Annotated in this window: 50 protein-coding genes (1 of these 50 running past the window's edge); 19 read left to right on the top strand and 31 right to left on the bottom strand. The window is 41.4% G+C overall.

From position 1 onward, the window contains the following. The 6 genes in view from mnmE to rpmH are tightly spaced (at most 24 nt apart) and all read right to left on the bottom strand, a layout consistent with a single transcriptional unit that may run on beyond the window. On the bottom strand, positions 1-229 hold the beginning of the coding sequence (gene mnmE, locus NLF92_RS07115; RefSeq protein ID WP_254100250.1) for a tRNA uridine-5-carboxymethylaminomethyl(34) synthesis GTPase MnmE. The gene continues 1,172 nt to the left of window position 1, outside the view; the window shows 229 of its 1,401 coding nt (coding positions 1-229); the start codon lies at positions 227-229; its stop codon lies beyond the left edge, outside the window. A gap of 24 nt (positions 230-253) precedes the next feature. Then, positions 254-736, bottom strand: a complete 483-nt coding sequence (locus tag NLF92_RS07110) for a YajQ family cyclic di-GMP-binding protein (RefSeq protein ID WP_254100248.1) — start codon at positions 734-736, stop codon at positions 254-256. A 23-nt stretch (positions 737-759) separates the two neighbouring features. Next, complete coding sequence (gene yidC / locus NLF92_RS07105) at positions 760-2,430, bottom strand: membrane protein insertase YidC (RefSeq protein WP_254100246.1); 1,671 nt, start codon at positions 2,428-2,430, stop codon at positions 760-762. Between the two features lie 11 nt (positions 2,431-2,441). After that, positions 2,442-2,708, bottom strand: coding sequence for a membrane protein insertion efficiency factor YidD (yidD, locus tag NLF92_RS07100; protein ID WP_254100244.1), 267 nt, complete (start codon positions 2,706-2,708; stop codon positions 2,442-2,444). Then, positions 2,675-3,055 carry a ribonuclease P protein component gene (gene rnpA / locus NLF92_RS07095; RefSeq protein WP_284700386.1) on the bottom strand — a complete coding sequence of 127 codons (381 nt, stop codon included), beginning with the start codon at positions 3,053-3,055 and terminating at the stop codon, positions 2,675-2,677. Before rnpA ends, yidD begins: the two co-directional genes overlap by 34 nt. Then, complete coding sequence (rpmH, locus tag NLF92_RS07090; protein WP_014290886.1) at positions 3,056-3,190, bottom strand: 50S ribosomal protein L34; 135 nt, start codon at positions 3,188-3,190, stop codon at positions 3,056-3,058. A gap of 445 nt (positions 3,191-3,635) precedes the next feature. Between rpmH and dnaA the strand changes: the two genes are divergently transcribed. From dnaA to NLF92_RS07065, 5 genes are all read left to right on the top strand, one after another. Beyond that, on the top strand, positions 3,636-5,066 hold the full coding sequence (gene dnaA / locus NLF92_RS07085; RefSeq protein WP_254100242.1) for a chromosomal replication initiator protein DnaA: 1,431 nt from the start codon (positions 3,636-3,638) through the stop codon (positions 5,064-5,066). Between the two features lie 36 nt (positions 5,067-5,102). Beyond that, positions 5,103-6,206 (top strand): DNA polymerase III subunit beta, encoded by a 1,104-nt coding sequence (gene dnaN, locus NLF92_RS07080; RefSeq protein WP_254100240.1) that lies wholly within the window; start codon positions 5,103-5,105, stop codon positions 6,204-6,206. An 11-nt stretch (positions 6,207-6,217) separates the two neighbouring features. Beyond that, positions 6,218-7,318, top strand: coding sequence for a DNA replication/repair protein RecF (recF, locus tag NLF92_RS07075; RefSeq protein ID WP_254100238.1), 1,101 nt, complete (start codon positions 6,218-6,220; stop codon positions 7,316-7,318). Between the two features lies 1 nt (position 7,319). Next, on the top strand, positions 7,320-9,746 hold the full coding sequence (gene gyrB / locus NLF92_RS07070; RefSeq protein WP_254100236.1) for a DNA topoisomerase (ATP-hydrolyzing) subunit B: 2,427 nt from the start codon (positions 7,320-7,322) through the stop codon (positions 9,744-9,746). A gap of 101 nt (positions 9,747-9,847) precedes the next feature. After that, positions 9,848-10,447: a glutathione S-transferase family protein gene (locus NLF92_RS07065; protein WP_254100336.1), complete on the top strand. Its 600-nt coding sequence runs from the start codon at positions 9,848-9,850 to the stop codon at positions 10,445-10,447. Here the strand turns inward: NLF92_RS07065 and NLF92_RS07060 are convergent. After that, positions 10,434-11,060, bottom strand: coding sequence for a tRNA-uridine aminocarboxypropyltransferase (locus NLF92_RS07060; protein WP_254100234.1), 627 nt, complete (start codon positions 11,058-11,060; stop codon positions 10,434-10,436). The genes NLF92_RS07065 and NLF92_RS07060 overlap by 14 nt on opposite strands. Before the next feature lie 14 nt (positions 11,061-11,074). After that, the gene (locus NLF92_RS07055) at positions 11,075-11,734 is read right to left on the bottom strand and encodes a HEPN domain-containing protein (protein ID WP_254100232.1); all 660 of its coding nucleotides are present in this window, start codon (positions 11,732-11,734) and stop codon (positions 11,075-11,077) included. A 402-nt stretch (positions 11,735-12,136) separates the two neighbouring features. Between NLF92_RS07055 and NLF92_RS07050 the strand changes: the two genes are divergently transcribed. The 3 genes from NLF92_RS07050 to hrpB all read left to right on the top strand — a co-directional run bounded on the left by NLF92_RS07050 (position 12,137) and on the right by hrpB (position 17,635). Continuing rightward, a complete protein-coding gene (locus NLF92_RS07050) occupies positions 12,137-12,316 on the top strand; it encodes a DUF6435 family protein (RefSeq protein WP_254100230.1) in 180 nt (59 codons plus the stop codon). A gap of 335 nt (positions 12,317-12,651) precedes the next feature. After that, the gene (locus tag NLF92_RS07045; RefSeq protein ID WP_254100228.1) at positions 12,652-14,886 is read left to right on the top strand and encodes an NADP-dependent isocitrate dehydrogenase; all 2,235 of its coding nucleotides are present in this window, start codon (positions 12,652-12,654) and stop codon (positions 14,884-14,886) included. Between the two features lie 202 nt (positions 14,887-15,088). Next, positions 15,089-17,635: an ATP-dependent helicase HrpB gene (hrpB, locus tag NLF92_RS07040; RefSeq protein WP_254100226.1), complete on the top strand. Its 2,547-nt coding sequence runs from the start codon at positions 15,089-15,091 to the stop codon at positions 17,633-17,635. Between the two features lie 88 nt (positions 17,636-17,723). Here the strand turns inward: hrpB and NLF92_RS07035 are convergent, their stop codons facing one another. Continuing rightward, positions 17,724-18,761: a metal-dependent hydrolase gene (locus tag NLF92_RS07035; RefSeq protein ID WP_254100224.1), complete on the bottom strand. Its 1,038-nt coding sequence runs from the start codon at positions 18,759-18,761 to the stop codon at positions 17,724-17,726. A 312-nt stretch (positions 18,762-19,073) separates the two neighbouring features. Continuing rightward, complete coding sequence (locus NLF92_RS07030) at positions 19,074-21,257, bottom strand: prolyl oligopeptidase family serine peptidase (protein ID WP_254100222.1); 2,184 nt, start codon at positions 21,255-21,257, stop codon at positions 19,074-19,076. 182 nt (positions 21,258-21,439) lie between these two features. Here NLF92_RS07030 and NLF92_RS07025 point away from each other — a divergent pair, with 182 nt between their 5' ends. Both NLF92_RS07025 and NLF92_RS07020 read left to right on the top strand, forming a co-directional pair. Beyond that, the gene (locus NLF92_RS07025; RefSeq protein ID WP_254100220.1) at positions 21,440-22,933 is read left to right on the top strand and encodes an NAD-dependent succinate-semialdehyde dehydrogenase; all 1,494 of its coding nucleotides are present in this window, start codon (positions 21,440-21,442) and stop codon (positions 22,931-22,933) included. Then, positions 22,933-23,439, top strand: coding sequence for a DUF3087 domain-containing protein (locus NLF92_RS07020; protein WP_254100218.1), 507 nt, complete (start codon positions 22,933-22,935; stop codon positions 23,437-23,439). The genes NLF92_RS07025 and NLF92_RS07020 overlap by 1 nt, the downstream gene beginning before the upstream one ends. Positions 23,440-23,519: 80 nt before the next feature. Here NLF92_RS07020 and ppnP read toward each other — a convergent pair whose 3' ends face one another. Continuing rightward, positions 23,520-23,798 (bottom strand): pyrimidine/purine nucleoside phosphorylase, encoded by a 279-nt coding sequence (ppnP, locus tag NLF92_RS07015; RefSeq protein ID WP_254100216.1) that lies wholly within the window; start codon positions 23,796-23,798, stop codon positions 23,520-23,522. 155 nt (positions 23,799-23,953) lie between these two features. On the opposite strand from ppnP, the gene NLF92_RS07010 reads away from it, so the two are divergent. Next, the gene (locus NLF92_RS07010) at positions 23,954-24,550 is read left to right on the top strand and encodes an IMPACT family protein (RefSeq protein WP_254100214.1); all 597 of its coding nucleotides are present in this window, start codon (positions 23,954-23,956) and stop codon (positions 24,548-24,550) included. 84 nt (positions 24,551-24,634) lie between these two features. On the opposite strand, the gene NLF92_RS07005 is transcribed toward NLF92_RS07010, so the two are convergent. From NLF92_RS07005 to cyaY, 7 genes are all read right to left on the bottom strand, one after another. Then, positions 24,635-25,096, bottom strand: coding sequence for a YHS domain-containing (seleno)protein (locus NLF92_RS07005; RefSeq protein ID WP_254100212.1), 462 nt, complete (start codon positions 25,094-25,096; stop codon positions 24,635-24,637). A gap of 72 nt (positions 25,097-25,168) precedes the next feature. Continuing rightward, complete coding sequence (locus tag NLF92_RS07000; RefSeq protein WP_254100210.1) at positions 25,169-26,329, bottom strand: heme biosynthesis HemY N-terminal domain-containing protein; 1,161 nt, start codon at positions 26,327-26,329, stop codon at positions 25,169-25,171. 1 nt (position 26,330) lies between these two features. Next, positions 26,331-27,665 carry a uroporphyrinogen-III C-methyltransferase gene (locus tag NLF92_RS06995; protein WP_254100208.1) on the bottom strand — a complete coding sequence of 445 codons (1,335 nt, stop codon included), beginning with the start codon at positions 27,663-27,665 and terminating at the stop codon, positions 26,331-26,333. A gap of 11 nt (positions 27,666-27,676) precedes the next feature. After that, the gene (locus NLF92_RS06990) at positions 27,677-28,432 is read right to left on the bottom strand and encodes a uroporphyrinogen-III synthase (protein ID WP_254100206.1); all 756 of its coding nucleotides are present in this window, start codon (positions 28,430-28,432) and stop codon (positions 27,677-27,679) included. A gap of 115 nt (positions 28,433-28,547) precedes the next feature. Continuing rightward, entirely contained in the window at positions 28,548-29,573 is a 1,026-nt protein-coding gene (hemC, locus tag NLF92_RS06985; RefSeq protein ID WP_254100204.1) for a hydroxymethylbilane synthase, read from the bottom strand. A 3-nt stretch (positions 29,574-29,576) separates the two neighbouring features. Continuing rightward, complete coding sequence (locus NLF92_RS06980) at positions 29,577-30,248, bottom strand: alpha/beta hydrolase (protein WP_254100202.1); 672 nt, start codon at positions 30,246-30,248, stop codon at positions 29,577-29,579. Further along, positions 30,241-30,582: an iron donor protein CyaY gene (gene cyaY / locus NLF92_RS06975; RefSeq protein WP_254100200.1), complete on the bottom strand. Its 342-nt coding sequence runs from the start codon at positions 30,580-30,582 to the stop codon at positions 30,241-30,243. The genes NLF92_RS06980 and cyaY overlap by 8 nt, the downstream gene beginning before the upstream one ends. 96 nt (positions 30,583-30,678) lie before the next feature. On the opposite strand from cyaY, the gene gmk reads away from it, so the two are divergent. From gmk to NLF92_RS06940, 7 genes are all read left to right on the top strand, one after another. Continuing rightward, on the top strand, positions 30,679-31,344 hold the full coding sequence (gmk, locus tag NLF92_RS06970) for a guanylate kinase (RefSeq protein ID WP_254100198.1): 666 nt from the start codon (positions 30,679-30,681) through the stop codon (positions 31,342-31,344). A gap of 77 nt (positions 31,345-31,421) precedes the next feature. Continuing rightward, complete coding sequence (gene rpoZ, locus NLF92_RS06965; RefSeq protein ID WP_254100196.1) at positions 31,422-31,691, top strand: DNA-directed RNA polymerase subunit omega; 270 nt, start codon at positions 31,422-31,424, stop codon at positions 31,689-31,691. Between the two features lie 74 nt (positions 31,692-31,765). Next, complete coding sequence (gene spoT, locus NLF92_RS06960; RefSeq protein ID WP_254100194.1) at positions 31,766-33,886, top strand: bifunctional GTP diphosphokinase/guanosine-3',5'-bis pyrophosphate 3'-pyrophosphohydrolase; 2,121 nt, start codon at positions 31,766-31,768, stop codon at positions 33,884-33,886. Between the two features lie 61 nt (positions 33,887-33,947). Further along, the gene (locus NLF92_RS06955) at positions 33,948-34,334 is read left to right on the top strand and encodes a RidA family protein (RefSeq protein ID WP_254100192.1); all 387 of its coding nucleotides are present in this window, start codon (positions 33,948-33,950) and stop codon (positions 34,332-34,334) included. A gap of 5 nt (positions 34,335-34,339) precedes the next feature. Then, positions 34,340-35,035 (top strand): tRNA (guanosine(18)-2'-O)-methyltransferase TrmH, encoded by a 696-nt coding sequence (trmH, locus tag NLF92_RS06950; protein ID WP_254100190.1) that lies wholly within the window; start codon positions 34,340-34,342, stop codon positions 35,033-35,035. Then, on the top strand, positions 35,032-37,116 hold the full coding sequence (gene recG / locus NLF92_RS06945) for an ATP-dependent DNA helicase RecG (RefSeq protein ID WP_254100188.1): 2,085 nt from the start codon (positions 35,032-35,034) through the stop codon (positions 37,114-37,116). The genes trmH and recG overlap by 4 nt, the downstream gene beginning before the upstream one ends. Then, positions 37,109-37,981 (top strand): class I SAM-dependent methyltransferase, encoded by an 873-nt coding sequence (locus NLF92_RS06940; protein WP_254100186.1) that lies wholly within the window; start codon positions 37,109-37,111, stop codon positions 37,979-37,981. The genes recG and NLF92_RS06940 overlap by 8 nt, the downstream gene beginning before the upstream one ends. Positions 37,982-38,047: 66 nt before the next feature. Here NLF92_RS06940 and pmbA read toward each other — a convergent pair whose 3' ends face one another. Next, positions 38,048-39,379 carry a metalloprotease PmbA gene (gene pmbA / locus NLF92_RS06935; protein WP_254100184.1) on the bottom strand — a complete coding sequence of 444 codons (1,332 nt, stop codon included), beginning with the start codon at positions 39,377-39,379 and terminating at the stop codon, positions 38,048-38,050. Positions 39,380-39,448: 69 nt separating this feature from the next. Between pmbA and yjgA the strand changes: the two genes are divergently transcribed. Then, on the top strand, positions 39,449-39,961 hold the full coding sequence (gene yjgA / locus NLF92_RS06930; RefSeq protein ID WP_254100182.1) for a ribosome biogenesis factor YjgA: 513 nt from the start codon (positions 39,449-39,451) through the stop codon (positions 39,959-39,961). Positions 39,962-40,012: 51 nt separating this feature from the next. Here the strand turns inward: yjgA and tldD are convergent, their stop codons facing one another. From tldD to NLF92_RS14195, 12 genes are all read right to left on the bottom strand, one after another. Beyond that, complete coding sequence (gene tldD / locus NLF92_RS06925) at positions 40,013-41,419, bottom strand: metalloprotease TldD (RefSeq protein ID WP_432420214.1); 1,407 nt, start codon at positions 41,417-41,419, stop codon at positions 40,013-40,015. A gap of 283 nt (positions 41,420-41,702) precedes the next feature. Next, entirely contained in the window at positions 41,703-45,782 is a 4,080-nt protein-coding gene (locus NLF92_RS06920; RefSeq protein ID WP_254100178.1) for a YhdP family phospholipid transporter, read from the bottom strand. Positions 45,783-45,838: 56 nt separating this feature from the next. Next, a complete protein-coding gene (gene rng / locus NLF92_RS06915; protein ID WP_254100176.1) occupies positions 45,839-47,305 on the bottom strand; it encodes a ribonuclease G in 1,467 nt (488 codons plus the stop codon). A gap of 39 nt (positions 47,306-47,344) precedes the next feature. Beyond that, a complete protein-coding gene (gene mreD, locus NLF92_RS06910) occupies positions 47,345-47,815 on the bottom strand; it encodes a rod shape-determining protein MreD (RefSeq protein WP_254100174.1) in 471 nt (156 codons plus the stop codon). Then, positions 47,808-48,695: a rod shape-determining protein MreC gene (gene mreC / locus NLF92_RS06905; RefSeq protein ID WP_254100172.1), complete on the bottom strand. Its 888-nt coding sequence runs from the start codon at positions 48,693-48,695 to the stop codon at positions 47,808-47,810. Before mreC ends, mreD begins: the two co-directional genes overlap by 8 nt. A 34-nt stretch (positions 48,696-48,729) precedes the next feature. Then, positions 48,730-49,773 (bottom strand): rod shape-determining protein, encoded by a 1,044-nt coding sequence (locus tag NLF92_RS06900; protein ID WP_254100169.1) that lies wholly within the window; start codon positions 49,771-49,773, stop codon positions 48,730-48,732. Positions 49,774-49,962: 189 nt separating this feature from the next. Further along, positions 49,963-54,348 carry a laminin G domain-containing protein gene (locus tag NLF92_RS06895; RefSeq protein WP_254100167.1) on the bottom strand — a complete coding sequence of 1,462 codons (4,386 nt, stop codon included), beginning with the start codon at positions 54,346-54,348 and terminating at the stop codon, positions 49,963-49,965. Between the two features lie 2 nt (positions 54,349-54,350). Further along, positions 54,351-54,815, bottom strand: coding sequence for a type II secretory pathway component (locus tag NLF92_RS06890; RefSeq protein ID WP_254100165.1), 465 nt, complete (start codon positions 54,813-54,815; stop codon positions 54,351-54,353). Further along, entirely contained in the window at positions 54,805-55,746 is a 942-nt protein-coding gene (locus tag NLF92_RS06885; RefSeq protein ID WP_254100164.1) for a type II secretion system protein, read from the bottom strand. Before NLF92_RS06885 ends, NLF92_RS06890 begins: the two co-directional genes overlap by 11 nt. A gap of 1 nt (position 55,747) precedes the next feature. Next, positions 55,748-56,314, bottom strand: a complete 567-nt coding sequence (locus tag NLF92_RS06880) for a type IV pilus modification PilV family protein (protein WP_254100162.1) — start codon at positions 56,312-56,314, stop codon at positions 55,748-55,750. After that, complete coding sequence (locus NLF92_RS06875; RefSeq protein WP_254100160.1) at positions 56,304-56,843, bottom strand: pilus assembly FimT family protein; 540 nt, start codon at positions 56,841-56,843, stop codon at positions 56,304-56,306. The genes NLF92_RS06880 and NLF92_RS06875 overlap by 11 nt, the downstream gene beginning before the upstream one ends. 146 nt (positions 56,844-56,989) lie before the next feature. Continuing rightward, on the bottom strand, positions 56,990-57,493 hold the full coding sequence (locus tag NLF92_RS14195; RefSeq protein ID WP_284700383.1) for a prepilin-type N-terminal cleavage/methylation domain-containing protein: 504 nt from the start codon (positions 57,491-57,493) through the stop codon (positions 56,990-56,992). Between the last annotated feature and the right edge of the window lie 178 nt (positions 57,494-57,671).

Genomic DNA, 57,671 nt, shown 5'->3' with positions numbered 1-57,671 from the left:
TAAAAGAATGCGGATTAGGAAAAAATAACGCGATACCTTCATCTATGATGTGTTTATGTTGGTCATAAAAAGGGCCATATTTGGCATGGCGAGGGGCTGGACATTCACCTAATATTTGTTCTGCGACAGTGCGCGCAAGGGGGCCAGATACCCTTATGATACCAACCCCACCTTTGCCAACCGCAGTTGCTTGGGCAATTATCGTATCCTGATTAGTTAACTCGGACATCAGATATTCCTACCGCATAAAGGTTTAATCACGGAAATTTTTGTATTGGAAAGGTTGTCCTAAATTAGCCTCTTTTACTAGCGCGATTACCTGTTGCAATTCATCGCGTTTCTTCCCTGTAACCCGTAGTTGTTCACCTTGGATAGCTGTTTGCACCTTGATTTTGGCATCTTTCACAAGTTTGACTATTTTCTTTGCCATAGCTTGGTCAATGCCTTGTTGAAACTCTACCAGTTGCTTGTATATTTTACCTGAATGAACAACGTCTTTGGTTTCCATTGCTGCTGTGTCTACACCGCGTTTGACACAGGTACCTCGTAAAATATCTAACATCTGTTGTAACTGAAATTCAGCTTCTGCCTGCATTTGAACATTATCTTCTACTTTAGAAAAAGTGGCGTCGACACCTCTAAAGTCAAAGCGTGTTGTCAGTTCTCGATTTGCATTATCTACTGCATTACCGACTTCTACATTATCTATTTCAGATACAATATCAAATGAAGGCATAGCTTGTTCCTTTAATTAAATAGTTATTTTGCGCTCAGTCCACGTTTTTCCATAGACGCGTAAATAAGTTTTGCTTGCACCAAGGTAATGACGTTACTGACTAACCAATATAAAACTAATCCAGCAGGGAACCACATAAAGAATACAGTCATCATTACAGGCATAAACTGCATGATTTTCTTTTGCATCTCGTCCTGGATCGTCATTGGTTGTAGTTTTTGTAATGCCCACATACTGATACCTGTTAGGATAGGTAATACAAAGTAAGGGTCTTTCACCGATAAATCTGTGATCCATAACACAAAGTCAGCTTGACGCAGTTCTACTGACTCCAAGAATACCCAGTACAATGCCAAGAAAATTGGCATTTGTAAAAGCAGTGGGAAGCAACCACCCATTGGGTTTACTTTTTCTTTTTTGTATAACTCCATCATAGCTTGTGACATCTTTTGACGATCATCACCAACACGTTCTTTTATTTGCTGCATTTTAGGTGCTAAAACACGCATTTTTGCCATTGATTCGTATTGTTTTTTGGTCAATGGATACATGACACCTTTTACTATGATAGTAATAATGATGATTGCGACACCCCAGTTAACTACCACACCTTGGATAATCTGGAGTAACCAAAATAACCACTCTGAGATAAACCATAAAATGCCGTAATCAACAGTCAAGTGCAGACCTGTCGCAAATTCACGTAAAGTATCTTGGTCTTTAGGGCCCATATATAAAAGGCTAGATAATTCTGTGGTTGTTCCGGCAGGGATACTTACTGCTTCAGATGTATACCCGATCGTTGCAAACTCAGCACCGATAGCACGTGTATAAATCGTGTTACTTTTATCTTGAGGTGGTACCCATGCTGTTAGGAAATAGTGCTCAATCATGGCTACCCAACCAGCAGGAGTTGTTTCACGTAAGTTTTCATCTTCGATATCAGAGAACGAATACTTGGTATATTGTTCTTCAGCTGTCCCAAATGCTGCACCGCGATAAGTGGGCATAAACATAGAGCCTTCTGGGACATTAAATGTTTGTTTTAATTGTGCATATGGTTGAACAACAGCAGTATTTGCTGAATTGTTAGTAATGTTTTGTACTACATTGACGGCATGACTTGCGCGACTGAAACTAAATGTTTTGGTAATGGTAAGGCCATTGCCATCGGTCCAAGATAAAGGCACGCTTAGTGTGTTACTGTCTAGTACATATGCTTGTTGGGGAGCATCGTACATAGGACGACCCGCTGGGTTAGCATCTGGTCCATTAGCACCGATTAACCCACTTTGCGCAACATACACCGCGCCTGATGGACGTAGTAGACTATATGCATCATCAGAGCCTTCAGTAATAGGATATTTATTCAGGTTTGCCTTGACAACGTCTCCACCAATTCGGTCGATAACGACAGATAAAGTATCTGTCTCAACAGAAATATAACGGTCTGATGCAGTAGTGGCAGTTGATAAAACTGGCACAACGCTTTGTGTAGTCATATCTTCAGGTACATCTAAGGTATTTGCGACTACGCCACCAGACGCAACAGCTTTCACAGGCTCGGCGGGTAATATTTGAGAACTTACTTGGACGGTATCGTTCGGATCAACATCCTTAGCTAACCATTCTTGCCATAACAAATAACTCACGAATGCTAAGGCAATGAGAATAAAACTGCGTTGGGATTCCATAATATCTCTACTTACTGTTTGGTATCTTTATTATTATCAGGTACGGGATCTATCCCACCTGGATGAAATGGATGACATTTTAGTATGCGTTGAATGGATAACCAAACACCTTTTATACATCCATAGGTCTTAATTGATTCTAATGCATAAGAAGAACATGTTGGATGAAACCTACAATTACTGCCAAGGAAGGGAGAAATACAGGTTTGATAAAATCGAATTAATAACAACAAGGGAAAAATAGTTATTTTTCGCAACGTGTTTTTAATTTTATCCATAGCTTGTTCAACAAGTCATTAAATTCTTGGTTGCTAAGAGTATCAAGATTACTCTTGCCAATCACTATAATATCAATATTTGGTAAAAAATGTTGGTGTAGTCTGAAGTTTTCGCGGATTACACGTTTTAATCGGTTACGATCATTTGCATTGCGTACTCTATTTTTAGCAATAGTAATGCCCAGTCTGGGATGATCTAATTCAGGATTAATTTTGGCGAGAAGAGTAACGTGTTTTGATGGAGCAGGTATAGCATCAGCAAATACATTACTAAAGTGGGCCGGAGTTAACAGACGCAACTCTCGTGGAAACGTATAGTCACCCACTTTAGAAACAGTATTTATCAATTAAGCTGATAAACGTGCACGACCTTTTGCACGACGAGCAGCTAAAACTTTACGACCGTTTTTAGTTGCCATGCGAGCACGGAATCCGTGAGAACGCTTACGCTTTAAGTTGCTTGGTTGAAATGTTCTTTTCATGACCTAAGTCTCTATATAGTTGGTTAAACACATAGCGTGAATAATGTGTAAAAATGAGTGATTGATAACAATCTTTATGCTCACAGATACGAAATTTTTCAATACCGCTGTAAAAGGATGCAAAATAATAGAGATCAAATCCCAGCTTGTCAACGCATTTAACAAGATTATATGCTAATTGTGATCAAAATATCAGCATATTTTTAAATAAATAATGACTTACACACAGTTTACACATAAGTTATCCACAGATTGTCTTGTTTTTTATTATTTTTTGAATCGTTTGGTTGTGTATAAGTTGTCATTTTGTATGCGTTATCTCTCCATTGTTATTTAAATAAATACATTTAAATACAGTAACTTATGTTTTATTTTGGGTTTAAAGTTGAAGCTGGTCGATAGATCCGTATACTTAATCACAGATAAAAATTATAAGGTTGCACTGATGCAGTTATGGGATAGATGTTTAGAGCGTTTAGAGATAGATCTAGATACTCAGCAGTTTAATATGTGGATCCGTCCGCTACGCTCTGAAGAAACATTTGATGATGATACCCTGACTGCGGTGACTTTATTTGCGCCAAATCGTTTTGTCCTTGACTGGGTTAGGGATAAATATAGAGATAAAATTACGACCTTATTCACTGAATACAAGGGCGACAAAGCGCCGCAATTAATGTTAGATGTTTTTACGCGCAGAGCTACACCTGTTACCGATACCCAAGCTGGCACAACGGCTAACTCTTCCATTCCTCACCTGTCTACAGCTGTACCTAATATTCGCGATAAAGTGCAGCAACCTGCGCCAGTTGTTCCGACACCAGCAGAATTAAAACCGGTACCCAGCCCACAGCAAAAAAGTAATATCAATCGCACATATTTATTTGATAATTTTGTTGAAGGTAAATCCAATCAGCTTGCTCGAGCAGCTGCGAGTAGTGTTGCTGACAATCCTGGTGGTGCATATAACCCATTATTTATATATGGGGGAACAGGTCTTGGTAAAACCCATTTATTACATGCTGTGGGTAACGGTATATTAAAGAAAAAGAAAGACGCGCATATTGTTTATATGCATTCTGAACGTTTTGTACAAGATATGGTGAAGGCGTTACAAAATAATGCAATCGAAGAATTCAAGCGCTATTACCGCTCAGTTGATGCATTATTAATAGATGATATTCAATTTTTTGCGAATAAAGATCGTTCTCAAGAAGAATTTTTCCATACCTTTAATGCTTTGTTAGAAGATAATCAACAAATTATCATGACTTCTGATCGTTACCCCAAAGAAATTGATGGAGTAGAGGATCGTTTGAAATCTCGTTTTGGTTGGGGTTTGACTATTGCGATTGAGCCGCCTGAATTAGAAACACGGGTTGCTATTCTGAAACGTAAAGCTGTGGAAAACAAAATTGATCTCGCTGATGAAGTCGCATTTTTTATTGCTAAACGTTTGCGTTCAAATGTCCGTGAACTTGAAGGTGCGTTAAATCGCGTTATTGCGAATGCTAATTTTACCGGTAGAGACATTACGATTGATTTTGTGCGTGAAGCATTACGAGATTTACTTGCGCTACAAGAAAAATTGGTTACAGTTGAAAATATTCAAAAAACGGTAGCTGATTACTACAAGATAAAAGTCGCTGATATATTGTCTAAACGTCGTAGCAGAATTATAGCTAGACCGCGTCAACTGGCGATGGCCCTTGCAAAAGAATTAACCAATCATAGCTTACCAGAAATTGGTAATGGTTTTGGTGGACGCGATCACACCACGGTTTTACACGCTTGTCGTAAAATAGAACAACTTCGTGAAGAAAATCATGATATAAAAGAAGACTATAAAAACTTGATAAGAACCTTGTCTTCTTAATAGAATACACATACTAACTCAAATGAGAACAACTCAATGAAATTTACTATTAGCCGTGAAAAGTTTTTACAACCTTTACAGTTAGTTTCTGGTGCGATTGAACGTCGTCATACCCTACCTATTTTATCTAACATACTCTTAAAGGTGAAAGAGGGTGCATTATGGCTAACGGGTACTGATTTAGAAGTTGAGTTAATTTCTCGTATTGAGTTGGAATCGGATTTTGTCGAAGGCGAAATTACCGTTCCTGCAAAAAAATTATTTGATATTTGTAAAGGTTTGTCGACTGATAATGACATAACATTTGAAGTTAATGGTAGTAAAGCCACGATAAGGTCTGGACGAGGCCGTTATACTTTATCTACTTTAAGTGCTAATGATTATCCTAATCTTGAAGATTGGCAGGGTGATGTTGAGTTTGTTATTTCGCAATCTGAATTAAAGCACCTTATTGATAGCACTAGTTTTGCCATGGCTCAACAAGACGTTCGTTACTATTTAAACGGTATGTCTTTGGAGACTGAAGATAATCTTATTAGAACAGTTGCTACCGATGGCCATCGTTTAGCACTTTGCAATTACGATTACACTACATCGTCTTTACCTGCTCGCCAAGTTATTATCCCGCGTAAAGGTGTCCTAGAGATTTCGCGTTTGATTGAAAATAGTGATCAAACCGTTATGGTGAAGATTGGTTCAAACCATATTTCTATTAAATCAGCCGATTTTGTCTTTACTAGTAAACTAGTGGATGGACGTTTCCCAGATCATCGACGTGTTTTACCAAAAGAAACAACTAAAGCTGTCGTGGCTGATAAAGCAGTAGTTAAAGATGCTTTCAGTCGAGCATCTATCCTATCTAATGAGAAGTTTAGAGGCGTGCGTTTAAACATTTCGAATGGTGAGTTAAAAATAACGGCTAATAACCCTGAACAAGAAGAAGCAGAAGAAATTGTTGATGTTGATTACCAAGGCGATGATTTGGAGATTGGTTTCAATGTTGCTTATCTCATTGACGTTATGAATGCTTTGGACTCAGATAAGGTTAAATTTAATTTATCAGATGCCAATGCTTCAGCGTTAATTGAAGATGCGCAAAACAGTACTGCTTTGTATGTCATCATGCCAATGCGTCTGTAGTAGCTACTATTATGAAACTGGACCAAGTCCAGATTACGCAGTTCCGAAATATAAGTTCTGCTCACATTATTCCGTCGCCACATTTAAATGTGGTGGTGGGACAAAATGGCTCAGGTAAGTCGTCTTTTCTAGAATCCCTTCATTACCTTGGTTTTGGTCGTTCCTTTCGTACTTCTAAGCATAAGTCTGTTATTCAAGAAGCGCACAATCAGTTTAGTGTTTTTGCCTTGTGTACGGATAGTGAAGGTGAAAAACATAAAATTGGTTTTTTGCGTAACAGTAATGATGAATTTCAATGCAGTATAAATGGTGAAAAATCACAGCGTCTAGCTGATTTAGTTGCCCATATTCCTGTTCAGATTTTCACTCCACAATCTAGTGATTTACTTCTTGGTGCACCTAATTTACGTCGTCGCTTCATTGATTGGGGGTTGTTTCACGTGGAACAATCTTATTATTCCCTCTCGATGAGTTACTCAAAAATATTAAAACAGCGTAACGCTTTACTAAAATCAGCTCAAAAATCACCCAATTTCGATACCTCTCAAATTGTTTACTGGAGCCATCAGCTGGCAATATTTGGTGAAAAGGTATCAAAACATAGGGTGAACTATATATCGGCGCTTAAATTGATATTTAATCGCATTTCTTTACAATTTTTACCTGAGTTTTCGTTAGAAATTTCGTATAATCGAGGCTGGGATAATTCCTTGTCATTGGTTGATGCATTAGATAAGAAATTATCAACTGATATAAAGATGGGATTTACTTCAGTAGGTATTCATAAAGCTGATTTGAAACTTTTGGCCAATGGTGTAAATGCGATTGAGCGATTATCCAGAGGTCAATTAAGAATGTTAGTGGCAGCGTTACAGTTGTCACAAACACTGTATCTGACGGAAACCACAAAAAAGTCTGGTGTGTTTTTGTTAGATGATATTGGTGCAGAACTAGATTTGCAAAAACGCGAAGCATTCATTGATGAGTTGCTTAAAACCAATACTCAACTGTTTGTAACAGCAATCGAAGAAAGCCAACTTTCTTTTGTTGAAAAATATAATGATAAAAAAATGTTTCACGTGGAACATGGTCACGTGAAAGAGGAGCAGTGAAATGTCTGAAGAAAACAATTACGATTCTTCCAGTATTAAAGTATTAAAAGGTCTTGATGCCGTACGTAAGCGTCCTGGTATGTATATCGGTGATACCGATGATGGAACTGGACTTCATCATATGGTTTTTGAGGTCGTCGATAACTCTATTGATGAGGCTTTGGCAGGCCACTGTTCTGATATTAAAATTAAAATCCATACTGATAATTCTGTTTCGGTATCAGATGATGGTCGTGGTATTCCTACGGAAATTCACCCTGAAGAAGGTGTATCTGCAGCAGAAGTTATTATGACAGTACTGCATGCGGGTGGTAAGTTTGATGATAACTCGTACAAGGTTTCAGGGGGCTTGCACGGTGTAGGTGTTTCTGTAGTAAATGCATTATCCCATAAATTACGGTTACGTATTAAACGTGGAGGTAAATCTTATGAACAAGAATATATCCACGGTGAACCAGCTGCGCCATTAGGTCCAGTAGGTGATACTACTTCTACCGGAACAGAAATACGCTTTTGGCCAAGTGAAGAAACGTTCACAAATGTGCATTTCCACTATGACATTTTGGCGAAACGTCTACGCGAATTGTCGTTTTTGAACTCTGGTGTATCCATTATTCTCGAAGATGAAAGAGACGGAAAGCGAGATCATTTCAAATATGAGGGTGGTATCCAAGCGTTTGTTGAATATTTGAATCAAAATAAAACCCCAGTACATGCTAACCCTTTCCAGTTTAATGTAGAAAGAGAAGATGGCATTTCTGTTGAAGTTTCTATGCAATGGAACGATTCCTTCCAAGAAAATATTTTTTGTTTTACAAATAATATTCCACAACGTGATGGTGGTACGCATTTAGCGGGATTCCGTTCTGCATTAACACGTACATTAAATACCTTTATGGAAAAAGAAGGATTTAATAAAAAGAATAAAAATGCGACAAACGCCAGCGGTGATGATGCAAGGGAAGGACTCACCGCTGTTATCTCTGTGAAAGTTCCAGATCCTAAATTTTCTTCACAAACTAAAGATAAATTAGTATCCAGTGAAGTTAAATCAGCTGTTGAGTCTGCTATGGGCGAATCCTTAACAGAGTTTTTATTAGAAAACCCAGCTGATGCAAAAGTCATTGTAGGCAAAATTATTGATGCAGCACGGGCACGTGAAGCCGCACGTAAAGCAAGAGAAATGACACGCCGTAAAGGGGCGTTAGATCTAGCTGGGTTGCCTGGTAAATTAGCTGATTGCCAAGAAAAAGATCCGGCATTTTCTGAACTATATATAGTGGAGGGTGATTCTGCGGGTGGTTCAGCCAAGCAAGGTCGTAATCGTAAAAACCAAGCAATTTTGCCGTTAAAAGGGAAGATTCTAAACGTTGAAAAGGCACGTTTTGATAAGATGCTTTCCTCTCAGGAGGTAGCGACTTTAATTACGGCCTTAGGTTGTGGTATTGGCCGTGATGAATATGATCCAGAAAAACTAAGATATCACAGTATCATTATTATGACTGATGCTGACGTCGATGGTTCACACATCAGAACCTTATTATTAACGTTTTTCTATCGTCAAATGCCTGAAATTATTGAACGAGGTTATATTTATATTGCTCAACCACCTTTATACAAAATTAAAAAAGGTAAACAAGAACAATATTTGAAGGATGACGATGCATTGAATGCATATTTAACTTCGATAGCAGTTGATAATGCTGCCCTAATCACTTCCGAAGGTGCACCAGGAATAACTGGAGTAGCATTAGAGACATTGGTTAAGCAATACCAAACGGCTGAAAAAATGATTAAGCGCATGTCACGTATTATGCCAATCGATATTTTAAACAAGTTAGTATATAGCCAAGTATTAACAGCTTCTGATTTTACCAATAGCGCTCCATTAAAATCGTTTGCTGACACGTTGGTTGCCGTAATGTCTGAAGAAGAAACTGATGGTGCGACTTATTCAGCCGAAATCATAAAAGATGAAGAAATAAATAAGTACTATATTGCAATAATTATGCGGATGCATGGTATAGATTATACTTATAAGATCGATGAAGATTTTGTAGCGTCAAATGAGTATCTGAAAATTGCAGAGTTAAACCAAGCAATCAATGGCATGATGGGAGAAGGAGCTTATATTCAACGAGGTGAGAGAACTAAACCGGTTGAATCATTCCTACAAGCATTAACTTGGATCATGGCTGAAGCAAAACGTGGTCAGTATATTCAGCGTTATAAAGGTCTAGGCGAAATGAACCCAGGACAACTCTGGGAAACAACCATGGATCCAGACTCACGTCGTATGCTACAAGTGACAATTGATGACGCAGTTGGAGCAGATCAGTTGTTTACAACGTTAATGGGTGATCAGGTTGAACCTCGTCGAAACTTCATTGAGGCAAATGCCTTAAACGTTGAAAACTTAGATGTATAGGAGCAAATGAAGGGCTTAGTTACCCTTTGTTTGTCAGTGTTTTATGATGAAACCTCTAAGTGAAAACTTAGGGGTTTTTTGTATAAGGAATCATGAAAATGATCACAATATATGGCGACAAGCGTTCAGGTAATTGCTTTAAAATCCAATTGATCTGTGCGTTATTACAGATTGAACATCATTATATTGATATAGATTTATTAAAGGGTGATACCAAAAGTCCTGAGTTTTTAAACAAAGCACCAGTAGGTAAAATACCAATTATTGAATTAGAGGATGGGCGAGTCCTGTCAGAATCAAACGCAATTATTAATTTCTTGGCACGCGGTTCTGCATTGTACCCCGATGACAGCTTTGTCCAAGCCAAGATCCAACAATGGCAATTCTTTGAACAATACTCTCATGAGCCTTATATAGCGGTTGCGCGTTTTATTCAACATTACTTAGGATTACCTGAAGACCGTCGTAAACAATACGAAAGAAAACACCCTCCAGGTTATAAAGCTTTGGATATAATGGATAAGCAGTTAGCGAAAACTAACTATTTGGTTGGAGATGAATGCTCAACTGCTGATATTGCATTGTATGCTTACACACATGTCGCACATGAGGGTGGGTTTGACCTAACAAGATTTAGTCATATCAAACGTTGGTTAAAACAGATAGAAGATTTGCCAGGTTATGTTGCTATGAATTATTAGTGGATGAGAAAACTTTGTGAGCTTCCCAGCGGTCTTGTAAGGCGTTTAAAAGATTGTATAAAGGCGTAACGTTAACTTTATACAATTTATCTAACACATGCGCACAAGCTTCCAATGAAGAAAGACTATTTTTTCTATTGGCTTTGCGAATGCGGTATTGTGACTCTGGCAGTTCGGCAAACGTTATTTGTGGAATTTCGTGAAGCCAAGTTTGCGTCGACCAAATTTTGTGAGTTTTTGACCAGCTACCATCCAATATGACGACATTTTTGATGGTAGCAAGGTCGATAGCGCATTTAGCTTTAGTCTCTGATAATGAAGATTGCTCAATCAGGGCTTCCATACTCAATGCCGTGGAACTAGGATAAAGTACCAACGTATTATTTTTGTTCAGAGCCGATAGTGGTGTGAATGAACCATCTGTAATGTGCACAACAATATTACGCAAGCATAGCTTGAGTAAGCGGACTGTGTTTTTAGCGTGTTTAGATTCACTGGGGTCTTGTAAAACCACGATATTGACGGGGGTGGAAAAAGGTTCTACATAGTCACATAAACAGGTAGAAGATGGATATAGACACTTATGACAAACCACCCGTTTAGTTAAAGACATGTTTCGCACAACTTTTAATCTGGGACGATAGGGTAACAAGGGTCACCCCAGACTTCTTCAGGATTCTCCAATAAAATGTTAATAATAATGGGCACAAAATCATCTAAAAACTCGACGCAATCTTTAATCTGTTGTCGGTTAGTATGATAACCGAAAGAACATCCTCCGTGCACATATTGATTTCTCAATGTATACATCCGAGATAATATAATGCTCAGCATTACATCTGTTTGAGGATCGTCGTTTATGGCTTTTGTAATACGAGCTTGCTCGGAACGAAAAGCTTGGAGCCACTGTTCTTCGGTTTTTTGTTTATTTTGGTAATCCCAAAAAGGTTGAAAAACGAATTTATTGTTGAGTAGTTCAGTGATGATATGTTTATATTTATCCCAAACTAGATGATCTAAATCGTGCTGAACGTCTAATAGACACAGACGATTTATAAAACGAGTAAACGTTTTTCTTTCGGTGAGGTTATTCTGATCGATGTCGTTAGCATAAACTGCATTAAAAGCTATCCAAAGATATAAGAAACGAGTGTCGATATCTTCATTAGGTTTATGAGCGCGGTTCAACCAAGAGAGTGCACGGTGGATACGCAAATCTATATTATCGCATTCGTGAACACGTGAGCTTTGTTGTTTTGACTTAAGACTAAAGTAGTCTAAATCCATTATGGCACCAAAAAAAAGTAAAAGATAAAACCTATAAAAAGTTTCTTAAGTAAAAAGTTTATACTATAAACTTTAGATGGAATGGAAAATATTTTTCTTCTTAAAGGAATAATAAAAGTAAAACGTTTATTTACGATACAAAGAAAAAGAAAGTTTTGGTCCAGTAAAAAGGCGTTAATAAGTAAAACCTTTTTCACACATTTAAAGGTTTTGTTGGAGAAAACAGATTGTTTTTGTGAACAAAAAGTCGGTAAGGTAAGTAATAAAGGATGTACATACCCAAAAGTCTACACCTTAGTGCGAAAGTCAATTTAGCTTGCGGGGTAGTTAAAATGACAAGTGTTAGGATACAAAGTTATCCAGTAATAGAGCAAAGCAAGAACAATATCTTAAGGAAAAATTATGTTGAGTTGGTTCAAGTCAGATCCTACTAAGAAGCTACGCAAAAAATACGATGCTAAACTAGAAGAAGGTATGCAAGCCCAGCGCAGAGGTGATATTAAATCATATGCGATGATAACGGCAGAAGCAGAGAAAATTTGGGCCGAAATAGAAGCAATAGAAAAATCTAACAAAAAATAAACTACCTCCCTTTACTTACCTGAATATTGAACAATGGTCGAACCAATATGCATATTTAGCATTTATAGGCCGATTATTGTTCGTTATTGTGCATTTTTATGGTATAAAATGCCCCCAAAATAATTCTAATAAATAACACCATCTAGTGATTGAGCAAAGGAAAGCTGTAAAGAATAGAGAAAATATCTCGGTATTCTTTAAAAATATCTATTACCCCACACTCAAATTACAGAAACACTAGAAAATTAGGTACTGGATACAGTAGTACTTCAAGCATAGGTTTTAACGTTTAGTAGGAAACGTTAAAGCGGTAACCTAAATTAACAGGACAAACAATGACAACTGACACTGCAAAAATTATTTATACTATTACCGATGAGGCTCCAGCATTAGCGACTCATTCTTTATTACCTATTATTCAAGCATTTTCGAAATCTTCAGGGATCTCTGTAGAGACTCGCGATATTTCTCTTGCTGGCCGTATTATTGCAAACTTTCCTGAGTTTCTTACTGAAGAACAACGCATTGGTGATGCGCTAGCGGAACTAGGTGATTTAGCTAAAACTCCTGAAGCCAATATTATAAAATTACCTAATATCAGTGCATCTGTACCTCAATTACAAGCTGCAATTAAAGAGTTACAAGCCAAAGGATATGCACTTCCAGAATATCCAGAAGATCCACAAAATGCGGCAGAAGAAAAGATTAAAGCGACTTATGCCAAAGTACTTGGTTCTGCAGTAAACCCTGTTTTACGTGAAGGGAACTCGGACCGTCGTGCACCTGGCTCAGTGAAGCAATACGCACGCAACAATCCACATTCAATGGGTGAGTGGTCAAAAGATTCTCTATCTCACGTAGCAAGCATGGAATCAGGTGATTTTTATGCTTCAGAAAAATCCACTACAGTTCAAGGCGCCCAAGACGTACGTATTGAGTTTGTAGGAACTGACGGTTCCACAAAAGTTTTAAAAGAAAAAGTAGCATTACTTGATAAAGAAATTATTGATACTTCAGTAATGAGCAAATCAGCATTAGTCACTTTTTTCGAAAAAGAAATTGCAGCAGCTAAAGACGAAAACGTTTTATTATCATTGCACATGAAAGCAACGATGATGAAAGTATCTGACCCAGTTATTTTTGGTCATGCGGTGCAAGTATTCTATAAAGATGTATTTGCTAAACACGCAGCAACCTTTGCTGAAATAGGTGTGGATGTGAACAATGGTCTAGGCGATGTCTATGCCAAGATAACTAAGTTACCTGCAGACCAAAAAGCCGAAATTGAAGCAGATATTGCAGCGGTTTATGCGACACGTCCTGATATGGCAATGGTTGATTCTGACCGTGGTATTACGAATTTACACGTACCAAGCGACATTATTATTGATGCATCTATGCCAGCCGCTTTACGTGCATCTGGTCAAATGTGGGGACCGGATGGTCGTCAAAAAGATACTAAGTTTATGATCCCAGATCGCTGCTATGCGGGTGTGTTCCAATCAGTTATTGATTTCTGTAAAGAAAATGGCGCGTTTGACCCACGTACTATGGGCTCTGTACCAAATGTTGGTCTTATGGCACAAAAAGCCGAAGAATATGGTTCACACGATAAAACATTTATCCTGGCTGAAGCCGGTACGGTAAGAGTCATTAATACTAATGATGAAGTACTACTAGAGCAAACTGTTGGTGAAGGTGATATTTTCCGTATGTGTCAAGCCAAAGACGCTCCGATCCAAGATTGGGTGAAATTAGCCGTTAACCGTTCACGTTTATCGAATACACCAGCGGTATTCTGGTTAGATGAAAACCGTGGCCATGATGCAGAAATGATTAAAAAGGTAAACACTTACCTAGCTGATCATGATACGACAGGTTTAGATATTCAAATTATGAGCCCGGTAGCTGCAACACAGCACACACTCGCTCGTTGTGCTCAAGGTCTTGATACGATTTCTGTAACGGGTAACGTCTTACGTGACTATTTAACTGATTTGTTCCCAATTTTAGAATTAGGCACTTCAGCGAAGATGTTATCAATTGTGCCTCTAATGAACGGTGGTGGCTTATTTGAAACGGGTGCAGGTGGTTCAGCTCCGAAGCACGTTCAACAGTTTGAAAAAGAAAACCATTTACGTTGGGATTCGTTAGGTGAGTTTTTAGCACTAGCGGCTTCTTTTGAGCACTTAGCAGAAACCACAAATAATCCGAAAGCAAAAGTGTTGGCGGATACTTTAGATCAGGCAACAGCAAAGTTCTTGGAAGAAAACAAATCTCCATCACGTAAAGTAAATGAGCTAGATAACCGTGGTTCACATTTCTACCTTGCAATGTATTGGGCAGAAGCGTTAGCGGCTCAATCAACTGATGCTGATTTACAAGCTGAGTTCTCAAGTGTTGCTACCGCTATGCAAAATAACGAAGCAACAATTGTTGGTGAGTTAAACGGTGCACAAGGTGTGGCAATGGATATCAACGGTTATTATTTTGCCGATGCTGCATTAGCTGCAAAAGCCTTACGTCCAAGTGCGACTTTAAATAGTATTGTAAACGGCTTATTAAACTAATTTAATAAGTCATGCGTTATGTAGAGTAAACAGTGTGATTGTCTGTCGTACCACATAACGCAAAAAATACAATACAAAAACTATAACGCACTAAATTAAAAACCCGCTGAATTATCTAGGTTAAAGATATTTGCGGGTTTTTTTGTGACTAGATAAGATGAGTCATGTTATTTAGTTGCCTTTATATCAATTTGGAAAGTTCTTGTCTTCATTAACCCCAACGCCTGAGCCAGTACATTTACCGATCACTGCTCATTTATCTAATCTTATCTCGACACTGGGGAAGTATAGGCGTTGTGTATTATCAGCTGAGCCTGGCGCTGGCAAATCCACAGCAGTCCCTTTAGCTTTGCTTACTGATCCTCTTTTTGCTGGACAACAAATCATTTTGTTAGAACCAAGACGTGTCGCTGTGAAGGCGTTGGCAAGTTATTTAGCACAGTCGTTAGGAGAAAAAGTAGGGGCTACGGTCGGTTATCAGATCCGCAATGACCAACAGGTATCAACACAGACTCGGTTGTTGATAGTGACAGAGGGAATATTAACGCAACGCTTGCAGCATGATCCTGAATTAACGGGAGTGGGTTGTATTATTTTCGACGAATTTCATGAACGCAGTGTCCCGGCTGATCTAGGATTAATGTTGAGCTATGAAGTACAGCAAAGTTTACGAGAGTCTTTGTGCTTGTTAGTCATGTCAGCCTCGATGAACACACTAGATGTGGCAGAGTACTTGGGGGAGGCACCGGTTATTTCAGCACAAGGGCGTACTTTTCCTGTCACAACTTTTTACCGACCGGTTAGTGAACAACCTCAGCGAAATAGCCATTTGTCCAAATTAGCTCAGTATGAACGAGCCTTACCTCAACATATTGGGCTGTTATTGTTAGAGATTGTTAAAACGTCTGATCATCAAGGTGATATTTTGGTCTTTTTACCCGGTCTAGCTAGCATAAAACACTGTCTCAAATGGTGTCGTGAGCACGTCGCTAATGTTCAAATATTTTCTTTGTATGGCGGTTTGGCTCTAGATAAACAAACGGCAATTTTACAGCGTCGATCACCTAACCCAGCCGTTATTTTTGCTACGAATATTGCTGAAACTAGCTTAACCTTGCCGAATGTGACGGTTGTGATTGATTCAGGGCTAGAAAAGCGCAGTGAGTTTGACGTTAAATCAGGTCTTACTAAGCTGTCTACACACTATATTAGTGAAGCCTCTGCGATCCAAAGGCAGGGTCGAGCAGGGCGGGTTCAAGCCGGTTACTGTTACCGTTTGTGGCCGACCAACAAAACCTTAGCACCCTATCCTCCATTACCCATTGCGACTTCTGATTTGTCGTCAGTAGTATTGGAGTGTATGGCATGGGGAATGCAGGACACCAGCACAATACCTTGGTTAGATGCACCACCTCCTGCACATATTGCTCAAGCACAAACGACACTTTCCGATCTTGGTTTATTAGATAATAAAGGGCTGACAAGCTTAGGCAAACAAGCTGAGTCATTGGGTATCGAACCACGGTTTGCGACAATGTTATTACAAGCTCAGAATCCGAGTGAAAAAAGTGCTGCACTGGCTTTGTGTGCGCTACTAAGTGAAAAAGATATTTTACTCAATGACCGCTCTGTAGATATTATACCTCGAGTTCATATTTTGTTTTCTGTGTTAAAGAGTGAGTTAGCACCAACTTCCATTGTTAATCAAGTGGCTTTATCCAGTGTTGTGAATTTGTTTAAGTCATTAGCACGGCGTGTCAGTTTACCGCTGCAAGAGGTGGTGTTGCCTGCCCAAGATACACTTTTTAAAATGGCTTTGTTGGGTTTTCCAGATCGTTTAGCGAAGGGCAAGGGGCATAGCTATACATTGTCCAATGGCCGTGGAGTGGTGTTGCATGAGCTTGATGCGTTAAGTGGTATGGAGTGGTGTGTCGTCTTAGATTGTGATGGACAAAATCAAGGCGGTGCGATTTATTCTGCAGTGGCAGGCTCCACAACAGCAGTGCTTGCAAACATTGCCACCCAAGAAGAACGAGTTTATCAGCTAGAAAAGTCGACCGATAAAGTCAAAGCGATGATACAGCAACGCTATAGGCATTTACTCATATCTGAGTCGCCGTTGGGCGATTGGTCTGGAACTGACGTTTCTGAAGTATTGGTGAGTTTGGTCCAGAATCATGGTTTACAGGTACTCAATTTTACAGAAGGGTGTCAAAAGTGGTGTGCGCGCGTATGTTGGTTACATCAGTATTGTCCAACAGAGGTCCCATTAATTGATGAGGCGTTTTTGTTGCAGCATATCTCAGACTGGTTTCTGCCGTATGTAGCGGGTAAGTCATTGGCTCAGGCAAGAAAAATACCTTTATTACCTTTGTTAGAAGCGATATTAGACTATAGCCAACAGCAATATTTAACCAAACACGCACCCAAACAGTACCAAGCCCCAGATGGTAAAATGTTTGACATAAGATATCTATACGATGAGCCACCGACGGTTGCGCTGCAATTACAATCTGTGTTTGGGGAGTTGGCATCTCCTTTGCTCGCACAAGGTCAGGTGCCATTAAGGTTTGAGCTGTTATCACCGGCACAACGACCGATCCAGGTGACCGCTGATTTGGCTGGATTTTGGGGCAGTAGTTATTTCGCTGTCGCCAAAGAAATGCGGGGGCGCTATCCTAAACATCGCTGGCCAGAAGAACCATTATTAGAAAAAGCAGGGCGTTCTATCAAGGGCAAAAAGAGCTGAACTGAGAGATTTAATACATCTGGATGTACTTTCAATATGTTGGTACTACCCTTTGATAAGAACAGTTCAGAGTTGGGCTAACCATTTTCTAGCAAGATACCTGTGGTACCAGGGCAACCTGTGGCTCCCAAATTCTTTTCCAAATATCTGTTAGAGCTGATAAATCTGGCCGTTCTGTAATTTTGGAGTAAGGACCTGCTATTATCTTTTGCTTCCCTTCTGGTCCTATTTGGAATTGGCCTACCACAAAGTTAAAAGCATAAGCACATTCGACGCCCATCCTCAGATCAGAAAATACGATATCTTGGTCGATTGCCCGTACTTTGTATAAGCCTTTAGTAAACCATTGTAGACGTTGGATATGCCATGTATCTGGCAGCGCAGTGAGTAAGTTCGGTTGTGTCAGGTAGGGGGATAAACTGATTTCAGTCGGTTCGTCAAATACTGAAGCATAAACTTCATAGTATTGAGTATCTTGAATAATAACAGCACGCCATAATAGTGTATTGAGCGCAGCCGGTGAACTGATATAGTGTTGGGCAGTGATTCCTTTGAGAGTCATTGCTTGTTCAATTTTTTGATCAATCAATGCCTTCCCTACGAATGACCATAGGATGTAGATAGAACTTATCACTAGGCCGCTCACATTCATATTTTGTTTGGTTTGTTCAGATAGCCGCTTACTGGAGGCAAATCCAAGGCCTATTAATAAAGGAATGGTATATAAGGGATCAATGATAAATAAATTATTAAAGGAGAAAGGATACTCAGTGATAGGCCACAACAGCTGTGTGCCATATACCGTACAGGTGTCCAAGAGGGCGTGTGAACTTAATGTCAAATAAATCATGACACACCAGCGCCCAAAGCTGGCACTTGTGACTGGATGAATTTTCTGGGCCAGCCACGCAATAAAAGGTGTGATAAGGAGTTGCACGAACAACGAATGACTAAAACCACGATGATAGGTAAAGTTTTCGATTTCACCACCATATGGGATCAATACATCCAGATCAGGTAAGGTGCCTAGTGCAGCTCCCCAAAGAATAGCTTTGCGTCCATGTTGCTTGCCTAGTACAGCATACCCAACAGCACCACCTAGAGCGATTTGGGTTAAAGAATCCATATCTACCTTTATTAGCTCAATAAAATCATCAACATTAAAGCATACGTACTTTAAAAAGATATAGTGCATTTTAATATGCAACGTATCCTATTATTAGCGAGCTCATTGTTTACAACTATACCAATACTGCTAGAACCGTTACCTTTAGTGATGGGCAGCAAGTGAATGCCACCGGGAAAGGGATGTTTGTGGTGCAAACGAGCAGATAAATCGTTTTTCATTAAAAAGCCCCATTTGGGGCCTTTTGTATGAGTCCATTACTCAGTTAATATACATTTATAGCTACAGCAAAGTGTGTGCTGTAGCTATGGTTTATTTTGGTGTAATTTCAGCTAATGAACGAATCCCCATATTCCATAACGTAAACCCATAAATATCCCCATATTGCTCAATCGTTTTACTTACCGGTGTACCAGCTCCGTGACCGGCATCTTCTTCGATACGGATAAGTGTTGGATTAGTACCTTGTTGAGCAGCTTGTAATGTTGCAGCAAACTTAAATGAATGAGCTGGCACAACACGGTCATCGTGATCGGCTGTGGTGACCATCGTTGCCGGATATGCCATCGGTGCAACATTATGTACAGGCGAATATCCTTTTAGATACTCAAACATGGCTTTGCTTTGTTCCGAAGTACCATAGTCATATGCCCAACCAGCACCTGCAGTAAAGGTATGGTAACGAAGCATATCCAATACTCCAACAGCAGGTAAGGCAACAGCTGCTAGTTCAGGGCGTTGCGTCATTACTGCACCCACTAGTAACCCGCCATTAGAACCACCACTTAAGGCTAAATAATCACTGCTAGTGTAGTTTTTCTCAAATAAAAACTCTGCTGCAGCAATAAAATCATCAAATACATTTTGTTTTTGCATTTGTGTACCAGCATCATGCCAAGCTTTACCATATTCACCACCGCCGCGAATATTGGGTACGGCATAAATCCCACCCAATGCTAACCAGGCGGCACGCACTGAGCTATAACGTGGCATTAGACTGACATTAAACCCGCCATACCCGTATAAGATAGTTGGGTTTTTGCCATCCAAAATAGTGTCCTTGTGATATGTGATTATCATTGGCACACGCGTTCCATCTTTCGAGGTATAAAACACTTGCTGAGAAACATAATCTGCACTGTTAAAGGCGGTATCAGGTTGACTAAATATCTCTGTTTGCCCAGTAGCTAAATCTAAGGAGTAGATTGTTGTTGGTGTAGTGTAGTTGGCAAAAGTAAAATACGTTTTGGTATCGTCTTTTTTGGCACTGTAGATACCGGCATTGCCGACACCTGGAAGTGCTATGGTGCGGATTTGTTTACCCGTTAAATCATATTGGTAGATTTTTGATATAGCGTCTACCATGTATTCAGCAAAAATAAAATCACCCGCAACTGCTGGACTTAATACATGCTCTGTTTCTGGAATCACATCTATCCAATTATCAACAGTTGGATTGTCTGCTGATACCTTTATAACTCGTGTATTAGGTGCATCGACATCGGTCACCAGATAAATTTCGTTGCCTTGAGATGTCAGCATATAAACATCCCCTTGAACATTATCTTTTACTGTTTTTAGAGGGCTGTCAGGCTGAGTCAGATCTTTTAGGAAGGCTTTATTTCCTGATGTAGAAACAGCAGCGCTGATCAATAAAAATCGGTTATCTTCACTGACTTGAGCTCCGACATAACGATGCTTTTGGGCTTCGGTATGACCAAATATTTTGGTATCACTCGATTGTGGTGTACCGATCTTATGGTAATAGAGTTTATGTTGGTCAGTTTTTTCACTGAGTTCTGAACCATCCGGTTTGTCGTAGCTAGAGTAGTAAAACCCTTCATTTTTGAACCATGATAAACCTGAGAACTTTACGTCTTGTAAAGGCTCGCCGATAAACTCTTTGGTTATCGCATTCATGATGTAGACTTGCCGCCAGTCACTACCTCCAGTGGATGTTTGATAGGCAACTAAAGAACCATCATCAGAAAACGCGACAGTGGCTAGTGAAATCGTACCATCTTCAGAGAACGAATTCGGGTCGATAAAAACTTCTGGCTCGCTTCCATCTTTTTGACGAAATAAAACCGATTGGTTTTGTAAGCCATCATTTTTATAAAAGTAGGTATACTCACCTTCTTTAAATGGTGCAGATACTCTTTCGTAATTGATGAGTGTTTTGACAATGTCGCCAATTTCTCCTTTATAGGGAATTTGCGCTAAATAGTTTTGTGTAGCAGTATTTTGTGCTTTAACCCAATTTTCTGTTTCAGGGCTGCGATCATCTTCTAGCCAACGGTAGGGATCAGGGACTTCCTGGCCAAAATAAACATCAACTACGTCGCTTTTTCTTGTTTCTGGGTAAGTCACTGTGATTTCCTGAATGGTGGATGGGGTATCGGGACTCTCTGTTGGGTGAGTCTGGTTAGGCTGACACGCAATTAAAGCGGCTAGTAGTCCAAGTGACACACTCGTTTTTAAAAATTGTCTCTGCATTATTATTATTCCTATAGCATTTTTTTTCTGTCATTCAACGTGCCTACTTTAGAGAAATTTATATCCAGTGACAAGTCTGTGATTCTGCTCATGTTTTAGGCCTAAAAATTAAGAATTGGGTATGAATTAGTTGTCATTAATTATAAGCTTGCATTAAGTCTAGATGAACAATGCACGCAGCCATGAAACTTCAGGATCCTTCCCTTTTAAAAACCCAATGTTACATTGCAGGACAGTGGCAAGATACACAAAATCACACTGCAACACCTAAGGTCTTTGCAGTGACTAACCCTGCGACTGGTGAGGTCTTGGCACAAGTTACTAATGGGACGCATTGTGATGCCGAACAAGCGGTTTTGGCTGCAGATGCGGCATTACGCGATTGGCGTGGACTCACAGCAAAAGAGCGTGCAGGGTATTTGCAAAAATGGTTTGCTTTGATTATGGAGAATCAAACTGACTTAGCTTTGTTAATGACATCAGAGCAGGGTAAACCCATCGCAGAGGCAGAAGCTGAGATCGCTTATGCGGCTTCTTTTATTGAATGGTTTGCGGAAGAAGCCAAACGTATCTATGGTGATATTATACCTACTAATCATGATAATAAGCGCTTACTTACTATAAAGCAGCCGGTGGGTGTGGTTACAGCGATAACACCATGGAACTTTCCTAGTGCCATGCTAACGCGAAAAGTGGGCCCTGCACTGGCCGCAGGGTGTACCATTGTGATCAAACCTGCTGCGGAAACGCCATTATCTGCGCTAGCTTTGGTTGCTTTAGCCCAACGCGCCGGGATCCCCGCAGGTGTTATTAATGTGATTGTTGGAGAGGATTCTGCTGGGATTGGTGAAGTGTTAGCAACACATCCCAAAGTGCGGAAAATTACATTTACCGGTTCTACCCGTGTCGGCAAGATTTTGTTGGGCCTAGCAGCACAATCTGTAAAACGAGTATCTATGGAATTAGGTGGCAATGCTCCGGTGTTAGTCTTTGCGGATGCCGATATTGAGCAAGCCGTAACAGGTGTCATTGCATCGAAATATCGCAACGCAGGGCAAACCTGTATTTGTATTAATCGCGTATTGGTCCATGAAGATATCAAAGAGCAGTTTACTCAATGTTTGCTTGAACGAGTTAAATCTTTACTCGTTGGCTTAGGCACAGAAGTAAGTGTGACTATCGGGCCTTTGATCACACAACAAGCTGTTACCAGAGTTCACGCACTGGTGACAGATGCATTAGCAAATGGAGCAGTAGCTTTGTTGGGAGGTCAGGCAATGACTGCTGATAAACTAATAGGGCAGGGGCTGAAGCAACAGCAGTTTTACCCGCCGACGATTTTGGATAATGTGCAGCCTGACACGGCCTTGGTCAATGAAGAAATTTTTGGTCCAGTTCTCCCGCTAATGACCTTTGCTACTAACCAAGAAGCAATAAGCATAGCCAATGCAACAGAATATGGTTTAGCCGCTTATATTTACACTTCAGATAATAGCAACGCCTGGCGTGTCAGTGAAGCGCTCGAATACGGTATGGTTGGAGTCAACGAGGTCGGCATTACTTCAGAAGTGATTCCATTTGGTGGGATCAAAGAGTCAGGTTTAGGGCGAGAAGGGTCCAAATATGGTATCGATGAATACCTAGAAACCAAATATATTTGCATGGGATTAGATTAATGCAGTTACTAGAGATAGATAAAAAACGTTACCGCAAACATTTAAATATTGTCATTGGGCTGTGTATTGTCGCCTTGGTTGTGGGTAGTTTAGGCATAGCACAAATACTGATCGCCATTTATCCAAGCGCTGAGGGAACGCATTTTCATTGGAATTTATTCGGTGTAATAGTCACAGTCATAGCGATAGGAGTAGTGTTAAAACAATATAAAGCCCATCCTTTTATGACCGAAGTCGTCTATGTTTGGGAACTGAAAAAGGTGCTCAACGTGATCACCCGTAAAATGCAAAAAATCCAATCTGAGGCTGAACAAGGGAATGTGCAAGCACTCTTAGCACTGCAATTTAGTTACTCTGGCTCGCGTCAATTGTGGACGTTAGATGACAATACTATTTTAATGGATGAATTAGCAGTGGAACAAGCTAAGCTAAATGCTCTGCTTGAAAAATTCTCACTACAATTAGATTTAACAAAATTTGATAAAATCGATTTACAAGATTTTTAATTTTGCGTTATGAACAATCATTTTAATCAAAATAAATGCTTTGGTGTAGAAAGCCCACCATAAGTGGGCAGAAAGAAAGCTTAGCTGTAATAGCAAAGATATGCAGTAGGCGTTGCTACTTTTACGTTAAATTCGACATTGGCATCGACGTTGAATTCAGTCCCTGCAGGGAAAGATAGCCATTCTTGAGTATTTGGCAGCTGTACAACAAGCTCGCCATGCACGACCACCATACGTTCTTTTTGACTGGTACCGAACGTATATTCTCCAACTGACATGACTCCTGAACTTACATGTCCTGCTTCGGTATCAAAACCGATAGACACGACATTTTCATCAAAGTATTTATTAATATTCATCTGGTGTTTCCTAAAAAATAAAATGCTAATACGATAGTAAAGGGATGTTATCCTAGTTCTTGGTTTTGATGGTCTGATCACTCATGGCTAAAGGTTTTTTCCAATATTTGAGTGGTATTCAGTCTGCTATTTTCTCTTGGTAAGTGAAACAATTAATGTCTTATTTAACGTTAACAACACCTAATGCAATCCATTATGAGATCAAAAAAAGTAGTTTCAATACTGCTGTTTATCCGGTTAATTCTCGTGCAGATGCGTTAGGTGCGGTAGATTTAGAAAAACAAAAATATCCCGATGCGCGTCACCATTGTTGGGCATATGTTCTCGGTAATCCAGCAGCGCCAACCAATCAAGGTTACAACGACGATGGTGAACCTTCAGGCACGGCCGGTAAACCAATACTAAATATCATTAACCATAGTGAATTTGGTAATGTAGTAGTCATCGTTAGTCGCTATTTTGGTGGCATAAAATTAGGTGCCGGTGGTTTAGTACGCGCTTATTCTCAAGCTACCAAGGAGGTGTTAAAAGATGCCCAAGGTATTCCTTTTATACCCACTCAAAAATTCACTTTGTCATGTAGGTTTGAACAAGAATCGTGGTTGCGCGCACAAGCCCTAAGCCATGGCGTTAACTTAACTGATTTTAGTTACGCTGAACAAGTGATATGCCAAGCGGAAGTCCCTGAGATAGAGAGCAATAAATTTTTTACCCTGTGTAAAAACCAACAGATAGTACTTACACAGGATTAAACAGCAATGTTAACCTTCATTTATTGCGGGCAACCCCAGAAGCATTTACGTTGTTTCTGAGATGTACTTCAACACAACACTCATTTAAAAGTCGAATTCCGCGTCATACGCTTTATTTGCGTCAGCAATAAACCCATCACGGTCTTCTTGCCAGTCTTTTTGGACACTTTTGCTATAGTTCAGGTAGAGTTTGCCTTGGTAGATTTCAAAAGCTTCTTCATCTATTCCCACAAAGCGTCCACGTGACATTGCGTATGCACAATGACCACCGTATTGAGGAGCATATTCTAGTGGATTAGCATCAAACAAGACTTTGTGTTCAGTGGAGGAAAAATACCAAGTTGCACCGCGCCATTCACTCGTAATTCGCTCATTCCCTTCAACAGCTTGATTTTGAGTGAAATAGGCTACGGTATCGTAGCCATATATCGCTTTGTTGTTAAAGGTCCCGGTTTCTATTGGGTCAGCGGCATAACTCGCGGCACTAAACGCCAGGCTAGTTGTTAGTAAAAATATACTCGTCAATAAAGAGGTCAATGCTTTCATGTCTTACGTCCTATGTTGGTTAGTATTAGATAGGACACGCTGGCATTGGTAAAACTTTCAACAAATAAAAAATTATCCCGCATTTAATCCTTGTTTGTACAAAGCGAGGGCTTCTTCTGGGTTCTCTTGGCCAGCTTTGATTTCAGCGAGTAATAAAATATCGTCTTGCTGTTTACCGTAATCAAGTGCAGACTTCACTGCTTTTTCAGCCAAAATGACATCACCAGAATGGAAAGCAACATGCGCTAACGTAGAGTATAAAAGTACGTTTTCGCGGTCCTTTTTAAGCCATTTTTCTAATACTTTAATCGAGGGTAAAGGCTTATCTAGAACCAGCTGTTTAAATAGTGGTAATAATTCGGTATGAGGACCAGATTTTTGGGCTGCAATTAGCTGATTTTGAGCTTCTTCATGCATATTCTGAGCTAATAATTGCTCTATGAAAGCTTTTTGTTCAGCGATATTTTTCTTTTGCCCACGTGATAATTTTTGCCATTCAGACATGAGCTCGTTGGCTCCGTCTTTTTGTGCTATTTCAGCAAAGTCAGCTTGTGCAGCTAGACTTAACCAGTACTCATAACGATCGCCTAGTGCTTTTTTCCAACTATCTAACTTGGTATGTAATTCGTGCCATTGTTCCGAAGCAGCAAGTGCACCTGCCCATACTTCAATAACATTTGGCTTTTGCTTTTGTTTGGCACTGAGAGTGTCAATGATGCTTAATGCTTCAGCGCCACGGCCTTGGCTTATCTCATGACGAGCCATGCTCAGTTTAGCCGCTAAGCTACTACCTGGGATCTCACTCGCTTGTTGCCAATAGCCTAAGGCTTGTGTTTCGTTGCCTAACTTGGCTTCGACATCCGCTGCTGCTAACAGGTTTAAGCCTTCAAAATTAGCAGAGGAAACTTTCGTTAAAGCCTTGCGGGCCACTAACAAGTCGCCTTCTGCAAGTGCATGCATCCCGATATTGAATTGTTTTTGACGACGACGTTCGCCCCAGCTACCTAGCCAATGTTTGGAACCGGTTACTACGGCAAGGGTTCTCTTGATAACCCATTCAATGATTAAAAAACCAACCACAGCAAAAAATAACATGATCCCTAAACTGATCACGCTCATCTCGATCGTGGTGTTTTTTAAAGCGATAAGCACATAGCCTTTTTCGCCAACAAGATTTGGTCCAGCGATCAGTCCAATGATCAGGAACGCGAGTAATAAAATAACTCTGATCATGTTATTGGCCTCCGGCAAATAAGGTTTGAATTCGCTGATCGATAACCTCTGCTAGAGGTTGTTGTGAATCAAGCTGTGCAGGAATCACTTTTTTGGTATCAGTAGAGATAAGGTCTTGAATACTTTGCATGTATGCTTCAACACCTTGGTTTTCTAAGTCATAATGCGTAACCACGGTGTCCAAACCCATCTGTAGTGATTGGACAAATAACGCATTTTCATTTTGTAAAATCGCGTTTTGGGCATTCAACAAAGCAAATTTTAGTTCTTCACGCGCCAACCATTGTTGTTTAGTTGACATAAATGGCTGTACTTGAGCACTGCGTTTTTCCACAGAAACAAAATCTTTAACAATAGCATCCCAGCTAGCTTTTAGGTTGGCTTGCCAGTTACTGATGTCTGAACTCACATTGCTTTGTTGTGCTTCTTGGACTGGATCAGGTAATTTTAAGGTATCTAAAGGTAGTGTATTAACCTGTGCGATTAGGGCAGAAATAGTCAACGCAATCGATGTACTAGCAACATCATTTACTTGCTGTAAGGTTTGAATATCTTTGGCAATAAGAGCGCGTACAGGGAGTAAAGATGGATCGGCTAAGTCAGCAATACGGACATCAGCAGACTTCAGCAGCATGATGGCTGATTTCACATCTTCTTCTAAATAGAGTTTTTTGCCAGCTAATTTGACTAGATAGTCAGCTTCAGCTAACAACCAATCCGAAGGACGGCGACCAGCTACGTCAGCAATGCGCTTAGATAAACCTTCTCCGGTTAATTGATTTAACTGCACTTGCTGAGCCAGTGCACTGAATTGGGATGCTGACGTTTGATCTGCCTGGGCTAGCGCTACTAATTCAGCGTTTTGTTCTCCCAATACATTTTGCGCTTGGCTTAATGCTGCTTCAATTTGTGATAAGTTATTTTGTAATTGTGAATACTGATTTTCTAAATTTTGTACTTTCGGATCTATTCGCTCGGCCTGGAGGTAATTCATCCAATACCAATAACCTCCAGCAAGGATGGCAATTAGGATAAAAAAGTTAATCACAGTGAAAAACCAGATGCCTTTATGGCCATGTTTTTTGATGACTTCGACTTCAATCTCGGCAGGCTCTTGACGATTAACCGAAGACGTTTTAGCTTTGCTTTGAGTCACTTTGCTGTTATCTGATTCGGTTTTTGCCGTCGTATTTGGACGAGTTGAATCTAAGTTACTTGAGTCTGACGAAATAGCGTCATCCGCTGCAATGGTTTTGACAACTTTAGCTTCACCATCAATAGGTGCTTCGCTTTTTGGTTTCTTGTCTTCTGCGGGTCCTTGTGCATTGGTTGTCATGCATTACTCCATTAAATAGATTGTACTTTTTCAATCAGTGCTGCATCGCTAGCACCATTTGCGATATAAATTTTTGTGATACCTAACTGCTTGGCTGCCAGTGCAGTTCGCTCACTTACTACTACCCATTGTAGACTAATTAGCCATGCTTTGGGAAAAACCTTGAACGCCTGTTGTAGTTGTTCGCTACTGGTTGTTACCATCGTTTTAATATCGGCCATTACCCAAGAATGTGTAGCCTCTGGTACTGGTAAATTTTCTCTCGAGTAAACGGCACATTCAATGACGTTAGCCCCTCTTTCTAGTAACGTTTCATGCAGTGTGGAACGGCCATTGAGGCCTTTAACAATCACAATATTTTCAGGGTTTTCGCTGCATAATCTTGCTTTTTGTAAAGGAGCTAAAGCGAGTAAACCTTCACTGGTGAAATGCCGGACATCGGGCAACATAATTTGATGATTATTACACCAAAAAGGGTGTTGGTTTGTCCATTGGGCGATAGTCTCAAATGTGCTTGGCCCTACTGCATATAAATACGTTTGACTGGGCAATTCAGGAATAAAGGGTAAACTCAAACACGCTGCGCGTTGGGAGGTAAAAATAATATGTTTTGCTTGGCCAATATTCGCACTTTGGACAATATATCCGATATCATCCGCGGGTAGCAAAGTTTGCAAGGCAACGCCTACTGCAGTAAGGCCAGCATGACTAAACGCCTGTTGGCTGGCTTTAATTTTATGGGTGGGACGTAATATTACAATACTCACAAAAACACCGTCATAAAAATCTCTCTGCTGGCACAATCTCAGCGTGATTGTCTCATACTGGTATCACACATAGCTCAGTAAATGTTGGTTTGTATCAGTTTATAATGGTGGGTACTTAGCTAATTTCGACTTGGGCTAAGATATCACCTGCACCTTGTTCTAGTAAATCATCAGCGATCTGTTCACCTAACTTTTGTGCTACTTGATATGCATCTGCCAAGCATTTTTGCGCAAAAGTATTTACAGGGTCGGGTAAATTTGTCACGTCTAGGTCTAATGTCACACTCGCTGAGGCTTTGAGTACCTTTGAACCATCGACCTTGGCGACTAAGCCTGCCAGTGATAATACATTGCCGGATAAGGTTGCAAACGAACCAATAGGGACCTGACAACCACCTTGTAGTTTTGCATTCATGGCGCGTTCTGCAAGTACCCTAATACTGGTAATGGGGCAGACTAAAGATTGTAATAAGGCAATGAGTTCAGGGTTATCGTTACGACATTCAATCCCAACTGCACCTTGACCTACAGCAGGTAAAGAAACAGCTTCAGGTAACGTACTTTTGATACGCTCCGGCATTTCCAAACGCAAGAGGCCTGCGCAGGCTAGAATAATAGCATCGTATTCACCCGCATCCAGTTTAGCGAGGCGTGTATTCACGTTACCGCGCAGATCTTTAATCACTATGTCTGGACGCACAGCTCTTAATTGGGCTTGTCTACGAAGTGAGCTAGTACCTACTATGGCACCTTCTGGCAATTCGTCAAATGCGTCGTAAGTATTTGAAACAAAAGCATCAAAAGGGTTCTCACGAGGGCAAATAGCATGCAAACCAAACCCTTCGGGGAACTCGACCGGTACATCTTTCATCGAATGAACGGCGATATCCGCTCGGCCTTCTTGCATGGCAACTTCCAGTTCCTTAATAAACAAACCTTTGCCACCTACTTTAGCCAAAGGGGTGTCCAAAATTCGATCGCCTTTGGTACTCATTGGGACTAGGTTGACGGTCAAGTCTGGGTGATGTTTTAGTAACTCAGCTTGCACATAATAAGCCTGCCAAAGAGCCAGATTACTTTTTCTAGTGGCAATATTGACGGTTGTGATAGTGTTTTTTTGTGGGTGGCTTGTTGCAGTCATGGATTAATCGCCTAGCCTTGTTTGTAGCCAATTACTGATGTCATTAACCTCTTCAGGACAGACATTGTGTTGCATGGGGTATTCTTTCCAAGTGGCGTTGTAACCTAGCGCTGCGACTTGTTGATAAGCAGCTTTACCCATTGTGACAGGTACTACATCATCGTGTGTCCCGTGAGCTGCAAAAATAGGCACTATACGAGAAAGCTCACTCATCTGTGCAGCCAATGTTTCACCGTCTGCCATATAAGTTGATAAGGTCATAATACCAGCTAAAGCTTTGCCGTAGCGACAGCCTAGGTAGTAACTAATAACCCCCCCTTGAGAAAAACCTGCAAGCACGATTTTATGCGGTGGGATACCCGCTGCAATTTCTGCTTCAATGAGTGCTTCGACTTGTGCGGCAGATTCTTTTACACCGTCCAAGTCAGCGCGAGAACCGAAATCCATGCTTTTTATGTCATACCAAGCGCGCATTGCCATGCCATTATTTATGGTGACTGGACGCACGGGGGCATGTGGGAAGATAAACTTGATACCGAGTGCATCTGGGATATTCAATGCTGGCACAATAGGTGCGAAACCATTACCAGAATCGCCTAAACCGTGTAACCAAATAACAGTCGCTTGGTGGGAGCCTTTAGCGTCAACCACTACGCTAGGTAGTAACTCAGCCATGTAACTGCAGACCTAGTGCAACTGGCTGTTCGGCTTGTTTTGAGATCGCGGCGTCTAAAAATGCCAAGAACTCACCAGCGCCACGTTCATCAATCCACTGCCCATTTTCATAATTAAAATGATGGCCATTGTACTTAGTCGCAACCCACAACTGATGTAATGGTTCTTGTTTATTCAAGATGATTCGAGTGCCGTTTTCAAAAATCAGTGTAAGGATCCCCTCAGCGCTTTCAAAGTCGATATCGACCTCACAAACATCAAGTGCCTCTTCAATGGCAAGTAACGCTTCATCGACCAAAGCGTGGTATTGGGTATCGGTAAGTTGTGATTGCATAAAAACCTCAATAAGAAAGAATTGTGACGCCACTTTTAATGACGATATGCTAACATTGTCAACCAGTGCAATCCAATGTTAGTTAGGTCTTTTTGAATGTCTCTAGAGCAAAATCAAGATAAAGTAGAAACTTCACAGCGTAGCGGTAATTTATTTGTTGTATCAGCACCGTCTGGGGCGGGCAAATCCTCGTTGATAAAAGCGCTATTAGCGGAACATTCTTCAGCAGAAGCACCTTTGCAAGTAGCGGTTTCTCATACGACGCGCAACCCACGTCCAGGTGAGGAAAATGGGCAACATTATCATTTTGTATCGCACGAAACTTTTGTCGATATGATTGCTGCAAACGGTTTCTATGAACATGCAAAAGTGTTCGATAATTATTATGGCACCTCACGCCAAGCGATTGAAAATACCTTGGAGCAGGGTATAGATGTCTTTTTGGATATTGATTGGCAAGGTGCTCGTCAGGTAAAAGAACAGTATCCAGCAGCCCACACTGTGTTTATTTTACCGCCGAGTATTGCGGAGTTGGAGCGTCGCTTACAAGGTCGTGGACAAGATAGTGCAGAAGTTATTGCGAAACGAATGAGCGAAGCCAAAAGTGAAATGTCGCACGTGCACGAATTTGACTATGTTTTGATTAATGATGATTTTTCGCGCACGTTAACTGATTTTTATAGTATTGTATTGGACAAGCGTTTGACGCAAACTGCGCAAAGTACGACATATGCTAATTTAATTGCAGAACTTTTAGTGTAATGTATACCAATACCTGTTGGTTTGATGTACAATCTGCGCCCTTTTTTGAAAAATAACCTCATTTTGCGGAGAAAATTATGGCTCGTGTAACAGTTGAAGATGCCGTTGACCAGATTGGTAATCGTTTTGATTTAGTGTTAGTTGCTGCAAAACGTGCTCGTCAGATTGCTACAGAAGGTAAAGATCCATTAGTTGAAATGGGTAATGATAAAGCGACTGTAGTGGCTTTACGTGAAATTGAACAAGGTTTAGTAAATTACGATACCTTAGAAGCTCAAGCACTAGCTGATCAGCAACAAGCACAAAGCGAAGAATTCTCTTTCGTAGCCAGCGCTTTATCTGAATAATCCTCAGTAAAACACTAGCATCACAGGGCTGAGTGAAGTATTCTTATATTTCGTAATTTTCTTGTGATGCGACAGTGTATTTATTCGAAGGTCTAAAACAAAAAATCTCCTCCTATTTGCCACCTGAAAAAGTTCAGATGGTGCAAAATGCATTTGTGTTGGCCAAAGAGGCCCATGAAGGACAAATGCGCTCCAGTGGTGATCCCTATATTACCCACCCAGTTGCTGTTGCAGGGATCCTTGCCGACATGCAATTTGACCATGAAACCCTTATGGCTGCTCTTCTTCATGATGTCATTGAAGACACCCACTTTGACCACGCTGATTTATGTGAGCACTTTGGTGAGGTGGTGGCCAATTTGGTAGAAGGGGTGAGTAAGCTAGATAAAATCAAATACTCTTGCAAAGAAGAACTACAAGTCGAAAACTTCCGCAAAATGATGATGGCGATGGTGGAAGACATTCGCGTTATTTTAATAAAGTTGGCAGATCGAACGCATAACATGCGTACTCTTGGGGCTTTACGTCCAGATAAACGCCGTCGCATTGCGACCGAGACATTAGAAATTTATGCGCCTTTAGCCCATCGTCTAGGTATCCATGACATGAAAAATGAACTGGAAAACCTAGGCTTCCAAGCCATGTACCCTATGCGTCATCGGGCTTTACAATCAGCTGTTAAACAAGCACGTGGTAACCGCAAAGAACTGATTGATAATATCTTTGGTGAGATTGAGTCACGCCTCCAAGAGCATGGACTTGATGCTGAAGTAAAGGGGCGAGAGAAACACCTTTATTCCATATATCGCAAAATGAAAAATAAAGTGATGGGATTTGACGATGTTATGGATATTTATGCGTTTCGTTTAATCTTTAATAAAGTGGACGATTGTTACCGTGCACTAGGTGCGATGCATAGTTTGTATAAACCCATTGAAAATCGTTTTAAAGACTATATCGCGATACCTCGTTCGAACGGTTATCAGTCATTGCATACCTCATTGAAAGGACCACATGGGATCCCTGTTGAGATCCAGATCCGCACCAAAGAAATGGATATCATGGCGGACAAAGGTGTCGCAGCACATTGGCTATACAAAACGAATGATGATGATAATACGAGTTCACAATTAAAGGCGCGACAGTGGACCCAATCGATTTTAGAACTACAACAAAGTGCCAGTTCATCATTCGAGTTTAAAGAAAACGTTAAATCCGATCTATTTCCAGATGAAATCTATGTGTTTTCACCAAAAGGTAGAATTGTAGAATTACCCATGGGTTCATGTGCTGTTGATTTTGCTTATGCGGTCCATTCAGATATCGGTGATTGCTGTGTAGGTGTTCGTGTAGATAAAAAGTCTTACTCATTGTCTAGGCCTCTTGAGAATGGTCAAACGGTGGAGATTATTACGTCACCAAGAGCAAAACCCAATGCCAGTTGGTTAAATTATGTAGTAAGTGCGAGAGCCCGGGCTCGTATTCGTGCGTATTTACGCAAACAACAAACTGATGAAGCATTGGTCATGGGTACGCGCCTCTTGAGGCACGCCCTTGGCTCAACCAAGTTGGAAGATATTTCACAGGTCGATATTGAACGTGTTTTAGCAGAGACGAAACATGATAGTTTCGAGAGTATTTTAGAAGACATTGGGCTGGGTAATGAATTAAGTGCGATTGTCGCTAGAAGATTATTAGGCGATACAGATAGTAATGACTCACTTACTGGAAAAGTGGGTAAAGTCGCTATTAAAGGAACAGAAGGATTATTGTTGCACTACTCGAAATGCTGTCATCCGATCCCAGATGATGAGATTGTTGCTATCCTAAATCCTGGTAAAGGGATGATGATCCACCAGATCGGGTGTACCAATATCCGTAAGTTGACCAAAGAAGAACCGCAGCGAGTGCTGGCGATGGAATGGGATGATTCGGTTGAGGGAGATTTTAGAGCGAACATGCGCATCGAGTTACTCAATCACCAAGGCACCCTTGCGACGTTGACGAACACCATCGCTAGTTGTGATTCGAGTATCATTCATCTAAAAACAGATGAAAAAGAAAGTAACGTGTACTTTATTGATTTGGAATTAACGACGCGTAACCGTGTACATATTGCGGATATCATGCGCAAAATACGGAATATGCCAGAAGTCCAAAAAGTATCTCGTCACAGTCAGTATAAAAACACATAACCATTTATTTTTTTTCACAGGCCTCGTCTTGAGGCCTTTTTACTTATTAGGAATACATATTATGACCAAGAGCGTCGTTCACACAGATAAAGCCCCTGCTGCCATCGGTACGTATAATCAAGCAATTAAAACTGGCACAACTGTATATCTATCTGGGCAAATCCCACTGGTACCTGAGACAATGGAATTTATCTCTGAAGATTTTGCTGAGCAAGCTCATCAGGTGTTTAAAAACTTAGCTGCGGTATGTGAAGCTGCCGGTGGCGATTTAAATGACATGGTAAAAGTGAATATCTTTTTGATTGATTTAGGTCAGTTCGCTACCGTCAACGAAATTATGGCTCAATACTTCAACACACCATACCCTGCCCGTGCAGCGGTTCAAGTTGCAGCTTTACCCAAAGGTGCACAAATTGAAATTGATGGTGTATTAGAACTCGCTGAGTAAAAACGATGACTCCAGAACGCCTACAGCGTATCAATGATATGTTGGCGTTGCGTCAAACTGATTTAACAGTGTTACTTGAAGAAGTGCATAAACCACATAATGTATCGGCGATTATCCGGTCCTGTGATGCGGTCGGTGTGCAAAATATTCATACTGTTTGGTTTGATAAAGTTGCGACAATTCGTCCTATTTCTATGGGAGCACATGACTGGATTGATATCCATTCACATCGGACTGTAGATACAGCAATTACGACATTAAAGGGCGAGGGTAAACAAGTGCTAGTTACGCATTTGTCAGACTCCGCTATCGATTTTCGTGACGTCGATTATACCAAGCCAACGGCTATTATCTTTGGCCAAGAACGGTTTGGCGCAACGGAACAAGCTATCGCCCAATCCGATCAAGATATTGTCATTCCGATGATGGGAATGACACAATCTTTAAATGTATCTGTAGCTGCTGCTTTAATTTTATACGAAGCACAGCGGCAAAGACAAAAAGCTGGTATGTACGAGAATAATCAATTACCGGACGATTTACGGCAGCGGATTTTGTTCCGAGGTGGTCATTCTCTCGTATACAAACAATGGCAGGAGCATGGTGAGTTACCTTATCCTGAGATTGATGAACAAGGCGAAATTGTCGCTTCGGATACGTGGTGGCAAGCGCTCAAACAAGGGAATCCAAATAGGCAATGACCAGTACCGGTGGATTAGGGCAGCGACCCGTTAGTGAACTTAAAGGTGTTGGCCCTAAAATGGCCGAAAAGCTTGCTATGTTTGGGCTACGGACTATTCAAGATGTTTTGTTTCACTTGCCTCATCGCTATGAAGACCGCACTCGGATCTATAACATATGCGATTTATATCACGGGCTCCATGCTTCTATCCAAGGTGAAATAACCCACAGTGAAGTGACTTTTGGTCGGCGCCGTTCTCTTGTGGTTAAAATTGCTGATAATAGTGGTTCTATTACCTGCCGCTTCTTTTATTTTAATGCTGCCCAAAAAAACGCAATGGCGGTTGGGCAGACGATGCGTGCTTATGGCGAGTTTCGACGGGGTAAAAACGGTTTGGAAATCGCTCACCCTGAATACAAAATAATTCAAGATGGTGAAATCGTTGCTGTGGCAGAAAGTTTAACACCCGTATATCCAGCGACTGAAGGGATCAAGCAGATCACCTTACGAAATCTTACCGAACAAGCTTTACTTTCGTTACAGAAAGGTGCTTTAGCTGAACTATTCCCAGCCGGGTTGTACGATACTCAAATCACGCTAGAAGAGGCGCTATTAACTGTGCATCGTCCCACACCCGATATCTCAATGGAGTTGATGACCGAGGGTAAACATCCTGCCCAACAACGTCTTATTCTCGAAGAGTTGATGGCGCATCATTTGAGTATTTTGCAAGTACGTGCCAATAATGTGGTGCAACCAGGTTTTGCAATTACCGAAGGCGCTGATCTACAGGCTCAGTTTTTAGCGACTCTCCCGTTTTCGCCAACCAATGCACAAGCGCGCGTCACCCGAGAAATCATGCATGATATGTCTCAACCATATCCAATGATGCGTTTGGTACAAGGTGATGTTGGTTCTGGTAAAACACTCGTGGCGGCTATGGCTGCGCTACCGGTCATTGCTCAAGGTTTCCAAGTGGTATTGATGGCGCCAACCGAGCTGTTGGCCGAGCAACATGCGAACAATTTTGCCCAATGGTTAGAGCCTCTAGGTATTAATGTAGGCTGGTTAGCAGGGAAGCTAAAAGGCAAAGCACGAGAAAGTGTCTTGGCACATCTAATCAGTGGTGATATTCAGTTGCTCGTTGGCACGCATGCTGTATTCCAAGAAAAAGTACACTATAAAAACTTAGCACTGGTGATCATCGATGAGCAACATCGTTTTGGGGTGCATCAGCGTTTGGCTCTGCGCGAAAAAGGTGAGCAACAAGGAGTGTTTCCACACCAGCTTGTGATGACTGCTACGCCAATTCCTCGAACGCTAGCAATGACCGCATATGCTGATTTGGATACGTCTATCATAGATGAACTACCCCCAGGACGGACACCGGTGAAAACGGTGGTGATACCGAATGCTCGGCGCGATGCGATCATCCAACGTGTGCATACCTCAGTGACTCAAGACCAGCGCCAGGTGTATTGGGTCTGCACGTTGATAGAAGAGTCCGAAGTCTTGCAAAGCCAAGCTGCTGAAGATACTTTTGTGGCGTTAAATACGGCCTTGCCGGATCTGCGAATTGGGTTAGTACATGGGCGTTTACATGCCAAAGATAAACTCGAAATCATGCAGCAGTTCAAGGAAGGTAAGCTAGATGTATTGGTGGCAACGACAGTGATAGAGGTGGGTGTCGATGTACCTAATGCTTCTCTAATGATCATTGAAAACCCAGAGCGATTAGGTTTAGCTCAGTTGCACCAACTGCGTGGACGAGTGGGTCGAGGTTCGGTGGAGAGTCACTGTGTATTGATGTATGACGGGAATTTATCAAAAACAGCAACGAAACGTTTAGGTGTTTTAAGAGAATCAAATGACGGTTTTTATATTGCTCAGATGGATTTGGAAATTCGCGGCCCAGGAGAAATATTAGGCACAAAACAGACCGGGTTAGCAGATTTGAAAATCGCAGATTTAGTCCGAGATGGACATATGATAGAGCAGGTACAAAAGCTAGCGACCCATGTATTTGAACAATATCCCTCACATGCCAATGCTATTGTGAATCGTTGGTTGGGTAATCGCGAGCAATACACTAATGCATAAAACCGGATTCGCCAAAAATACTATGCGCTATTTACAACAAGACAGTGGTGGCTTTCCCATTCGTGTTAGTGCCGTAATGCCAAATGAATATAAACCTACTTATGTTGCAAAAGTAGAAGCGTGTGCGGAAGAATTTAGTCTTCAGGTGAAGACACAGTACGCTGAGATCCCCGAGCCTGGTTTTGTGCTGACCATGAGTGAAGACGGTTTAGGTCTTAGTGATACTAACGATCCTAAAATGCTGCCATTACAAGTTGATTTTACTTCATCAGCATTAGCTTATCGCAAAGAGAAGGGTGGCGGTCGTAATGAAGCGATTGCCAAAGCAGTAGGCATCAAAGGCAAAGATTCCTTACATGTAGTTGATGCTACAGCGGGTTTAGGTACAGATAGTTTTATTTTAGCCGCGGTAGGTTGTAATGTAACTATGTTGGAGCGGACTAATGTGGTGTGTGCCTTGCTCCAAGATGGTTTACAACGTTTGGCTGAAAATCCTGAGTACAATGAATTAAGTGAGCGCTTACATCTGCTATGTGGCAACGCAGGTCATATTTTGAAAACGTGGTCAGATGGTAATAACGGTGCTGAACAGGTGCAATTAGGTGTGCCTGATGTGGTGTATTTAGATCCGATGTTCCCTCATAAGAAGAAATCAGCGGCAGTGAAAAAACCCATGAAAATGTTTCAAACGCTTTTAGGCTTTGATGACGACGCAGATGATCTACTCACCCCTGCGCTAGACTTAGCTAAACAACGCGTGGTAGTAAAGCGCCCTAATTACGCTGATTTCTTAGCAGGTAAACCGCCAAGTATGCAAATTAAAGGCAAAAAACATCGTTTTGATGTGTATATTTGCCATAAATAAGTGCGTTAAATATCACCTCGTTAAGCATACACCGATTATGTATTTTGGCGATGCCGCAAGAGCCGGTTATTCGCCGGCTATTTGCATTTCAGAGATTAATAAAGAACCCGTAAATACACTGCCACGAGTCTCTATATCGGCACTGATCCCGACTATATTCATAAACATGTCTTTGAGATTACTAGCAATGGTGAACTCACTGATAGGGTATTGAATCACGCCATTCTCTACCCAATAACCAGCAGCACCGCGAGAATAATCTCCAGTCACACCGTTTACTCCTTGTCCCATTAATTCCGTTACGAGCACTCCTGTACCCATTTCCTTAAGTAATGCTGCTTGGTCTGTATGAGTCGTAGAAACTTGCCAATTATGCACGCCTCCGGCATGGCCGGTGGAAGGGAGGCCCATTTTACGGCCAGAATAAGTGGTCATTAGATATAAACCTAGAATACCTTGCTCAACAATCGTGCGGTCTATTGTTGCGACGCCTTCATGATCGAATGGTGTCGATGCCAATGCTTGGGGTAAATGAGGTTGTTCTTGGATGGTTAGCCAGTGGGGCAAAATTTGGGTATCGATACTATTTAATAAAAAAGATGATTTACGGTATAAACTCCCACCGCTTATTGCTGATACCAAATGCCCAAAAATAGAACTCGCAATTTGCTTATCAAATATAACGGGGTATTTACCTGTATTGACTTTTTCTGCGCCTAATCTCGCTACCGCCTGTGCAGCCGCTTCTTTCCCAATCGATTCAGCACTGAGTAAACGGTTTGCTTTACGATCTACTGTGTAAGCATAGTCGCGTTGCATATCATCGCCATCTTGGCCAATGACCACACAGCTCAAAGAATATCTACTCGATGGGTAACCAGCCAGAAAACCATGTGAATTACCATAGACTCGACAACCGATGTTGGCATTGTAAGAAGCGCCATCTGAATTGGTAACTCTAGTATCAGCATCGAGTGCATATTTTTCTGCTGCCAATGCCAAAGCTAATCCTGCTTGTGTATCTAGCTCTTCCGGGTGATACAAATCGCAGTCAGGGATATCTGTGGCCAAAAGTGCTTTATCCGCAATCCCGTTACACGGGTCTTCTTCGGTATATTTAGCAATTTCGATCGCTTTACTCACTGTGAGTTCCAGTGCGGCATGACTCAGATCAGCCGTTGATGCAGAGCCTTTTTTATTGCCTACATAAAGGGAAATACCTAAACCACCGTCGTTGGTAAACTCTACGGTTTCGACTTCTTGCATCCGAGCGGATACCGCAATTCCTTGCACTTTTGACATGCTTGCTTCTGCTTCGGTTGCGCCTTTTGCTTTTGCTAAAGCAAGGACTTCAGCCACTGCATCTTGGATGTCTTGAAGTTGTTGTTTCATTTGCATATAAGATTTTTGTCCATGTGTTACGTAATCTTGCTACAATAGGTAGCAGTAAAACTACGATGAATAATTATGTCACATTTTGAAGATATTCCTGACGACGAACCTGAGTACGTCAGTAAAACCCAATTAAAAAGAGAAGCAGATGCACTATTTCAGCTCGGTCGACAGATTGTCGAGCTTACGCCTGCTACCTTAAAAAAATTTCCTATTGATGAAGAGTTAATGGATTCCATTGAACTTGCCCATCGCATCAACAAGAAAAAAGACGGTTATCGCCGTCAACTACAATTTATTGCTAAACTTTTACGTCAGCGCGACACTGCTGCTATCGCCAATGCCTTGGAAGTTTTACAAGCAAAAACAAAACAATCCAATGCTGCGTTTCATGCTTTAGAACACACCCGTGATAATCTGATCAAAGGGGGTGACGATGCGATTCAAGCGTTATTAGATGAGCATCCTCAGCTAGACCGTCAACGCCTACGTCAGTTAGTGCGTCAAGCAAATAAAGAAACAGCCCAAAATAAACCGCCTAAAGCGTATCGTGAGTTATTTCAGTATTTGCGTGAAGAAACACTCTAATATCTCCGCCACTTTGATATTGTGTAAAGTGGCGTTGCATACTTTATCTAGTTAAGCGGTTCCACCCACAGTAATTTCATCTACTTTTAAAGACGGTTGACCAACACCGACAGGGAGGCTTTGTCCATCTTTACCACATACACCAACACCACGGTCGAGTGCTAGGTCGTTGCCTATCATGGATATTTTTCCCATAACTTCAGGTCCATTTCCGATCAACGTTGCCCCTTTGATTGGTGTCGTGACTTTACCGTCTTCGATGAGATAAGCCTCTGAGGTAGAAAAAACGAACTTACCCGATGTAATATCCACTTGGCCACCACCAAAATTTGGTGCATAAACCCCTTGTTTAATTGAAGCAAACATTTCTTCTTGGCTATGTTCACCATTTAACATATAGGTATTTGTCATCCGTGGCATGGGCAAATGGGAATATGATTCTCGTCGACCATTACCTGTAGGTGCTACGCCCATCAATGCCGCATTGTGTTTGTCTTGCATATAACCTTTGAGAATACCGTCCTCGATGAGGACATTGTACTGACTTGGTGTTCCTTCATCATCAATGGTCAATGAACCACGACGGTCTGCCATAGTGCCGTCATCAACCACGGTGACACCTTTAGCAGCAACTTGTTCACCTATACGACCAGAAAAAGTAGATGCTCCCTTGCGGTTAAAATCACCTTCTAGACCATGACCGACAGCTTCATGTAATAACACACCAGGCCAACCTGCACCGAGTACAACCGGCATATTACCAGCTGGTGCAGCAACGGCTTCCATGTTGACTCTTGCCATGTGCAGAGCCTCATCAGCTAAACTTTGATAAAAAGGAATACCGTTTACGTCACTTTGGAAAAAACTGTAAGCGTAACGTCCGCCAGCACCAGCTCCACCACGTTCTCGACGTTCACCTTCTTCAAGCAAGACTGAGCAGTTAAGACGAATCAATGGTCGGATATCGGTTGCCCAAGTACCATCTGTCCCAATAACCATGATTTCTTCATACACACCCGTTAAGCTAACTGACACTTGTGACGCATTAGGTGCTTGTCCTCGGATGTAGCTATCAGTGGCTTTTAAAATAGCAATCTTTTCGGCTTCAGCCATCGCTAATAACGGGTTGTTTGCCATGTATTTCATGTCATTTTGCACGGTTTTAAATGGCTTCACGATAGGCGTCGTTACATCAGTATGATCAGCAATACTGCGAGCGGCTTTGGCGGCGTCTAAAAGGGCTGTTGCATTGATATCATCGGAGTATGCAAACCCTGTTTTTTCGCCACTGATAGCTCTGACACCCACGCCTCGTTCGATATTATAACTACCATTTTTAATAATACCGTCTTCTAATACCCAGGCTTCATGTTGTGATGATTGGAAGTATAAGTCTGCAAAGTCGATATCATGTTGGGTCAAAACACCCAGCGTGTTATTAATTTGCTGAATAGAAATGTCTGATGCGTCTAATAAATTTGTTTGTACCGAATCGGTCACAATCTCTCCTAAAAATACACGTGATATAGCAAGTGGTGAGAATAGCCGTCGCTATATGCATAGTGCGCTGACAATTTTGGTCTCATACCATTAAATTAGCAGGAACTCAGGGGATTGTCACGAAAGAACACAGAGCAATCACTAGGCAGCATTTTTTGTCAGCAATTCCTGACATGCAATGAGTATATATTACTCTATACTAAAAGCAGAGTTTGAAAAAATATAGGTGTCTTTAGGACGACTAACTATTGGGTGGGGGGAGCAGTATAGGGATCCCTTGCTTGTCTAATTCTGTTAAAGGTGCTGATTCTTCCGGCAAACTTGGTTGTAGGCGAGCAGGGAGTTGAATTTCAGCGCTTTTTCTACCAAGCTCAGTAATGACCGGTTCAGCAAATGTCCCACTCACAGAATATTCAACATTGGAAAATACTTTAGCTGAGGTGAGTACCTCATTCACCGCTAATGCTGCTAAAGCGGTGGGAGGATTTACCATAAAGTACACTAGGGCCGGTAGGTTTCCCGTAACATTTGGTGCAAAAGCCATATTGTAATTCAGCTCTTGGTTAACCAAGTCGGAGTAACCCGCGATCTCAATCTCTCCGGCACCACCATCAACTACCGTATCATTGGTAATCGCAACGCCATTTTCCAAGACTAGCGTGCCTGTAATTTGTTCATAAAAGAACCCTTTGGCAAAGACATCGCGAAAATCGAGACTTAATTTTCTGATCAGTGAATCTAAAGATAGGACCGTAAATATACGGGAACCTTGGTCGCTAATTTCTGTGAGATAACCGTCATCTAAACGCCAATCAACCGCCCCGTTCAAAGTATCAAAGTTAAACGCATAGGGTGCGGCTTGCCAATTGACAGTAAACTCGAAGTTAGCAGCTGAGTCACGCATTCCTGTTTCTAAGCCAAAGTCATTTAAAAAACGACCAAAATCTTTACTTGTGAGTGTCCCTTCAAGTCTAGTTGAGCCAAGTATGCTTTTGTCATCATGATGTTTAGAAGCTGGAGCGTTCGTGTTAGAACGCTCTGAAACAATATCACTGACGGCTACGTTAGTTGACGAATCCATCGGTGACTGGGTCGGAAATAACCACTCTCCAGTGGTTTGTAACATGCCTTGAGAGTTTTTAAACGAGATTTCCTCTAAGATCATACCCGAAGCAGTGGGTTTGGCGCTTAAGTTTATTTCTCCGAGGTCTTTACCCAGAATTTGACAGGCACCACAAGTAAAAGATATGGGGGGTAAGTTACGCAGGATATCTAAGTTAACCTCGGTTAACTGTTCATCCTCAGGGGAGTTAACAGTATCAAGGTTGATAAAATCAGCAGTGATATCAATGCCGTTACGTAACCAGTCATTAAACAATTTAACGTTGCCCCGTGCTTCTTCAGCATTGATATCAATTTGCCAATTGTTATCTGCTTGTTTCGCTACTGCTTGGACATTATGTATCGTCTGACCGGCAAAATGCAAAGCTTCGGTATCGATAAAAATGCGTTCTGGTTGATTAAATAAACCTTTGTTTTGAATCGGTTTTTGTATACCGCTAAGCAACATGTCGAGTGTTTCATACCACTCATTCACATACATTTCTGGCAGGTTTGCTGAAATACTAAAACCGACCCCAAGTCCTGAAAAATCTGAGTCACCCAAAGCTAAATGCGCTCTAGAAAATTGACCTTCGCTATATGGTAAGACACCTTCAAACTTAATATCAGAACCGATTTGCGCTTGCAGGTTGAGGTTTTTCTCATCGCCATTGCCTAGGACAACTAAGGGGGTATTTTCATTTTTTGCTTTGTTAAACGGGGCCGCTAAGCTGACTTGTGTGCCGTTTAAGTTTGAGGTGACGGAAAAATCATAATTAAACCCCTCTGCTAAAAAAGCTAAATCAATGTCCGCTTCCCAAGCAACAGCACCCTCAATCGCTGCGGTGTATGTTGGTGACAGCTGGGCTATCAATGCTGCACTATCCCAATCGCCATTTAGACTGATTGCTACTGCGTAGGCGTCGTCTTGACGTTGCGTTTTGGCATCAATAATAATGGGTTGTGACAAGAGATTCGCTCGTAAATCGCTGATTGTGACCGTATCATCAACAAAAGTAATCGCACCTGTAGTCTGGCTTAATGTTGTATCAATATCGTTGAAAACAATGTAATTATTGGGGAGCTCAACCCTTCCCTTGGTTACGATTGGCGCATCATAAAAAGGGATTTGTAGCTCTAAATTAGCGGATAATTCATTAGAAATAATGATATTTTCAGTCAGTAATTTACCCAAAGAGTCTTGTAGGTTTGAGTTTTTCATCACTTCTGATAGGGCATATCCAGTACCTTCCGCACTTGCCTTAATGGTCAGTAAACTATCGCCTGAAAGCCCAGGAATGGTCGCAACTAACTCGTCAACACGCACATCCATAAGTTGCGCAGACGGAGCTGTCATCATCAGATCTGCGTTTTCAAAAAATAGCTCCAAAGACAGTTCTGTTAAGCTCGGCCAGCCTTGTGCAAATAGAAAGTGGGTATCCACAACGTTCACTTTGGCTTGAAATACCCCATCGTTATCTGAGTACGGGAATTCGCTGGGACTGCCATGCCATAATATATCGGCTTGGGTAACTCTACCTGGTTGTGCTGATGTTGCTAAAGCCGATTGTAAGTATTGATAGGTATTTTGCCCGAGATATTTTTTGGGTAACAATTGCGTCAAATGTGTTACATGCTCAGGGTTGATCGAACTAACTAGAGATAAGCTTTGTTCCATCTGGGGTAAATATTTCACTACGAGTTCGATATCTGTCAGATTAGAGGTCACATCAGCCTCAGTATGTAAGGCTTCGAGTACGCCGTCTTCGATAGTGATATAAGTCTGAATATTGCCACTGACAGCCGTCAAGTTTTGTCCGATTAACGCTTCTGTGATGAGTACACTGTCGTTGAATTGAGTATCTGCGAAAGCAGAGATCCTGTTATTAGCGCCATGTATCGTTACATTTAAAGCGGCATCTTGTATGCCAGGTACCGCAGTTTCTGCAAAATCAATGGCGAGTAGCTGCGCTTTGAGGAACCACTCATGTGCTGCTATGTGTGCTGTTAAATTCGTCAAAGACGCCTCTGGTGCCGCAATGACTAAAGAATTTTGTAGATCAGATTCTGGCGTAGAAGTGAATTGGATTAGGTCATTTAACAGCCCGATGTTCATCGTGTCAGTAAGCTGTATATCGATACTGCCGTGCTGATTGACACTACCCACTAATGCCAAGGATAGTGGTTTATCGGCAATATTTAACGCGATATCATTAGCGTTAAATAGCCAACCTGAATGGTGTGGTTCAGCAAAAAAGTTGAGCTGAGTCAGTCCCAATAACAAACTATCGTTAGTTGCGTTCTGTAGGAGGACTTTACTAGGGTTGATCTTGCCGATTATGTGACTTATGTGCGAATTTTCTACATGAACCCATAATTGTCCATCGATATTGCTTTCTGTTATTGACAGTGTATCTGGTAGTAGGTTTTGGGTTAAAGATGCCAGAGCTATATTGTCTGTTTGGAGATATATCTGGCCTTGTAATTCGTCTTCATCACCGGTCAGATCAACTGCAATTGAAGCAATATTGTCTGGTTTATTTTCTAAGGAAACAAAACCTTTCCCTTTGTGTTGTTGTCCCTGGTTCAACCAACTGAGTTGTTGAATATGGATCTCATGGGTTTGTTGTTGATTATTAATTGCGACTCGAGAATCAATCACAGAAAAGTAGGTAAGCTTGTTTAGTGCAAGATCCTTTAGGGCTTCTATAAATAAGGTTGGTGACTGCTCACTATCGTTGTATTCACCAATTAAATAAGGATCGTTCTGACTCTGTGTCGTACTAGTCTGCTCTGTTTGTGGAGCCAAGGCCCGGTCTATTACATCCTGTTCATCTGTACGGATATCAATGTCTGCACCGAGCACTTCAAATTTGTTGGTCACAAAAGCCAGGTTCAATATCGAACCTAGTACATCGATATCAACATACAGTTCATCAATCCTGACGTTAGTTGCGGTTCCGTCAGTGGCACTAATCACTAGCTGATTAAGTTTTAGCTGAGGACTGGCTTGTTGCCATTCGGCTGAGATGGATGAAATAGAAACATTGGCATTTAATCGTTGGGCTAAAAATGTAGTAATGTAGTCATTGGCTTCATCAATGTGGGGTAAACCAAGACGAACAGTTGACAATAAAACGGCCACGACCAACAAACTGATGGCTAAAAAACGCCATAAGCTACTAATTATCCTGTTGGTCAAAGTATTCGGTTGTTTCAATTTTTGCCTTTATCTAAAAAATAGCGGCAGAGAAAACTACCGTCATTTAAATTATATCACATCATAACCACATCAAATTTGTCTTGATTGTACAAATGCTCAGTTTGGACCTTTATTTGCTTGGCGACAAACATTTCGACTTCTGCTAATAAGTGTGACTCTTCTCCCATTAGCGCTTCTGCAACTAACGGCGATGCGTAAACGACAAATTTATCGGCGTCATAAGCACGGTTGACGCGGACAATTTCTCGCATTACTTCAAAGCAAATGGTTTCGACCGTTTTAATCGAGCCTCTGCCTTCACAAACGGGGCAGTCTTCACATAAAACATGCTCTAAACTTTCCCGGGTACGCTTGCGGGTCATTTCAATCAGCCCAAGTGCGGTGAAGCCGTGAATATTGGTCTTGGCGCGATCTTTACTGCAGGCTACGGTCAATGAATGTAAGACTCTTTTTTGGTGTTCAGGTTCAATCATGTCAATAAAATCAATCAAAATCATACCGCCTAAATTACGCAAACGCAGTTGCCGTGCAATCGCTTGAGTTGCCTCAATATTGGTATTAAAGATGGTTTCTTCGAGATTACGATGACCGACAAAACCGCCGGTGTTGATATCGATGGTTGTCATAGCTTCAGTTTGATCAATGATGAGGTAACCACCAGATTTTAAATCTACACGACGCTTCAATACTCGCTGGGCTTCATTCTCTACGTCATATAAATCAAAGATAGGACGTTCACCCGTGTAATACTCTAATTTGTCAGTCAGTTCAGGTACGTACTCAGAGGTAAACTCGAGGAGTTCGTTAAATGCGAGTTTGGAGTCAATTTGTACTTTGGTTATAGCGGTACCTGTAAAATCTCGGATGACGCGAGGGGCAAGCGAGAGATCCTCGAATAAAACATGATTTTTGTTGGCTTTAAGACGGCTTTGAATTTTGCTCCACAAACGCCTAAGAAATTGAGCATCTTGGACTAATTCATGTTCATTCACGCCTTCGGCTGCAGTACGTAAAATAAAGCCACCGTCTTCATCACACAAGGGTTGGACCAAATCTGCTAATCTTTTTCTTTCTGCTTCGTCCTCGATCCGTTGAGAGACTCCAACGTGTTCTACAGAGGGCATAAATACTAAATATCGAGATGGAATAGTGATGTCTGTGGTGAGTCGAGCCCCTTTAGTACCTAATGGATCTTTGACGACTTGGACTACGATTTCTTGGCCTTCTCGAACTAACTCACGAATATCTTTTTTCGGTAAATCATTATTGGTAATCAGTGGCACCATCGTGTGCACATAAGCGATATCTGATGCGTGCAAAAAAGCAGCCTTGCTAAAACCGATATCGACGAAAGCTGCTTGCATGCCAGGTAATACACGAGATACTTTACCGCGATAAATATTGCCAACTAAGCCTCTTTTGGTATTTCTCTCAATATGGATCTCTTGGAGGATCCCATTTTCTATCAGCGCAACTCGAGATTCTGAAGGGGTAACATTGATTAATAACTCACCACTCATGACACGACTCCTGTTGGTGCTTACTATGGATTATTTTAGTTATAATATGAGCTTTTGTTTGGCCCTATATAAGAGCCAAAATACCCACGGCCAAAACAACATAGTCGTTATGATTGGCCAGAAATAATTAAAGTGGAAATAGGCATCAGTAAGCCAATGCTGAAGCCAAAATACCAATAAACTATAAAATGCGGTCATGAGGCCGATGACACCTGTTTGTTGCCAGATTGAATAGTTTTTCATACGCTGATGGTTTGCCGAACTAACATATAGTACCAGTGCAAAAGCCAGCGAATGCAGACCTAAACTATATCCCAGCAAGACATCGAGTAGGATACCGGCTAAAAAACCAATACCGATATTTACTCGTTCAGGTAATACGGTATTCCAAAAAATCAGTACCATCAACAACCAATCTGGGCGGTAAATATTCATGCCAATAGGCATCGGTGTTGTCTCTAACACTAATGCCACAAAAATACTTAGGTAGATGGGCCAGCGTCTATTCATTGTTGGCACCACTTAACAGATCTGACTGCGGACGTTCAGCCGTGTTGGAATTCTCAATTACGCCACTGCTGCCAAGTAATAAGACATAACGCAAACTATCTAAACGGGCTAACGGGCTGGCTGTGACAAGTGCAAAAGGACGTGATTCGTCACGAGTGACTTGCTCGATTACCGCAACTGGATAACCTTCTGGAAAAATACCACCGAGCCCAGATGTGACCAGAATATCACCTACCAATAGGTCATGGCTATGTGGGACAAATTTCAGGGACAGTTGGTCGATATTACCACTACCATTGAGGATGTAGCGCGTGTTGTTTCGCTGGTTACGAACTGGAATCGCATGCGAAATATCAGTGATAAATAAGACGCGACTGGAAGTCGGAGTGACATCCACAATTTGTCCTACGACACCCTTGTCATCTATGACCGGCTGTCGTGTAAATGTGCCATTGAGAGTGCCTTTATTCAGCACTACCTGTTGTACATAAGGATTATTATCAACCGCTAAAAGCTCGGCGACGGTCTTCGGTAAGTTAATCTTTACTGGCGCATCTAACAAGCGACGTAGTTGGGCATTTTCTGATTCTAGAATGGAAAAGCGTTGTTCTTTCTCACGTAAAATCATAATTTCATTGATGAAAGCGTCACGTTCCGCGATTAACTCTTCTTGGGAACGCAACCGTTGGCTACTTTCGGTAAAAAAATAGGTCGGTAGGCTAGCAAGATATTGGATAGGGGTAACTATCGAAGTTAAGACGTTACGCAAAGGCTGAAAGGTAGCAAACTTTCCATCAGCTACCAACATACCTACTGCAACAACTACAGCAAGAAAGAGTCTTATTTCGATTGGTGCGCCACGTTTAAAGATTGGTTTCATAATATAAATAAGGCAACCGTAGTTGCCCTAAATCTTATTCGTCAGAGAATAAGTCACCACCGTGAAGGTCGATCATATCAAATGCCATACCGCCACCACGGGCAACACAAGTTAGTGGATCGTCAGCGATAACAACCGGAATACCGGTTTCTTCCATTAATAAACGATCTAGGTCTTTTAATAATGCACCACCACCGGTGAGTACCATACCGTGCTCGGATATATCCGAGGCTAATTCAGGAGGCGATTGTTCAAGTGCCACCATGACCGCAGATACGATGCCAGATAAAGGTTCCTGCAAGGCTTCTAAAATCTCATTTGAGTTTAAGGTAAAGCTACGCGGCACACCTTCGGCTAGGTTACGTCCGCGCACTTCGATTTCTTTGACTTCCTCACCTGGATAAGCTGCGCCGATTTCGTGCTTGATACGCTCAGCAGTTGCTTCACCAATTAGTGAACCAAAATTACGACGGATGTAAGAGATGATCGCTTCGTCAAATTTATCACCACCAATCCGCACAGATGAAGAGTATACGACACCATTCAAGGAAATAATCGCAACCTCTGTCGTACCACCACCGATATCAACAACCATTGAACCAGTCGGTTCTGAAACGGGTAAACCTGAACCTATCGCAGCAGCCATAGGCTCATCAATAAGATATACATCACGAGCACCAGCCCCTTCTGCCGATTCCTTAATCGCGCGTCGTTCTACCTGAGTAGAACCGCAAGGCACACATACTAGAACCCGAGGAGAAGGGCGTAAAAAGTTGTTGTCATGTACTTGTTTAATAAAATATTGCAGCATCTTTTCGGTGACATTAAAGTCAGCAATTACGCCATCTTTCATCGGGCGGATAGCTTCAATATTTCCAGGTGTACGCCCCAGCATTTTCTTTGCTTCACTACCTACCGCAGCTACGCTTCGAGGTGAACCAACACGCTCTTTACGAATCGCCACAACAGAAGGCTCGTTGAGTACGATACCTTGATCTTTGACATAAATCAGTGTGTTAGCTGTGCCAAGGTCAATGGACAGATCATTGGAAAAAATACCGCGTAGCTTTTTGAACATGATAGGCCTGTAAGAATTCTTTTTATTTAATGTATGACCAATCATTTTATGGCAAGTTGCATGTTATTGCATATATTTTTTGTGGTTTACGGCGATTTTTTATAAAAAAACCGCTTATCTTCACCTGCATCATTTTTTTGCGGGCAAAGCAAAGCGGTTCTTGGTGCATTTAACACGTTTATTGGGTGTTTATGGCATGACTTCTCGGAAATTTATTTTCCGGTCTTTGCCTCGATAAATACCAAAATTAATCGTCGCGGACGGTTTGTCATCAGCATCTATATCACCATCGCCATCCCAGTCGATATTCAGATATTTTGCCCAATCAGGTGAACCGACATTTGGGTGCAAAGTTACTTGCAAAGCGCTTTTTAGATCAGGTGCGGTAAATGTTAAATCAGTGTTTTTTGAGAAACCGTTCATCAATGTGCCACTACTCGCTATCGTGGTAAATGATCCGAGTACATCGTTTTCACTGTTGTGCAGTGCTAATGTAATTTGCCCTAGAGTTTGTTGCATACTGATATTTGTCGAATTATCGAGGGTGTTCGTCATCCAGCCTAAATTGGTAAAATATTGTGCCTGCATTGGCAACCGCAAATCGACATTTTCTGGGCCGAAGGTGTTTTCTAGTTGTAGTTTACCGTAGCGTTGTTCGGTACCGCTAACGTTGGTCCATGTAAAGTCAGCACAACCATTCGGATAGCTAGGTTGATAACAAACACCATGGGTATCCGTAAGAAAGTCAGCATCTAGTACTATGTTGATATCAGTAGCGAATGCAGGGGTGGGCAGGGCTTGTTTGGTATAGGTCAAATCAATATTGTTTAACTCGATGTAACCGACACCATTAGCCACATCAGTTCCCGTGAGGATCGGATCCGTCGGGGTGGATGTTAGCGTTAGTGGTACACCTGTACCGCTTTGATCCACATATGCAACGTCATTTAACACTGAGCTTGCTGTAGGCGTTAATTCCCAGGTCGTATCGTAATAATTATTCACGACAGTTCCCAACACATTATAAGCGGTGACTTTGATTTTGGGCTGGGAACCTATATCGAAGGTAAACGGTTGGCCTATATAGGTGAACCCTGAAGACGCGTCAGCAAAAATCGGTGTATATACGGCTTCCACATCAAAATATGCAGGGGTAAACGGCCCGATTTGCAAGGTATTAGAAACAATATCGCCATAGGTTCTTTGATCAGTAAATGTCACCTCAAACGCACCTACTTCGTTAAACATCGCTTCATCATATGCAAATTGGCCATTCGTCATACGCAGCGCTGAGCCGAAGAAATTAGTAAATGGGACAGCCAAATCAAATAATGGGTTAGTACTGACCGTCATATCATTGAAAAATCGGAAACTCCCATAGCTAGGACCGTTTACTGGTGCGACTCGGTCTGCTTTTACACTTAAGCGATTAAAGTTGTAACTAGGGAGTGGAATTTGGTTTTCACCATAACCCAGTGCTTTGAATGTAAAAGTATCACCTGCTTTATGTGAATCTTCGATATCATGACTTAGTTGAATACCCTCAGGGATGAACTCGATATCTAACATATTCGATTGCAGGTTTGCACCATCTTTATTGATGTGTGCTTTGAGAGTAAAGTTTTGCGCATCTGCTAAAGTAAATCCTGTTAAAGTCGTTGTACCATTGACATCAAAAGTTAATTGCGCGGTGTTAGTGATATCACGTGCACGAGTGTCTCTGGCAAATGGCCCAAACCCAACTGCACATCCTTTTACTGGCAGACCCAAAGCATTGTACGAATAACATGAATAGGTCAAATCAACGTTTTGTTGACCCACTAATGCGGCTTCACATACGCCATTGTTGTCTCGCACTGCACGCATTTTTACATTACCTAAATCTCTGCCGCCAACATGTGCAAACTTGGTAATCTGATACTGTAATGGAGATGTCGAACTGTATTGTGGGGGGGTATCATTGATGTACATTTGTAAACCCGCATCAACAAACTCAATTTCACAATTGTTACTACAGGTATTCGTCAACTCATCCGCTTTTGCATGGTGCATTGGGGTGAAAGTAATCGTTTTGGTTTCCGCAGTACGATGCACAATATCAAATGTCATTTCACGAGAGAAATTATAGGTTAAACCTTCATCATCACCATTGGGTGTAGGAGACATTGACACTTGTACTTCATGTTCATAAAGTTCTGAACAATCGGCATTTTTACATGCTTCGACTTTGACTGGAGCACTGTCACAAGTCAGCGCTTGGTCTGGATGAGTGATACGATAACCATATAAAACAGCACAGGGATCGGCTTTGAGCATATCATTTTTAATTTGAGCAGAATTTTGTTTGAAATTATAAATACGGATATCATCGAAGCGCCCGTTAGCCGAGGATGATGCTGTAATATAATCCGTGCGGTTATCGCCAAACGCGATATTGCCATAATCAGGCATAATACCTGTCCAGCGGGCATTTTTATCTTGGTTCCACATGGTCATATCGTACTCTTCACCATTTAGGAAAACCGCTACTTCACGGTCATCATAATCGTAGGTTAGGGCGACATGCACCCAAGTGAACTCAGGGAAGTTAAATGCTTGGGATTCAAAGCGTGTATCCGCATCATTACTGGTTTCATAACCAAATTGGAGTTTTCCTTCCTCAAGTAATTGCAGGTAAAAATACTTATTATTAGGGTGTTTGGTACTTGCTTGAGTGATTTGAACCGCATCAAAAATCGTTCTGTCACGTTCGTCTTGCCAGCCAGAATTCGATTTAAACCAAAAAGAAATCGTCCCTTCAGGACCTACATCATCATCCATATCTACGGGAGTATCTAGGAAGTCAGGCGTATTTTGATTGGTATTGGGTGGGACATCCATGGTGCCACAGGACATGTTGTTAACCGGGGTTAATAAACGCATTTCGCCAGAGTATGCAGCATGGAATGCATTGCCAGATGTGTCTTCTATCCGGTCAGTCCAATCATCATCGGCAAATCTGTATTCAGCAACTAACCCACTGTTGGTCGTCGGAATACAATCATTCTCCGCGATTTTTAACGCTGCTATATCGGCGGCTGACATTACACCATCGAACCATTTTATGTCATCAAATTCACCACGAAAATAATCATATATTTTGGCGGGTGTTGATGCTTCATCTTCACTCACTCTGGCGTTTGCACCAAAAATCATCGGTTCTTTGTTGTTGCGCAAAGTCGCATCAACGCCCGTAATTTTGCCCACTTGTTCGCCGTTAAAATACAGAACGACGCCTGCCTCGCCCCATGTCACTGTAATAAATGCCCAGGTGTCGTCAACGAAAAGCCTGTCATCTGTTGCTATGAAATAATCTCTAGCATTCGTTTGATAGCGCAGATGTAAGCTACCATCACTTTCTAACCAAGAAGTAAAATGGCCACCAGTATCAAAGCCTAAAGAATCCATCGAGAATAAATATTGTCCTCCATGGCTAGTGTCATAGGTATGACTTAAATCGTAGGGTTTGACCCAGAAGGATAACGTTCCAGAGGGACTGCGCATTGTTTCTTGGTTATTGATCTTGAAATGTGCACCTTCGCCATTTAGAAAAGCGCCTTCACAATACTGACTATTATTTTGTATGACGGCACCCATCATCAGTTCGATATGATTATCCGCTATCGCATCTAAGACTTTATTTTCGCCTGGATAATTGTCGGCATTTGGCGCGATGAAATCAAAGTCCCAATAACTCTCTAATTCTGGTGTTGTATAGACAGAGGCACTGGCGGTTAAAAAATCAAAAGTATCATAATTTTTGAGTTCCTTTAGGTCATCTGCTTTTAGGATGATGTCAGTATCACGACCAATATTTAGATTTGGAGCTGCAACGGCTCCTTCAAATTTGGATTCACGACTGATTTGTACATTGTTTTTTGCATAGATAAAGGCATAGATTTCTACATTTCTACCGAATTGGATATCGGCATAGGACACTAGGCCGAACAGATAAGGATCGCGCTTATTTCTACCAATGATGACATTGCGATTAATGTCCACTTGCTTGGTGAGAAATAACACCCCTTTATTATCTTTTTTCTCGAAATTAATGGTGACATCGCGTGCGATATTTAGCGTTTCAATAAAATAAACACCCGGATGTATCGTGATTTCAGCATTCGATTTCACTTCGAAAGTGTTGATTAAAGTGATAACGCCATTAGGTTTCAACGTCACTTTTTTGTTTGAGTTAATCGTCAGATTTTTATACTCACCTGCCATATTTACCGTTGTGTTAGCGTCGACGGTTTCAATGATATTCGTCTGAGTTGTTTGAAACGTTGGTAGTGTCAGACCTTGGCTCACTTCATTCGATTTTTGGCAAATGCCAAGACAGGCATTGTTCGCATTATCCGTAATATCCGTAAAGTTGATATATTCATCGGTACCTAAGAAACCCACTCCTGAATTTATGTGAATACTAGCGGGTGTAGTTGATGCAGTCACTGCGTCAGGAAAAACCTTTTCCCAATCAACAGCTGCTTGTGCTGAACAACTAGCAAGTAAACATATCCCTATGAGTCTTTGTAACATAACTACCTCGTTTGTAGAGCTTCAACAGACAATGTGCGACTGACAATTTGTTCGCCAATGACACACGTTCCTGTGCTGGAAAATCGATAAAAATAATGGTCAACGCCGTTTTTTACGACATCACTTGTGGTGCAGCTAGCGGTATAACTGCAGTTTTGTAATCCCGGAATGTTTTGCATACTACTGGGACTCGTAATTGTCGTAGCGCACACTTGGATAGGAGTATTTAATGGAAAGGTTTGCATCCCTAACATTTCCAAACCAACTTGTGCGGTATTTTTAGCATTGATGCCAAAGTTATCGGTTAAGGCACTTTGTGATGTTGCCATCACAAGTTTCACCATCGTTGCCCCCATCATCGCCAGCACAATGATGATAAACAAGGCAAGTACCAACATGCTCCCTCTTTGTCTTTGTAAAGAAGGTTGTTGGGTCAATTTGGCAAGGGAAGTGGTTTTAGGGAACATTAGGTATATGGACCTCTTGCACAAAAGAAATGACTTGTTCATCTTTGCCAAAAGCTAAAAGTACTCTGGAATATGCATTTCTGCGATAAGTAGCATCGTACCAACGGAATGGGTCATCACTCGTTGCTGTCTGAGCAACAGGATCGTCGGAAAGCGTATTGACAATATTTTGAGCAATCATAATACCACCACTGGTATATGCTGTTTGCGTGGTATTTATCCCCGTTTCATGGCGATACATATTATTATCACGAACACAGTAGCTTACCGCTCGATCAGCGATATACAATCGAGAGGCCGGTGAAGACGCCGCAAAAGAATCCGCAACGGTTAATTCCACAATGTTATCTGGGTCATCCGCTGTCGCACAGCTCGTATCTGCACCGTCATCCTGGCAAGCTGTGATTAAGTGGCGTTTATTTCGAGTAAGGTCATATACGTCATGACTATCTACAGGATAAACGATAGCAAAATCAGCATTCATAACAGGGTTGAAAATAGTGCCATTGATATCTTGCATTGCTACGACATCAACAGTATTAGTAGCGCTGGGCTGCAAGGGTAGAGTAGTGTAAATAGTCGCCCATTTGTTGGGCACAAACTCTAGGCAATGCACACTGGTATCTCCAGTAATACGGATACTGTTGGGAACGGCATGCATGAGTTCACGGTTGATGCGTTGCACAATAAAACTGCTTTCATTAATCAGTTGAGTACGCTCTACAAAGCCCGTGTATTGCAACACTGAGGTGCGCATAAAGCTACTAATACCTACGCCTAAAATCCCTAAGATCATAATGACCAAAACGAGTTCTAATAGCGTAAAACCAGATTGTTTCCGCACATTGTGGACCGTCTTTTCAGGTGCTAGCCCTGAGCTTGGGAAGTGCTCTATCGTTGCGAATGAAAACAGGGAGATGAGTAAGCACATTTTAAAAGTTACCTCTTAAAATACTAATTTTGATCTCATCTGTGCTCGGAGTCGTGACGGTAATCGTAATGAGTTTAGTGTTACCCACATACAACCCTGTTCCAGGATCATCATCAGTGCCATCTAAATTATCATCGTAAATTACTGATACTGCAGCACTAAAACCTTTGTAGATAGATTCGCCGTTGACTAAAGGGGCATTACCCATGGCATCCACAATCCCGGAACCACTCAATGCCAATCCATGGTAGTCATCTACGTCGTCGAAAGAAGCACGTGTTTCGGATGGGTCTGGACCTAATCCACCAGCAGTCGTACATGCCGGAGCAGAGGTCTCATTGCAACGGACCGCTCCACCAATGACATCCGAGTTTTCATCAAACGCTTTGGCTGAAATCTCATTAATCAGTGACTGACTAATCTCTGCTGCTCGAGTTTGCCACAAAGGGTCAAAACTTTGTTTGCTCAATGGGAGTAATAAAGTGGAAACAATGGTCGCAACGATACCAAAGACGACCATCCCTGCAATCATCTCAATCAGGGTAAAACCATATTGCTTAACACGCATATATCAAGCCTTCCTGATTGACACATACGCCGGTGGTGTTGAGTGTATCAAAAGAAATTTTACAGGTGTTTTGACATGTCCCAGCTGACGAAACTGGCTTGCCTAATGCCGTAAAACGAATATACGTAATATCTGCAGTGGTGCCATCTAAGGTACTAATGACTAGGCCTTCTGATTGTAACTCACTGGGTTGTGAAGATATATTGGGGTTTGCCGCGGCATCGATAGTCGATGAACATGTTACTGCTTCATTGCCTGCCGAGTAATCATCCGTAGGCATGCCCCAAGCATCATCCGCAGGTGCCAGAGGGTCATCCCAAGTAAAGTTAAGTTGATGACAAAAATTAGGTCGAGTATCTTGCATCGCTTTCGTTTGGACGGCTCTGAGTGAGGCCATTAAACGATCTTGATAAGCTTTTACCGTATAGGATTGGGTGTCATTTAGACGAGATAATGCACTTAATGCGAGAATACCCAAAATACACATCACTGTGAAAAGTTCGATGATAGTAAATCCACGCTGTTTCATGTTCATCCTTAAACATTGGTTTTCAATATATATATCGGATGCTGCGCGGTTTCCTGAAGCAGTATTTGTAGTCGGAATCAATAATAAAAAAGCTTAAGGTTTCCCTTAAGCTTTTAATAAATAATACTATTAAGCGTTGTTAAAAATTAACAGCCGGCAGTTTTTAATTCCACAATCGGTGATGAGTTAGCATCAGCTGCGTTGTTGTATATTACATGGCACTGAGTTGTTGCATCAGACGCATCGTATGAGCCCTGAGCTTCAAGAGATACAGTGAAACTCGTTGCAGATGCCGCTGTTCCGATTGGAGCAACATCAAAGTCATTGGTATCAATATCAATCCAATATTGTAATTTTGCTATATTGATATTCTTTGCAGCTGGATAGCCAAATGCGACATCAATGTTTTTTGCTGTGCCATTTTGAGAAACGTTGATAGTCGCCGTTGTTTTTCGTTCCTCGCCTTTGATTGCTGACTTAGCATATACCAATGTCGCGCCAGACTCTAAAGAAGCCTTGACACCTGCCAGAGCTGAAGCTTTAGCATCTGCTTGCATGTCCATAAAACGTGGTGCTGCCGTAACCGCTAGGATGCCTAGGATAACGATAACGATGATTAATTCAATGAGAGTAAAACCGCGCTGATTCATTGTGTAATTCCTTTTAGAATGAATGATTGTGTTAATTAATGTATGGTTTTTTAAAGAAAACCACTTCTATAACTTATATCGACTTTGGTAAATTTAGTTTGAGGATTATTTTTAAAAAAATACAAAAAATACAAAAAATACAAAAAATACAAAAAATACAAAAAATACAAAAAATACA

Source organism: Opacimonas viscosa, assembly GCF_024199005.1.
Classification (GTDB): domain Bacteria; phylum Pseudomonadota; class Gammaproteobacteria; order Enterobacterales; family Alteromonadaceae; genus Opacimonas; species Opacimonas viscosa.
The sequence above is the reverse complement of the archived record's forward strand: the minus strand, read 5'-3'. Positions and strand labels throughout refer to the sequence as shown.

Bases quoted from the DNA above. Each gene is read 5' to 3' on its own strand.
- NLF92_RS07110 (WP_254100248.1), bottom strand. From the start codon at position 736: ATGCCTTCATTTGATATTGTATCTGAAATAGATAATGTAGAAGTCGGT.
- yidC (WP_254100246.1), bottom strand. From the start codon at position 2,430: ATGGAATCCCAACGCAGTTTTATTCTCATTGCCTTAGCATTCGTGAGT.
- yidD (WP_254100244.1), bottom strand. From the start codon at position 2,708: ATGGATAAAATTAAAAACACGTTGCGAAAAATAACTATTTTTCCCTTG.
- rpmH (WP_014290886.1), bottom strand. From the start codon at position 3,190: ATGAAAAGAACATTTCAACCAAGCAACTTAAAGCGTAAGCGTTCTCAC.
- dnaA (WP_254100242.1), top strand. From the start codon at position 3,636: ATGCAGTTATGGGATAGATGTTTAGAGCGTTTAGAGATAGATCTAGAT.
- dnaN (WP_254100240.1), top strand. From the start codon at position 5,103: ATGAAATTTACTATTAGCCGTGAAAAGTTTTTACAACCTTTACAGTTA.
- recF (WP_254100238.1), top strand. From the start codon at position 6,218: ATGAAACTGGACCAAGTCCAGATTACGCAGTTCCGAAATATAAGTTCT.
- gyrB (WP_254100236.1), top strand. From the start codon at position 7,320: ATGTCTGAAGAAAACAATTACGATTCTTCCAGTATTAAAGTATTAAAA.
- NLF92_RS07060 (WP_254100234.1), bottom strand. From the start codon at position 11,060: ATGTCTTTAACTAAACGGGTGGTTTGTCATAAGTGTCTATATCCATCT.
- NLF92_RS07055 (WP_254100232.1), bottom strand. From the start codon at position 11,734: ATGGATTTAGACTACTTTAGTCTTAAGTCAAAACAACAAAGCTCACGT.
- NLF92_RS07050 (WP_254100230.1), top strand. From the start codon at position 12,137: ATGTTGAGTTGGTTCAAGTCAGATCCTACTAAGAAGCTACGCAAAAAA.
- NLF92_RS07045 (WP_254100228.1), top strand. From the start codon at position 12,652: ATGACAACTGACACTGCAAAAATTATTTATACTATTACCGATGAGGCT.
- NLF92_RS07035 (WP_254100224.1), bottom strand. From the start codon at position 18,761: ATGGATTCTTTAACCCAAATCGCTCTAGGTGGTGCTGTTGGGTATGCT.
- NLF92_RS07030 (WP_254100222.1), bottom strand. From the start codon at position 21,257: ATGCAGAGACAATTTTTAAAAACGAGTGTGTCACTTGGACTACTAGCC.
- NLF92_RS07025 (WP_254100220.1), top strand. From the start codon at position 21,440: ATGAAACTTCAGGATCCTTCCCTTTTAAAAACCCAATGTTACATTGCA.
- NLF92_RS07020 (WP_254100218.1), top strand. From the start codon at position 22,933: ATGCAGTTACTAGAGATAGATAAAAAACGTTACCGCAAACATTTAAAT.
- ppnP (WP_254100216.1), bottom strand. From the start codon at position 23,798: ATGAATATTAATAAATACTTTGATGAAAATGTCGTGTCTATCGGTTTT.
- NLF92_RS07010 (WP_254100214.1), top strand. From the start codon at position 23,954: ATGTCTTATTTAACGTTAACAACACCTAATGCAATCCATTATGAGATC.
- NLF92_RS07005 (WP_254100212.1), bottom strand. From the start codon at position 25,096: ATGAAAGCATTGACCTCTTTATTGACGAGTATATTTTTACTAACAACT.
- NLF92_RS07000 (WP_254100210.1), bottom strand. From the start codon at position 26,329: ATGATCAGAGTTATTTTATTACTCGCGTTCCTGATCATTGGACTGATC.
- NLF92_RS06995 (WP_254100208.1), bottom strand. From the start codon at position 27,665: ATGACAACCAATGCACAAGGACCCGCAGAAGACAAGAAACCAAAAAGC.
- hemC (WP_254100204.1), bottom strand. From the start codon at position 29,573: ATGACTGCAACAAGCCACCCACAAAAAAACACTATCACAACCGTCAAT.
- NLF92_RS06980 (WP_254100202.1), bottom strand. From the start codon at position 30,248: ATGGCTGAGTTACTACCTAGCGTAGTGGTTGACGCTAAAGGCTCCCAC.
- cyaY (WP_254100200.1), bottom strand. From the start codon at position 30,582: ATGCAATCACAACTTACCGATACCCAATACCACGCTTTGGTCGATGAA.
- gmk (WP_254100198.1), top strand. From the start codon at position 30,679: ATGTCTCTAGAGCAAAATCAAGATAAAGTAGAAACTTCACAGCGTAGC.
- rpoZ (WP_254100196.1), top strand. From the start codon at position 31,422: ATGGCTCGTGTAACAGTTGAAGATGCCGTTGACCAGATTGGTAATCGT.
- NLF92_RS06955 (WP_254100192.1), top strand. From the start codon at position 33,948: ATGACCAAGAGCGTCGTTCACACAGATAAAGCCCCTGCTGCCATCGGT.
- trmH (WP_254100190.1), top strand. From the start codon at position 34,340: ATGACTCCAGAACGCCTACAGCGTATCAATGATATGTTGGCGTTGCGT.
- recG (WP_254100188.1), top strand. From the start codon at position 35,032: ATGACCAGTACCGGTGGATTAGGGCAGCGACCCGTTAGTGAACTTAAA.
- NLF92_RS06940 (WP_254100186.1), top strand. From the start codon at position 37,109: ATGCATAAAACCGGATTCGCCAAAAATACTATGCGCTATTTACAACAA.
- pmbA (WP_254100184.1), bottom strand. From the start codon at position 39,379: ATGCAAATGAAACAACAACTTCAAGACATCCAAGATGCAGTGGCTGAA.
- yjgA (WP_254100182.1), top strand. From the start codon at position 39,449: ATGTCACATTTTGAAGATATTCCTGACGACGAACCTGAGTACGTCAGT.
- rng (WP_254100176.1), bottom strand. From the start codon at position 47,305: ATGAGTGGTGAGTTATTAATCAATGTTACCCCTTCAGAATCTCGAGTT.
- mreD (WP_254100174.1), bottom strand. From the start codon at position 47,815: ATGAATAGACGCTGGCCCATCTACCTAAGTATTTTTGTGGCATTAGTG.
- mreC (WP_254100172.1), bottom strand. From the start codon at position 48,695: ATGAAACCAATCTTTAAACGTGGCGCACCAATCGAAATAAGACTCTTT.
- NLF92_RS06900 (WP_254100169.1), bottom strand. From the start codon at position 49,773: ATGTTCAAAAAGCTACGCGGTATTTTTTCCAATGATCTGTCCATTGAC.
- NLF92_RS06895 (WP_254100167.1), bottom strand. From the start codon at position 54,348: ATGTTACAAAGACTCATAGGGATATGTTTACTTGCTAGTTGTTCAGCA.
- NLF92_RS06890 (WP_254100165.1), bottom strand. From the start codon at position 54,815: ATGTTCCCTAAAACCACTTCCCTTGCCAAATTGACCCAACAACCTTCT.
- NLF92_RS06885 (WP_254100164.1), bottom strand. From the start codon at position 55,746: ATGTGCTTACTCATCTCCCTGTTTTCATTCGCAACGATAGAGCACTTC.
- NLF92_RS06880 (WP_254100162.1), bottom strand. From the start codon at position 56,314: ATGCGTGTTAAGCAATATGGTTTTACCCTGATTGAGATGATTGCAGGG.
- NLF92_RS06875 (WP_254100160.1), bottom strand. From the start codon at position 56,843: ATGAAACAGCGTGGATTTACTATCATCGAACTTTTCACAGTGATGTGT.
- NLF92_RS14195 (WP_284700383.1), bottom strand. From the start codon at position 57,493: ATGAATCAGCGCGGTTTTACTCTCATTGAATTAATCATCGTTATCGTT.